Raw genomic sequence first — 55023 nt, 5'->3', positions numbered from 1 at the left:
CACTTATCATGGCGCTACCGTTGGCCAGTACTACGGTTTCTGAATCGGCTGTCAATGTACCTGCATCTGCACTACAGGTCTCATTTCCTAAAGTGAAAATTATCGATTTAGATTCACAATGGCCTAAACCAAAATCAAATTTATATAAAATCGCAGTCAATTTAAATCTCCCCTCCCCAAGATTCCAAGCCGCATTTCCAGCTGGAAAGGTATAAGGTAAACGATTTTCAATGATTGAATACTTTTTTCCAGTATCTAAATTTTCTACAATATACTTAACACTTTGTGAGGCTCCTTTTACTTTTGTATTAATGTAAAATTTTCCAGGTAAATCACTAACTGCATATAAACCTGAGTCTACTAATGAAACAGATTCATGACCGTTGGTAAATTCAAAACCTTCAATAGTGCCACATAATGTATTAGAATATGACTGAAGTGAAAAGAAAATAAAGAGGAAAGAAAGTAGGTATTTAAATTTGAGGGTCGGATTAAGTAATTGTACTTTCATTATTTTTTGTTTAATTTATTGAATTCAAAGTTAAACAATTTTTATAAATGTTTAACATTTTGTATTGTTATTTAAACAAAAAATTATGTGTTTTATCGATTAAATTAAGTGAATAGATAAAAATGTGTTCTTATTCTTTCAAATTTAAATAGAAAAAATTTTAAAAATAGTAGCCATTATCACGTTAAGTCAACTAATTAGTAGGAATAAACAAAGTCAATCGAATTTCAGTAAATAAAATTAAATTAATCTCTAACTAAAGGTAAAGTTGAACAGCGTAACAAGCCTTCCTGTTTTCCAATTTCGGCATAAGGAACTTTTTCAACTATAAATCCTTGTTGAACTAACCATTCGTTTAATCTTGTGAAGTTTTTTTCAGAAATGACGACATCTTCTGAAATAGAAAAGACATTACTGTACATCTCATACATTTCATCTTTTGTAATCTCAAAAATGTTTTCTTTTCCAAAAAAATTAATTAACCAATCATATTCTTTTTCAATTAAAAATCCATTTTTATGAATTATAGCCTTTCCTTTTCCTATTGGATTGAAACAGCAGTCTAAATGCAAGGCATTTTCTTTAGCATTCGTATTAGATTTTCTTAACTCAAAAGATTTTACAATTTTATTTGGGAACAATTCTTGAATAGCTATAACGGCATCCATATTGGTTCTGGCCGTTATATAATTTGAGTAATCTTCACCTGAATAGGTCCCAATAAAAATATAATCGTTCCAAGGTATCACATCACCACCTTCTACATGGCATTCCTCTGGTAATAAAATTCTATTTTTTCTATCTATTTGATTCCACACATAACGAATGGCTTCAATTTCCTTTTCTCTATCAGGTAAAATATTGGCTCTAATAATTTTATCTTCAATTACAAAGGCTATATCTCTGGAAAAAATTTGATTACAATTCTCAATTACTTCAGGTCTAAAAACTTTAACATCATACTTTTCGAAGACTTTTACAACTGCATCCATTTCGTGCATCATATCTTCCTCCTTGGGATAAGTGCCTGCTAAAACATGCTCAATACTTTTAGGGTCGTAACAATCTTCAACCTTTGGAACTGGCCCATTACTCTTTGCGGTTCCTAAAATAACCACTTTTAGCCTTGAAGTTTCATTTTTAATATTAAGCTGTAACATGTTGTAAATATAAAAAAGCCTCACAAGTAATAACTTATGAAGCTTCTCATTTTTAATGAAATATTAAACTATCTTTTATCTATCGGAACAAATTTCCTTTCAGTTTCTCCAATATAAATTTGTCTTGGTCTACCTATAGGTTCTTTACGTAAACGCATTTCACGCCACTGAGCAATCCATCCTGGTAAACGTCCTAAAGCGAACATGACAGTAAACATATCGGTAGGTATCCCCATACCTCGGTAAATAATTCCTGAGTAAAAATCAACATTTGGATACAATTTTCTATCCACAAAGTACGGATCTTCCAGAGCTTCTTTTTCAAGTCCTTTAGCTATATCTAAAATTGGGTCTTCAATACCTAGGTTGCCCAAAACCTCATCTGCTGCTTTTTTAATGATTTTAGCTCGAGGATCAAAGTTTTTATATACTCGGTGTCCAAAGCCCATTAAACGGAAAGGATCATTTTTATCTTTTGCTTTTGCCATATATTTTTTGGTGTCGCCACCATCAGCTTTAATAGCTTCCAACATTTCTAGAACTGCTTGGTTTGCTCCACCATGAAGTGGTCCCCAAAGGGCCGAAATACCAGAAGAAATAGAAGCAAAAAGCCCAGCATGTGAAGAGCCAACAATCCTAACAGTTGATGTCGAACAATTTTGTTCATGGTCTGCATGCAAAATCAATAATTTATCCAATGCATCCACTAAAATTTTACTTTGGACATAACAAGCGTTTGGTTGTCTAAACATCATTTTCAAAATGTTTTGAACGTAACCTAGCTCATTGTCACCATAATCAAGCGGCAAACCCTGTTTTTTACGAAGCGTCCAAGCGACTAAAACAGGAAACTTACCTAAAATTCTAACCACAGACTTATACATATCCTCCTCAGAATCAACATTTACGGAAGAAGGATTAAATGCGGTTAGGGCACTTGTTAAAGATGAAATGACACCCATGGGATGCGCTGACTTTGGAAATGCATCTAATATTTTCTTCACATCTTCATCTACGATAGATTGCGCTTTAATATCTGTGTGAAATTTATCACTTTGAGCCTTCGTTGGAAGTTCTCCAAAGATTAAAAGATAAGCAACTTCCAAAAAATCAGCCTTTTCCGCCAGTTCTTCGATAGAATATCCACGATATCTTAAAATTCCTTTCTCACCATCTAAAAAAGTGATAGCACTTTCACAAGATCCTGTGTTTTTATAACCAGCATCAATAGTTATCACACCTTTGGTAGTTGCCCGAAGATTAGAAATATCAATTGCAACTTCATTTTCTGAGCCTTTTACTAAAGGGAATTCGTGTTTTTCGCCGTTAATTTCTATAGTAGCAGTATTTGCCATTTTAATTGTATGAATTTATATTGTTTTGCGGAACGCTAAATTACAAAATATACCTCTATTTATAAAGATTATAACTAATGAATTACTCTATTAGAAAATTATTAAAACTGATACTAAATAAAAAAGCGATTATTAACCATAATCGCTTTTTCAAAAGGTCTGTATTTTATTTATTTTATTTTATTTTAAACGCCTTTTCCTGAGGAAAATACGCTACTTCCCCTAATTCTTCTTCAATACGAAGCAATTGGTTGTATTTGGCCATACGGTCAGAACGTGACGCAGAACCTGTTTTAATTTGACCGCAATTCAAAGCTACAGCCAAATCTGCAATAGTATTATCTTCTGTTTCACCAGAACGATGAGACATAACAGATGTGTAACCCGCATTCTTAGCCATATTTACAGCCGCAATCGTTTCTGTTAGAGACCCAATTTGGTTAACTTTAATTAAAATAGAATTTGCAATTCCTTGGTCTATACCTCTAGACAAGCGTTCTACATTAGTTACAAATAAATCATCTCCAACTAATTGAACCTTATTTCCAATTTTCTCTGTTAGTAATTTCCAACCTTCCCAATCATTTTCATCCATACCATCTTCTATAGATATGATAGGATATTTAGCACATAATTCGGCTAAATAGTCAGCCTGTTCAGCAGAGGTTCTAACTTTACCTGTCTCACCTTCAAATTTGGAATAATCATATTTACCATTAACATAAAATTCTGCAGAGGCACAATCTAAAGCAATCATAATTTCGTCTCCAAATTTATATCCAGCCTTTTCAACAGCTATTTTAATAGAATCGATAGCATCTTCAGTTCCGCCTGCTAAAGTAGGAGCAAAACCTCCCTCATCACCTACTGCTGTGCTTAAATTTCTATCGTGTAATACTTTTTTTAAATTATGAAAAATCTCGGTTCCCATTTGCATGGCGTGCGTGAAATTTTTGGCTTTTACTGGCATAATCATAAACTCTTGAAAAGCTATGGGTGCATCACTGTGTGATCCACCATTGATGATATTCATCATGGGAACTGGAAGTGTATTTGCCGAAACACCCCCAACATAGCGATATAAAGGCATTCCCAATTCGTTAGCAGCGGCTTTAGCTACAGCCAACGACACTCCTAATATAGCATTAGCTCCTAATTTTGATTTATTTTTTGTGCCATCTAAATCAATCATGATTTGATCGATTAAATTTTGTTCAAATACTGAAACACCCAATAGTTCTTGTGCTATAATAGAGTTAACATTATCAACTGCCTTTAAAACACCTTTGCCCATATATGCTTTACCTCCATCACGTAATTCTACTGCTTCGTGTTCTCCTGTTGAAGCTCCAGAGGGTACTGCAGCTCTACCTAAAACTCCGTTTTCTGTTTCTACATCAACTTCAACAGTAGGGTTACCTCTCGAATCTAAAATTTGTCTTGCGTGGATATTAATTATAATACTCATAATCGGTTTGTTTTTAAACTTTTATATATTCAAATTTACGGTTAAATCTTGTTTTTTATCTGATGTTTATCTAGAAATTAACTAATTACCCTCTATAACGTTTTAGTAATTAAAACCACACAAAACTTAAATTTATTGGGTTGGTAGAACTTATTTCTTTAAGCTATCTATAAATTGATCAAATAAATACGACGAGTCATGAGGACCAGGACTCGCTTCTGGATGATATTGCACAGAAAAACAGTTTTTACTTTTCATAGCCAAACCTGCTACTGTATTATCATTTAAATGAACATGTGTTATTTCTAAATCAGCATTAGCCTCTGCTTCCTCTCTATTTACTGCAAAACCATGATTTTGAGAGGTTATTTCACCTTTTCCTGTTTTCAGGTTTTTTACTGGATGATTAATACCTCTATGTCCATTATACATTTTATAGGTCGAAACACCATTTGCTAAGGCGATAACTTGATGCCCTAAACAAATTCCAAATAAAGGCAAATCTCTTTTTATAATTTCCTTAGCTACCTGCTGAGCTTCCACCAAAGGTTCGGGATCTCCAGGACCATTAGATAAAAAATAGCCGTCAGGTTTAAATGCTTCTAAATCTTCAAACTTTGAATTATATGGAAATACTTTTATGTAAGCATCTCTTTTTGCTATGTTTCTTAAGATATTCTTTTTGATACCAATATCTAAAGCAGCAACTTTATAGGTTGCATTTTCATCGCCAAAATAATAAGGCTCTTTTGTTGACACTTTTGAGGCTAACTCCAATCCCTCCATATTTGGAACTTTTGCTAGTTGCGATTTTAAGACCTCAATATTATCTACTTCTGTAGATATAACAGCATTCATGGCACCATGATCTCTAATGTAACTAACTAGAGCTCTCGTATCAACGTCCGAAATAGCAAAGAGGTTATTTTTATCTAAGAAATTCTCTAAGGAATCATCGGCCGCATCCCTTGAATATTCATAGCTAAAGTTTTTAACTATAAGTCCAGCTATTTTTACTGAATCAGATTCAACCTCATCTGCATTAACACCATAATTTCCAATATGTGCATTGGTAGCTACCATTAATTGACCATAATAAGATGGATCTGTAAAAATCTCTTGATATCCTGTCATTCCCGTATTAAAGCATACCTCACCAAATGCCGTTCCTTGTTTATTCCCAACCGCTTTGCCGTAAAAAATAGTGCCATCTGCAAGAAGAATAATGGCTTTTTGTCTCTTTTTATATTTCATTCTGATTTTTATGAGATTCTCACCAAGGTGAGAAAAAAGGTTTTACAAAATTGCATAAAAAAAAGGATAAACTAAAATAGTTTATCCTTTATATTTCAAATGCTTATTAACATTTATTCTTCTTCGTTTGAAGCTTTGGTTTCTGCCACCGGAGCAGCAGCGGCAGGTTTCGAGCCTCCTCTTCTACTTCTTCTAGTTGTTTTCTTCTTGGCTTTATCTGCATTGTAAATTTCGTTGTAATCAACAAGTTCAATCATAGCCATATCTGCATTATCACCTAAACGATTTCCTAGTTTAATAATTCTAGTATATCCTCCCGGTCTATCTCCAACTTTGGCAGCTACATCTCTAAATAATTCGGCAACGGCTTCTTTTTGTCTAAGACGAGACATCACAATACGTCTGTTATGTGTAGTATCTTCTTTTGATTTGGTAATCATCGGCTCAACAAATTGTTTTAAAGCTTTTGCTTTAGCAACGGTTGTGTTAATTCGCTTGTGCTCTATTAAAGAACATGCCATATTCGCTAACATAGATTTTCTATGAGCAGTTTTTCTACCTAAGTGGTTTATTTTTTTTCCGTGTCTCATGACCTTTGTTTTATCATCTTGCTACCAAACTCGAATAACGAGGAGCAAAATATGATTAATTAATCTTTATCTAATTTGTATTTACTTAAATCCATACCAAAGTTCAAACCTTTAACATTTACAAGCTCTTCAAGCTCTGTTAATGATTTTTTACCAAAGTTTCTGAATTTCATTAAATCATTTTTATTGAATGATACTAAGTCTCCTAAAGTATCAACTTCTGCAGCTTTTAAACAATTAAGAGCACGAACGGATAAGTCCATATCAATTAATTTAGTTTTTAGCAACTGTCTCATGTGAAGTGACTCTTCATCATAAGTCTCAGTTTGCGCTATTTCATCAGCTTCTAAAGTGATACGCTCATCAGAGAATAACATGAAGTGGTGAATTAACGTTTTAGCAGCTTCTGTTAACGCATCTTGTGGAGTAATCGACCCATCTGTGATGATTTCAAAAACTAATTTTTCATAGTCAGTTTTTTGCTCTACACGATAGTTTTCAATACTATACTTAACATTTTTTATAGGAGTATAAATTGAATCAGTAAAAATAGTGCCTATTGGAGCAGCAGGTTTTTTATTTTCTTCTGCAGGAACATATCCTCTACCTTTTTCAATGGTAATTTCCATGTTTAAATTAACTTTAGGATCTAAATTACAGATTACCAATTCTGTATTTAATACTTGAAATCCTGAAATAAATTTTTGAAAATCTCCGGCTGTAATGCGTTCTTGACCAGAAATTGAAATAGAAATTGATTCGTTATCAATATCTTCAATTTGTCTTTTAAAACGTACTTGCTTTAAATTTAAGATGATTTCTGTAACATCTTCCACTACACCAGCAATTGCTGAAAACTCATGATCAACACCCTCTATTCTAACTGATGTGATTGCAAAACCTTCTAGAGAAGATAATAAAACTCTTCTTAACGCATTACCTACTGTTAATCCGTAACCAGGTTCTAAAGGTCTGAATTCGAATTTCCCTTCGAAATCAGTAGAATCAATCATGATTACTTTATCAGGCTTTTGAAAATTAAATACTGCCATTTTTTCTTCTTTTTAATTGTTATTTGGTTGCGCGGTTTAAAAGTTTGAAGAAGTACTTATAAACCCTTTGGCCAAATTCCAATATTAATAATTTATTATTTAGAATATAATTCGACGATGAATTGCTCGTTTATGTTTTCTGGAATTTGAATTCTTGCAGGAACAGAAACATACGTTCCTTGTTTTGTATCATCATTCCAAGTAATCCACTCATAAACATGACTTGAATTTGAAAGCGATCTATCAATAGCCTCCAGTGATTTTGATTTTTCTCTTACTGCAACTACATCACCAGCTTTTAAAGAGTAAGATGGAATATTAACTAATTCTCCATTAACAGTAATATGTCTGTGAGAAACCAATTGTCTAGCCGCACTTCTTGTAGGAGCGATACCCATTCTAAAGACTACATTATCTAATCTAGACTCGCAAAGTTGTAATAAAACTTCACCTGTAATACCTTGAGCAGCTCTTGCACTTTTAAATAAGTTTCTGAATTGACGCTCTAATATACCGTAAGTATATTTTGCTTTTTGCTTTTCTTGTAATTGAATTGCATATTCCGATTTTTTTCCACGACGTCTAGCGTTTCCGTGTTGACCTGGAGGATAATTTCTTTTTTCAAAAGATTTATCATCTCCAAAAATAGCTTCACCGAATTTTCGGGCTATTTTAGTTTTAGGACCAGTATATCTTGCCATTTTAAATTTGTTTTTAAGAGTGATTATGAATTAAGGTCTTAATCTTATCCTTCGATAATCGTTGATCTCTTGTTGATACTTGTTAATTAATTTATAATTTTTTATTGCTAGTTCACGTTTAAATTTCTAAAACCGTAAACCGTCATTCCAAAATGATTATACTCTTCTTCGTTTTGGAGGACGACATCCATTGTGAGGTAATGGAGTCACATCAATGATTTCAGTCACCTCAATACCCGCATTATGTATAGAACGAATAGCAGATTCTCTACCATTTCCTGGTCCTTTAACATACACTTTTACCTTTTTTAAGCCAGCTTCCAAGGCAACTGCAGAAGCATCTTCAGCAGCTAATTGTGCAGCATAAGGGGTATTTTTCTTAGAACCTCTAAATCCCATTTTACCAGCCGAAGACCATGAAATGACATCTCCTTTTTTATTGGTAAGTGAAATAATGATGTTGTTAAAAGAAGCATTTACATGCGCTTCTCCTACAGAGTCTACAATAACTTTACGTTTTTTAGTACTCTTTGTATTTGTTTTTGCCATATTATTATATAGTTTTCAGTTGTTAGTTGATAGTCGCTAGAATCCTAAACCTTTTATAATCTCAAACAGATTCCTTCCAACGTCTAATTACTAAAGACTAATTAATTATTTAGTTGCTTTTTTCTTGTTAGCAACCGTTTTTCTTCTACCTTTTCTGGTTCTAGAGTTGTTTTTAGTACGCTGTCCTCTTAAAGGAAGTCCAGATCTATGACGAATACCTCTGTAACATCCAATATCCATTAATCGCTTAATGTTTAATTGCGTTTCAGAACGTAATTCACCTTCGATTGTAAAAGATCCTACAGCCTCACGAATGTTACTGATTTCGTCATCTGTCCAATCTTGAACTTTTGTACTTTCATCTACTTTAGCTGATGCTAAAATCTCTTTAGCTCTACTTTTACCTATTCCATAGATATAGGTTAGAGAGATTACTCCTCTTTTGTTTTTTGGTATGTCTACACCTGCAATTCTTGCCATAATTACCCTTGTCTTTGTTTAAATCTAGGATTCTTTTTGTTTATCACGTAAAGTCTACCTTTTCTACGCACGATTTTACAATCTGCACTTCTTTTTTTAACTGAAGCTCTTACTTTCATCGTATTAGTATCTATAAGTTATGCGAGCCTTAGATAAATCGTAAGGACTCATTTCTAATTTCACTTTATCACCCGGTAATAATTTTATATAATGCATACGCATTTTACCAGAAATATGTGCTGTCACAATGTGACCGTTTTCTAATTCTACACGAAACATGGCATTAGATAATGCTTCTATTATTGTTCCGTCTTGTTCTATTGCTGCTTGTTTTGCCATAGTATAAATTTTAAGCTACTGCTTTTCTATTTTTACCAGTCTTCATCAAACCATCATAGTGTCTGTTCAACAAATACGAATTTATTTGCTGCATAGTATCAATAGCAACTCCAACCATAATTAATAGTGAGGTTCCTCCGAAAAATAAAGCCCATCCTTGTTGAACGCCCATAAGTTTAACTATAAATGCTGGGAACACAGCTATAAGTGCTAAAAATATAGACCCTGGTAAGGTTATTTGAGACATTATTTTATCTAAATATTCGGAAGTTTCAGAGCCTGGTCGAATACCAGGAATAAAACCGCCACTTCGCTTTAAATCGTCAGCCATTTTATTTGTTGGTACAGTAATCGCAGTGTAAAAGTATGTGAATACTATAATTAAAAGTGCAAATGTTAAATTATACCAAAACCCAAACATATCTGAATAGTTAGTTTGCATCCAAGCACCTACACTCGTTTCTTTTAAAAATGAAGAACCCCCAATTAAACTTGGTACAAACATAATAGCTTGTGCAAATATGATTGGCATTACACCAGAGGCATTTAATTTTAGTGGTATATATTGCCTTGAGCCCGCCATCGCGCTTTTTTCGTATCCACCCGAAGCTGTTCTTCTTGCGTATTGCACAGCAATTTTCCTAACACCCATCACCAACATAATTGAAGCGAGTATTATTACAAACCAAATCACCAATTCGAAAAGGATTAACATCACGTTGTTGCCTTCCAATCTAGTCGCAGCATTTTGCAAAAAAGACTGAGGTAAGGTTGCTATAATACCAACCATAATTAACAATGAAATACCGTTACCTATGCCTTTATCAGTAATTTTTTCCCCTAACCACATCGCGAAAATACAACCAGTTACTAATATGGTTACTGATGAGAAATAGAATAAGGGTCCTGTTCCCAATAAAAAGGCACTTTGTGGAATTCCTAAAGCTGGTAAACTAGCTAAATATCCAGGAGCTTGTAACAAACAAATTGCTATGGTTAACCAACGAGTTATTTGATTGATTTTCTTTTGCCCACTAGCACCTTCTTTTTGCAATTTTTGCAAATATGGAATAGCTATGCCCATTAATTGAACTACAATAGAAGCTGAAATGTATGGCATGATACCCAAAGCAAATACCGAAGCATTTGCAAAAGCTCCACCAGTAAAGGCATTAAGTAAACCTAATATACCTCCATCTGTACTGTCTGCTAAACCTCCTAATTGGGCCGCATCAATACCCGGTAACACTACTTGAGCACCAAAACGATAAACTAATAACAGACTCAAAGTTACTATGATTCTGTTTCTTAGTTCTTCTATTTTCCAAACATTCTTTATTGATTCTATAAATTTCATACTTAAAATAAAGTCTTATAAAGTTACAGCTTCTCCTCCAGCAGCTTCAATAGCAGCTTTTGCTGAAGCAGTAAACTTATGAGCAGATACTTTTAATTTTGCTTTTAATTCACCGCGTCCCAAAATTTTAACTAGGTCATTTTTTCCAGCTAAACGATTTGTGAACAAGGTTTCAAAATCTACTGTATCTTTTATTTTCTTATCGTCAACCAATTGTTGTAATGTATCTAAATTGATACCTTGATACTCCACACGGTTAACGTTTGTAAAACCAAATTTGGGAACACGTCTTTGAAGAGGCATTTGTCCACCTTCGAATCCTACCTTTTTAGAATAACCAGAACGTGATTTAGCTCCTTTGTGACCACGTGTAGCAGTACCACCTTTTCCAGAACCTTGTCCTCTACCTATTCTTTTTCCTTGGTTTTTTACTGAACCTTCTGCAGGTTTTAAATTACTTAAATCCATTTTTCAGTTTATATTTTTAAGCTTCCTCAACAGAAACTAAATGTGAAACTTTAGCAACCATACCAAGAATATTTGGTGTAGCCTCGTGCTCTTTTACTTGACCAATCCTTTTAAGACCTAGAGCTTCTAAAGTTCTTTTTTGTCTTTGCGTACGATTGATAGCGCTTTTAACTTTTGTTACTTTAATCTTTGCCATTCCTGTCTATATTAAGCGTTAAAAACCTGTTCAAGTGAAATACCTCTATCTTTAGCAATGGTTTTGGCATCTCTTAATTGCAATAAAGCATCAAACGTTGCTTTTACTACATTATGAGGATTTGATGATCCTTGAGATTTAGATAATACATCATGTACACCTACTGCCTCTAATACTGTTCTTACAGCACCACCAGCAATTACACCTGTACCTTCTGCTGCAGGAATAATATTTACTCTGGCTCCACCATATTTACCTTTTTGTTCGTGTGGTAAAGTTTTTCCTTTAAGAGGAATACGAACTAGGTTTTTCTTAGCGTCTTCAACAGCTTTTGCAATAGCACTAGCAACGTCTTTAGATTTTCCTAAACCTTGTCCTACAACACCTGCCTCATCACCAACTACTACAATTGCTGAAAAACCAAATGCTCTACCACCTTTAGTTACCTTAGTAACTCTTTGAACACCAACCAAACGATCTTTAAGATCTAATCCACCTGGTTTTACTAACTCTGCACTTTTATATTTTTGAAACATAATATTTTTAGAATTTAAGTCCGCCTTCTCTAGCTCCTTCAGCTAATGATTTAACTCTACCATGGTATAAGTAACCTCCTCTATCAAAAGCGATAGTTTCTACACCAGCTTTTAAAGCTTTCTCAGCAAGTACTTTACCTACTAACTTAGCAACTTCAGACTTAGTTGCTTTCGCTGAATTAATGTCTTTATCTCTTGAAGACGCTGCACTGATAGTGACACCAGTTACATCATCAACTATTTGAGCATAAATTTCTTTATTACTTCTGTAAACAGCTAATCTAGGTCTTGCTTCTGTACCAGAAACAACCTTACGGATTCTGTTTTTTATTCTTAGTCTTCTTTCGTTCTTTGTCAATGCCATAACTTAATTATTAAGCTGATTTACCTGCTTTTCTTCTTATTACTTCACCAACAAACTTGATTCCTTTTCCTTTGTAAGGTTCTGGTTTTCTAAAACCTCGGATTTTTGCTGCTACTTGACCAACAAGTTGTTTATCGAATGATGTTAATTTTACAATTGGATTTTTTCCTTTTTCAGATACTGTCTCTACAGTTACTTCTGGAGCCACATCTAATATAATATTATGAGAAAATCCTAAGGCTAAATCTAATTTTTGTCCTTGGTTAGAAGCTCTGTAACCTACACCAACCAATTCTAATTGTTTTGTCCACCCTTTAGATACACCTGCAATCATATTGTTCATTAAAGATCTATATAAACCATGCTTAGCTTTTTGATCTTTAGTGTCTGAAGAACGTGTAACCCAAACGTTACCATCTTCAACTTTTATCTCAACAGAATCGTAATTTTGTGTTAACTCTCCTAATTTTCCTTTTACAGTTACTACGCCATCTTTAACGTCTACTGTTACACCTTCTGGAATGGCTACTGGATTATTTCCTATTCTTGACATTTCTTTCTGGTTTTTAAATTAGTACACATAACATAAAACTTCACCTCCTACATTATCTCTTTTGGCTTGTTTACCTGTCATAACCCCATGAGAAGTTGAAACAATAGCAATACCAAGACCATTAAGAATTCTAGGTAATTCATCAGCACCGGCATACTTACGTAAACCTGGTTTACTGATTCTTTGAAGTTTTTTAATTACTGGTTCTTTAGTTTCTTTGTTGTACTTAAGAGCAATCTTAATTGTTCCTTGTACAGTAGAATCATCAAATTTGTAACTTAAAATATATCCTTGTTCGAATAATATTTTAGTGATGTCCTTTTTCAAATTAGATGCTGGTATCTCCACCACTCTGTGGTTGGCACGTACTGCGTTTCTAATTCTTGTTAAATAATCCGCAATTGGATCTGAATACATAATGAATTGATTTTGTGATTTTGGTTTTCGAACTATTTCGAACCTTAAATCTGATTATTAAAATAATATTACCAACTAGCTTTTCTTACTCCAGGAATTAAACCTTGGTTGGCCATTTCTCTAAAAGTTACACGAGATATACCAAAAGTTCTCATATACCCTCTAGGTCTTCCTGTTAATTTACATCTATTATGCACACGAATTGGGGAGGCATTTTTGGGTAACTTTTGTAATGCTTCATAATCGCCAGCTTCCTTTAAAGCTTTACGTTTTTCAGCATACTTAGCTACTGTTTTAGCTCTTTTTACCTCACGGGCTTTCATTGATTCTTTAGCCATATCTTAATTCTTTTTAAAAGGTAACCCTAATTCAGTTAATAATGATTTTGCTTCTTTATCAGTATCTGCAGATGTTACAAATGTGATGTCCATACCAGAAATTTTATTTACCTTATCAATGTTTATTTCTGGGAAAATAATTTGTTCAGTAACTCCTAAATTGTAGTTACCACGTCCGTCAAAACCTGTAGCTTTAATTCCGTTAAAATCTCTTACTCGTGGTAAGGCTGAAGTAACCAATCTATCTAAAAACTCATACATTCTTTCGCCACGTAAAGTCACTTTAGCGCCAATTGGCATGCCTTTACGTAATTTGAAAGACGCCACGTCTTTTTTAGAAATAGTAGCTACGGCTTTTTGACCAGATATCATAGTTAATTCCTCTACTGCGTAGTCAATTAACTTTTTGTCTGCAACGGCGGCTCCAACACCTTTAGATATTACTATCTTTTTAAGTTTAGGAACTTGCATTACATTTTTATATCCAAATTCGTCTGTAAGAGCTGCAATTACTCTGCTTTTGTACTCTTCTTTAAGTCTAGGTGAATATGCCATAACTATATTACTTCGTTAGATTTTTTTGAGAATCTTACTTTTTTATCGCCCTCCATTCTATAACCAATTCTAGTTGTTTCCCCTTTTGAGGTTAACAATGATAAATTGGAAATATGAATAGCCGCTTCTTTCTCTACGATACCACCTTGAGGGTTTTGTGCACTTGGTTTTGTGTGTTTCTTTACCAAGTTTACGCCTTCTACAATGGCTTTGTTCTTGTCTATTAATACCTTTTGTACCTTACCTTCTGAACCTTTATGGTCTCCAGCAATTACTTTTACGGTATCTCCAGTTTTTATTTTAAGCTTTGTCATCTTAAATAATGTATTAAAGCACCTCTGGTGCTAATGATACAATCTTCATGAATTGTTTATCACGAAGTTCTCTAGCAACAGGACCAAATACACGTGTTCCTCTCATTTCTCCTTGAGGATTTAAAAGTACACAAGCATTATCATCAAATCTTATATAAGATCCATCTGGCCTTCTTACTTCCTTAGTTGTACGAACAACAACTGCAGTTGAAACAGCACCTTTTTTAATGTTTCCATTAGGAGTTGCGTCTTTAACTGAAACAACAATTTTGTCTCCTACTGAAGCATATCTTCTTTTAGTACCTCCTAGAACACGGATAGTTAAAACTTCCTTTGCTCCAGTGTTATCTGCTACTTTTAATCTTGATTCTTGCTGTAACATAATTATTTAGCTCTTTCTATGATTTCAACTAATCTCCAACATTTAGATTTACTTAAAGGTCTTGTTTCCATGATCTTTACAGTATCACCAATGTTACAATCGTTTGTTTCGTCGTGTGCAACATATTTTTTAGTTTTTAACACGAACTTTCCATACATAGGGTGTTTTACTTTTTTAACTTCAGCAACCACTATTGATTTCTGCATTTTGTTACTTGTAACAACTCCTATACGTTCTTTTCTTAAATTTCTTGTTTCCATCTTTCAGCAGAATTATTGTAATTCTCTTTTAGTTAATTCAGTCGCAATTCTAGCTACCGTTCTTCTCATAGCACGCAGTTGAATTGGATTTTCTAAAGGAGATATTGCATGAGCCAATTTTAGGTCTGAATAACTCTTTTTTGTTTCACCAAGCTTCTCTTGTAACTCAGCTACAGATAATTCTTTAATTTCTGATTGTTTCATAATATCAAATAAATTATGCTTCGTAATCTCTAGCGATTAAAAACTTAGTTTTTACAGGTAACTTTTGTGCTGCTAAACGCAATGCTTCTTTAGCTACGTCTAATGGCACACCACCTATTTCAAATAAAACTCTACCTGGTTTTACAACGGCTACCCAATATTCAACAGCACCTTTTCCTTTACCCATACGTACTTCAAGAGGTTTTTTGGTAATAGGCTTATCTGGAAATATTTTAATCCAAAGTTGCCCTTCTCTTTTCATGTAACGTGTAGCGGCAATACGTGCTGCTTCAATTTGACGCGATGTTAAAAAATTTGAGTCTAATGCTTTTATTCCAAAAGTACCGTTAGAAAGTTGGTGACCTCTTTGAGAGATCCCCTTCATACGTCCCTTTTGCTGCTTACGAAATTTTGTTCTTTTAGGCTGTAACATTTTTCTTTACTTTATAAAAAATTACTTTCTACGACGAGGTGCTTTTGTTCCACGTCCTGCTCCTGCTCCACCTTTTCCTTGCTTCTTAGATAAACCAACAAGCGGAGAAAGCTCTCTTTTACCATATACTTCACCTTTCATAATCCATACTTTAACACCCAATCTACCATAAGTAGTGTGTGCCTCAACTAAAGCATAGTCTATATCGGCTCTAAAGGTTGATAAAGGAATACGTCCTTCTTTGTAATGCTCGCTACGGGCCATTTCAGCACCATTTAAACGACCACTAATTTGAATTTTTATTCCTTCAGCGTTCATACGCATTGTAGCAGCAATAGCCATTTTGATTGCACGACGATACGAAATTCTATTTTCTATTTGACGGGCAATACTAGATGCTACTAAAAATGCATCAAGTTCAGGTCTTTTAATTTCAAAGATGTTAATCTGAACTTCTTTACCAGTAATCTTTTTAAGTTCTTCTTTCAACTTGTCTACCTCTTGACCACCTTTTCCGATAATGATACCAGGTCTAGCAGTAGTGATAGTAACGGTTACAAGTTTAAGTGTACGCTCAATAATTACTCTACTTACACTAGCTTTAGATAAACGTACATGAACGTATTTTCTAATTTTATCGTCTTCAGCAAGCTTATCACCATAATCATCTCCTCCGTACCAGTTAGATTCCCATCCTCTGATAATACCTAAGCGATTTCCGATTGGATTTGTTTTTTGTCCCATACTTCTATCTTAGCTTTGTGTGTTATTGTTAGCTCCAACTACTAATGTAACGTGGTTAGAACGTTTTCTTATTCTGTGTGCACGACCTTGAGGTGCTGGACGCAATCTTTTTAACATAGATCCGCCATCAACTCTAATCTCCTTAACTACCAATTCAGCCTCTTCAATATTAGCATCTTCATTTTTAGATTGCCAGTTTGCAATTGCAGACAATAACAATTTCTCTAATTTACCAGATGCTTCTTTTTGGTTGAATTTTAATATATTAAGTGCATGTTCTACTTTTTCACCTCTTACTAAATCGGCTACTAAACGCATTTTTCTTGGTGATGTAGGACAATTATTAAGTTTGGCAAAAGCAACTTGTTTCTTTCCTTCCTTAATAGCGTCTGCCATTTGTTTTTTACGACTTCCCATAGCTTACTACTTTTTACCTTTATTTTTAGCACCTGCATGCCCACGGAATGAACGTGTTGGTGAAAATTCTCCTAATTTATGACCTACCATGTTTTCAGTAACATATACTGGAACAAATTGACGGCCATTATGTACTGCTATTGTTTGTCCTACAAAATCTGGAGTAATCATACTAGCTCTAGACCAAGTTTTGATTACGGTTTTTTTGTTAGCTTCTACGTTTGCAGCTACTTTTTTCTCTAATTTATAATGAACGTAAGGTCCTTTTTTTAATGATCTTGCCATGTCTTATTTCTTTCTACGTTCTACAATATATTTATTACTTGCATTCTTTTTAGAACGGGTTCTGTAACCTTTAGCTGGAATACCTTTTCTAGAACGTGGGTGTCCACCTGAAGCTCTACCTTCACCACCACCCATTGGGTGATCTACTGGGTTCATTACCACTGGTCTTGTACGAGGTCTTCTTCCTAACCATCTTGTTCTACCTGCTTTTCCAGATACTAATAACTGATGGTCTGAGTTAGACACCACTCCAATAGTAGCCATACAAGTAACTAAAACCAATCTGGTTTCACCTGATGGTAATTTAATAGTAGCGAATTTACCATCTCTTGCCATTAACTGAGCAAAAGCACCAGCACTACGTGCCATAACAGCACCTTGTCCTGGACGTAATTCAACACAAGAAATAATAGTTCCTAATGGAATTTCGCTTAAAGGCATAGCATTTCCAATTTCAGGAGCCACACCTTCTTTACCTGATACCACGTTTTGCCCAACTTGCAAACCATTTTGAGCAATGATATATCTTTTTTCACCATCTTGATAGTTCAATAATGCGATAAAAGCGGTTCTGTTTGGATCGTATTCAATAGACTTAACTTCAGCTGGAATACCAGTTTTGTTTCGTTTGAAATCGATGACACGATACTTCTTTTTATGACCTCCACCTATGTAGCGCATGGTCATTTTTCCTTGACTGTTTCTACCACCAGACTTTTTATTCGGAGCTAATAAACTTTTCTCCGGCTTATCAGTAGTAATGGCGTCAAATCCATTTACTACTCTAAATCGCTGTCCTGGTGTGATTGGTTTTAATTTTCTTACTGACATTAGTCTTTAATTACATGTTACTGTATAAATCAATCATTTCACCTTCCGCCAGTTGTACAATTGCTTTTTTAACAGCATTTGTTTTACCATGTTGAATACCTGTTTTTGTGTAACGGGTTCTTCTATCTGGACGGACATTTATAGTACGAACTTTTTCAACAGAAACACCATAAGCAGCCTCAACCGCTTTTTTGATTTCTACCTTGTTCGCCTTTGTATTCACCGCGAAAGTGTAGCAGTTTCTTAACTCGCTATCAGCTGTCGCTTTTTCTGTGATTATAGGTTTAATTAAGATACTCATGGTTTCTATTTACTTAAATTTGTTTCAATTCCTTCTAAAGCACCTTCCAAAAGCACTACTTGATTTGCATTTAATATTTTGTAAGTGCTTAATTCTGAAGAAGTTATAACTTCAGAGCCTTTCAAATTGCGCGATGACAAATATACATTATTATTTGACGCTCCCAACACAAACAAAGATTTTTTGTTTTCAAGATTTAAAGCCTTTAAAACTGCTGTAAAATTCTTAGTCTTTACAGTATCAAAATTAAAGTCTTCTAAAACTGTTATAGACTGCTCACCTGCTTTAATACTTAAAGCCGATTTACGCGCCAAACGCTTCACGTTTTTATTAAGTTTGAAACTGTAATTTCTTGGTCTAGGACCAAACATGCGTCCACCACCTTTAAAAACACCAGACTTAATACTTCCTGCTCTGGCAGTACCAGTTCCTTTTTGCTTTTTAATCTTACGAGTACTTCCTGATATCTCAGCTCTTTCTTTCGATTTGTGAGTACCTTGACGTTGGTTTGCTAAGTATTGTTTAACATCCAAATATACTGCGTGATTATTAGGCTCAATAGCAAATACATCTTTAGAAAGGTCTGCCTTTCTACCTGTATCTTTTCCGTTTATATCTAAAACTGCTACTTTCATTATTTTCTAATAATTACATAAGAATTTTTGTGACCTGGCACACAACCTTTCACAACAAGTAAATTCTTTTCTGGAACTACTTTTAAAACTCTTAAATTTTCAACTTTAACTGAATCTCCACCTGTTCTTCCAGCCATTTTCATTCCTTTAAAAACTCTTGCAGGATATGAAGCAGCTCCAATAGAACCTGGTGCTCTTAAACGGTTATGTTGACCGTGAGTAGCTTGACCTACACCACCAAATCCGTGACGTTTTACAACGCCTTGGAAACCTTTTCCTTTTGAAGTTCCAGAAATGTCAACAAATTCGCCTTCAACAAAATGTTCTACAGTGATGGCATCACCTAATTTGTACTCCTCCTCAAAACCTTTGAATTCGACGATTTTACGTTTTACAGAAGTACCCGCTTTTTTAGCATGACCTTGGTCTGCCTTAGTAGCGCTTTTTTCTGTCGCGTCATCGAAACCAAGTTGAACAGCTTCATAGCCATCAACTTCCTTAGTTCTGACTTGGGTAACGATACATGGTCCAGCTTCAATTACAGTACAAGGAATATTCTTTCCATTGTCATCGAAGATGCTGGTCATACCGATTTTTTTTCCAATTAACCCAGACATAATTATTTATTTAATTTATTACTTATTTAAAAAATTTCAGGGACAAAATACGTTTCGTCCCTGAAATGTATTTTTCCGTTTTTCCCGCGACCGCATCGGTGGGACATGTTATTCGGTATAAAACCGAAATGCAATTATACTTTAATCTCTACTTCAACACCACTTGGTAATTCAAGCTTCATTAACGCATCAATGGTTTTTGATGACGATGAGTAAATATCCAATAAACGCTTGTAAGAGCTTAATTGAAATTGTTCTCTTGATTTCTTGTTTACGTGTGGAGAACGTAGTACAGTGAAAATTTTCTTGTGAGTTGGTAATGGAATTGGTCCAGTTACAACAGCTCCAGTGCTTTTTACTGTTTTTACAATCTTATCAGCAGATTTGTCTACCAAATTGTGATCGTAAGATTTTAATTTTATTCTGATTTTCTGACTCATTTTCTTAAATTTTAAGCTTCAACACCTTTTGCTGCCTTAATTACTTCTTCAGATATATTTGAAGGTGTTTCAGCATAATGTGAAAATTCCATTGTTGAGGTTGCACGACCTGATGATAATGTTCTCAATGTGGTTACATAACCAAACATTTCAGATAATGGCACGGTGGCTTTAACAGTTTTTGCACCAGCTCTATCACCCATATCACTTACCTGTCCTCTTCTTCTATTCAAATCACCTACGATATCACCCATGTTTTCTTCAGGAGTAATTACCTCAAGTTTCATGATTGGTTCCATGATAACAGCTTTGGCAGCTTTTGCAGAATTTTTAAATCCAATCTTTGCAGCCAATTCGAAAGATAATTGATCAGAATCCACATCATGATAAGAACCATCCAATAAGGTTACTTTCATAGCATCTACTTCATAACCAGCTAAAGGACCATTTTGCATAGCCATTTTGAATCCTTTTTCAATAGAGGGGATGAATTCTTTTGGAACGTTACCACCTTTGATTTCAGAAACAAATTCTAAACCAGTTTTACCTTCTTCAGCAGGCTCTAATGTAAATACAATATCAGCAAATTTACCACGTCCACCTGATTGTTTCTTATAAACCTCTCTATGTTGCGCTTTTTGTGTAATTGCTTCTTTATACTCCACTTGTGGTTGACCTTGGTTTACCTCAACTTTAAACTCACGACGTAAACGGTCTACAATAATATCTAAGTGAAGCTCACCCATTCCAGAAATGATAGTCTGTCCTGAAGCTTCGTCAGTTCTAACGGTGAACGTAGGATCTTCCTCAGCCAATTTTGATAAAGCCATACCTAATTTATCAACATCTGCTTTTGTTTTAGGCTCTACCGCGATACCAATTACTGGATCAGGGAAATTCATGGATTCTAAAACAATCGGATGTTTTTCATCAGTCATCGTATCTCCAGTCTTGATATCTTTAAATCCTACTGCCGCTCCAATATCTCCTGCTTCGATAAAATCGATAGCATTTTGTTTATTAGAGTGCATTTGGTAGATACGAGAGATACGCTCTTTTTTACCTGAACGGTTGTTCAAGATATAAGAACCCGCATCTAAACGACCTGAATACGCTCTAAAAAATGCTAAACGACCAACGAAAGGATCCGTAGCAATTTTAAATGCTAAAGCTGAAAAAGGTGCATCTACACTAGGCTTACGAGTTTCCTCTTTTTCAGTTTCAGGGTTTATACCTTTTATATTGTCTCTATCTAATGGAGAAGGCAAATAACGACATACAGCATCTAATAAAAACTGCACACCTTTGTTTTTAAATGAAGAACCACAAATCATAGGAATAATAGCCATATCCATTACCGCAGCACGAAGTGCAGCATGCACTTCCTCTTCAGTGATAGAATCTTCATCTTCCATGAATTTTTCTAATAAGTTCTCATCGTAAGTTGCTACTTCTTCAATAAGCAACGCTCTATATTTTTTAGCTTCCGCTTTTAATTCGTCAGGAATTTCAATCACATCAAAAGTTGCCCCTTGAGTTTCATCATGCCAAACGATTGCTCTGTTTTTTACTAAATCAACTATACCTTTAAAATCTATTTCATCACCAATATTTAAAACGATTGGCACTGCATTAGATTTTAACATATCCTTTACTTGCTGACACACTTCCATAAAGTTAGCTCCTTGACGGTCCATTTTGTTAACGAAACCTATTCTTGGAACTTTATAGTTATCAGCTAATCTCCAGTTAGTTTCAGATTGAGGCTCGACACCATCAACTGCACTAAATAGAAACACTAAACCATCCAATACACGTAAAGAACGATTTACTTCCACTGTAAAATCAACGTGACCTGGAGTATCAATAATATTAAAATGATAAGACTGAGCATCTTCAGTAGGTTCACCGTTTTCTCTTGGGAATACCCACTCACAAGTTGTAGCAGCAGATGTAATCGTAATACCTCTTTCCTGCTCTTGTTCCATCCAGTCCATTGTTGCAGCACCATCATGTACTTCACCAATTTTGTGTGAAACTCCTGTGTAATACAGAATACGCTCAGTGGTAGTCGTTTTTCCGGCATCAATATGCGCAGCGATACCTATATTTCTAGTTAATCTTAAATCTCTTGCCATGTCTTATTAAAATCTAAAGTGAGAGAATGCTTTGTTTGCTTCTGCCATTTTGTGAGTATCAACTCTTTTCTTAACCGCTGCTCCTTCTTCTTTAGCTGCTGCTAAAATTTCGGAAGCCAGACGTAGTGCCATAGATTTTTCGTTTCTTTTACGTGAATAGCTTATTAACCATTTCATAGCTGTAGAAACTTTACGGTCTGGACGAATTTGCATTGGAATTTGGAATGTAGCACCCCCAACACGACGACTACGTACTTCTACGTGAGGCATAACGTTTGATAAAGCATCTTTCCAAATTTCTAAAGCTGATTTTTCTTCATCAGTTTTTTTTGAGTCTACAATATCAATAGCATCGTAGAATACTTTAAAAGCTACCGATTTTTTTCCATCCCACATCATCATATTAACGAAACGAGTTACTAACTGATCGTTAAAACGTGGATCTGGTAAAAGCGGTCTCTTTTTTGCTGCTCTTTTTCTCATGTCTTCTTCTTAAAGTTTAATTACTTTTTAGGGCGTTTTGCACCATACTTAGATCTACGTTGTGTTCTACCTGCAACACCTGCTGTGTCTAAAGCTCCACGAACGATGTGGTATCTAACTCCTGGCAAATCTTTTACCCTTCCACCTCTAACCAATACTATCGAGTGCTCTTGTAGATTATGTCCTTCACCGCCAATGTATGCGTTAACCTCGTTTCCATTTGTTAAACGAACCCTTGCTACCTTACGCATTGCTGAGTTAGGTTTTTTAGGTGTTGTTGTATAAACACGAGTACACACACCACGTCTTTGCGGACAAGAATCTAAAGCAGCCGATTTACTCTTCTTGGTTATTTTGGCTCTTCCTATTCTTACTAATTGTGAAATTGTTGGCATATATATTATATATAATTTTTAAAATCCTCTTTTAAGAGGGCTGCAAAGGTAGAAATTAAAATGAATTATTCAAACCCTAATTCATTAATTTTCAATAGAATTTTAAAAATATTTCATCCTTCATATTATTCCTATTCTTTTTCCGTTAGATTTACATCAAAATATAGGTGATTTTAACGTGCGAAAAACTTCATTTCTAGTCCTTATAATATGTATACTTTTTTCCAAGAAAGTTTGTTGCCAAAATTTGGTTTTAAAAATTGATGGTGGCAACGAACTTGAAAACCAAACTATTGACTCGTTAAACTATACTAAAATTCATAATGATTTAAAGTCACTAAAAACTGAAGTCGATTCGGTCCAAAATACGCTTTACAAATTAGGATATATTGAAAATGAACGTAAAGAGATTAAGAAAATTAATGATAGTTCCTTTTATTCACAAATCCTTTTAAAACAGAAATTTAAAACCATATATATTTACTACAAAAAAAAGGATGTAGATGCCTCTATTTTAAAACATGTTTCTGGGCGTGTTTTTGATAATTATTTTGAAATAAAATTCACAGAGGTTGAAAGTACTTTAAATTACATCAATTCCAAAATTTCGGAAAAAGGTTACCCTTTCTCAAAGTTAAAATTGTCAAACATCAGTTTTAAAGGAAGCGACAAAATTCTAGTGGCCGAATTATTAGTTGAATCTTTTGAAGAAAAGCGATCAATAAATGACATCGTTATCAAGGGCTATGAAAAGTTTCCTCAATCCTATGTAAAGCATTATTTAAAAATTAAACCATCTCAAATTTTTGATTTGAATAAAATTCGAAATAAAACGGAACAACTCAATAATTTGAATTTTGCTAGTGAACTAAAATCTCCCGAAGTATTGTTTTCAAAAGATTCAACTACGTTATATCTATATCTAGAAAAAACCCAAAGTAATACTTTTGATGGGTTTTTAGGCTTTGGAACTAACGAAGAAACCAATAAATTGGAGTTTGATGGTTATTTGAATTTGAACTTAACTAACAACCTAAACTTTGGAGAGTCTTTCAGGCTATTATACAAAAGTGACGAAAATGATCAAAAAACATTTGAGACGGATATTTCCCTACCTTATCTATTTAAATCTCCCGTTGGTATCGATTTGCTTTTGCGCATTTTTAAAAGAGATTCATCATTTACCACAACTAATCAATCTGCAAAAATACATTACCAAATAAATGCTAAACACAAACTTTACGGAGGTATCATCGCAACCGAATCAAATAGTCTATTAAAGGAAAATTTCTCGGCACCAATAAATGATTACAAAACACAATATTTAACCATAGGGTATCAATTCTTAAAACTTCAACCAAATAATTTACTTTTCCCTATAAAGTCAAAATTTTACTTTGAAACTGGTTTTGGAAACAGAAAAAGCTCTAACACCAAAGAAAATCAGTCACAATATTCCATGGATGCCTTTAATATCTTTAGTTTAAATACAAGAAACAGTATATACATTCGGCTAAATGCTTCTAGTCTGGTTTCGAATACTTTTTTGGAAAACGAACTTATGAGATTTGGAGGAATTAATTCCATTAGAGGATTTGAGGAAAATAGTCTTTTTTCAAATTTATATGGATTAATCAATACAGAATACAGATATCAACTCAATAATTACATTTATGTGAACTCCATAATCGATGCAGCTTATTTTGAAAATAAAATCGCAGATATCAAGGAAAAACTATTTAGTTACGGTTTTGGATTTGGTGTTTTGACAAAATCTGGGCTTTTCAAGTTTAATTATGCTAATGGAAAGAATGAGAATTCAAAATTTAAATTTTCAAATTCTAAAATACACCTCAGCTTAACGACGAATTTCTAGGTTGTAAATTGGTGATTTCATATTTTTTATCCTTTTAACTTAAATTTTTATCAATATTAATTGTTTTTTTAACTTTTTATTAAGATTTTTGGCGCCGACTAATTCAAATAAAATGATAATGAAAACAAAGTTTAGTGGAATTCTAACGCTATTGTTAGCGTTTGTCGTGCAACTTACGTTTGCGCAAGAGAAGACAATTTCAGGTGTAGTATCAGATAATTCTGGTTTACCTCTTCCTGGAGCAACTGTCTTGGTTAAAGGTACTACATCTGGTACTTCTTCAGATTTCGATGGTAAATATTCTATACAAGCTAGCCAAGGATCAACTTTGGTTTTTAGTTTTGTTGGATATTCTACTAAAGAAGTTCAAGTTGGCGCATCAAACACAATTAATGTAACATTAAGTGAAGATGCAGAATCGCTTGAAGAGATAATTATAACTGGGCAGGGTTCAGGTATAGCTAAAAGAAAATTATCTACTACAGTTGATGCACTTAATGCTGAGGATATTGATAAACTTCCCTCAAATCAAATTGATCAACTCTTACAATCAACCACTCCAAGTGCACAAATTAGATTAAGTTCTGGTCAACCTGGTACAGCAGCGATCATAAGAACAAGAGGTGCTATTTCAGCTAATACATCAGCTACACCAGTATTGATTGTAGATGGCGTAAGGGTTGATAATCTAAATTCAAACCCTTCACTAGGTACTGATACAGGTGGTGCCGATATTTCTGCCTTAGGTGATATTCCAGTAGAATCTATTGAGAGAATAGAATACATCAAAGGTGGTGCTGCAACTACACTTTACGGAGCGGATGCAGCTAATGGTGTAATTCAAATTATAACTAAAAAAGGAACTCAGGGTAAAGCAAGATTTACTTTTGAATCTAGACTTGGTGTTATAAAAGCCACTGAAGACTTTTTAAAGTATGATAGAACCGCAGAAGCGCTTTTTAAACCAGGTATTTCTCAAGAATACAAAATAGGAATAAATGGTGGTAATGAAAAAGTGACTTATAATTTTTCTGGAAGCCTTTACGCTGATGATTCTTTTAATAAATTGAATGAACAGATAAGAAGAAATTTATCTTTTGGTTTAGGTGCTCAAGTTTCTGATAAATTAAAATATCAAGGTTCTTTCTCATATGTTGGAGTTGAATCTAACCTTGATTACAACGCCAATACAAGTTTTGGTAGATTTTCAGCTTTTGAAGGTGCTGGCCGTGGAAATTTAGATGCTCTAACAGATGCGGAGTGGCAAGCTGAATTAGACAGATCTAATGCCATTGGAGATAATGTTGATATTACAAATAAAGTAAACCGTTTTACCAATTCAAATAAGTTCATTTATGATATTAATGATAATATCCAAGCAAATGCAACCATTGGTATAGACTTTAGAAACTTTGTTCAAGAAGAAGTTCAAAGTAACGCCCTACAGGTTGCACTAGGATCAATAAACCCAGGTACAACTGACCAGGCAATTGTAAATAGACTTATCAGAAATGCTTACACAGTAACGGGTGACTTAAACTTTACTCACAAAGGAAACATAGACAATTTTGATTTTGTAACTATTGTTGGTGGGCAATTTTTTAGAAGCACAGATAGACAGTATCAAGCATCAGGTTCTGGTGGTGTTGATGGAACTACAGACTTAGGTTTCTTCCCAACTCAAACGGCCGATGACTTTATCTTAGAAAACGCCAACTATGGTCTTTATTTCTTAGAAAATATTGGTATTTATGACGTAGCTTTCTTAGAGTTTGGTGGTCGTTTAGATACCAACACACAAGCTGGTGAAAACACAAGTGCTTTGTTCTTACCTAAGATAGGAGCTACTTATAACATTTCTGATCACGATTTCTACTATGATTCTGGTTTAAGAAATATTGTTTCAAAAATTAAATTAAGAGCAAACTATGGTGAGGCAACCAATTTTGCACAAGCATTCTCTGAGCAAAGAACTTTTGCTTTAAATCCGTTTTTAGGAAACCCATCATTTACGTTTAATAACCCTGGTAACCCTGAATTAATTTCAGAAACTGTTGTAACTTACGAAGGTGGTATTGAACTAGGATTTCTGAACAACAGATTAAACTTAAGCGCAACATACTATCAAGCAACAACTGAAGATGCTTTATTTACACCTCCAGCCCTTCCGTCATCTGGTCAATTAGACCAAGTGCAGAATATTGGAGAAATTGAAAATAAAGGTTGGGAATTTGCATTAAATGCAGATATTTTACGATCTGAAAACCACAATTTAAGTTTTAATTTTTCATACAACAAAAACGAAAATATTGTAACCGATACTGGAGGCGCTCCTGAGTTTAACGTAGGTGGTTTTACAGTAATTGGATCTTGGGTTGAAGAAGGACAGCCTTTAGGATATCTTAGAGGAACACGCTCTACTCCAAACGGAGATGGTACTTATACAAGAACCCCAAATTCTTCTTTAGGACAGACTTTCGCTCCAAATTTTGGTTCATTCGGTCTTAACTATACTTGGAAAAATCTTAATGTTTTTATGACTGGAGATTATCAATTTGGTGGACAAATTGTTGAATTAAGCTTCTTACTAAGACACCTTAGAGGTGCCGATAATTCAGGCATTCCAGATGATTTAGTAGGAACTACAAGTCCGTTTAACTACGTAAATTATTTCGTATTTGATAACGACTTTGTTAAAGTGAGAAATCTAGGAGCCTCTTACTCATTTGGTGATAAACTAAAATTATTTGATGATGTTGTTTTAGGGTTTACGGTTACCAATCCTTTTAACTGGACAGCAAGTGGTTTCGATCCTGAAACAACTGGTTCTGGTATTGGAACTCAAAATGCATTTTCTAGTGGAGGATTTACTTACGGAACAGAATCTGCTCCAAGAATATTTATGACATCACTAAAGTTTAGATTCTAACAGATTATAAAATATTAAAGACTATAAAATGAAAAAAATATCAACTTACATCCTAACATTAATCCTTTTGGTTAATTGTACGGATAATTTAAAGGACGCAACAGATTTTACCGCAGTAGAAAATCCAAATTTATCTGTAGGCACTGTTGTAGGTCAACCTAACTCATCAAATATTTGGCTACTAGGTTTAGAAAGACAATTGGCAAATGCCATAGATGAGTTTTTAATGCTCGCTGAATTAGGTTCGGATAATTATGTGAATACACAAACATTCTTCAACCAATTTATGGATAAATTGGAAATAAGGAACGACGATCCTGATATGGAAGACACTTATTTTGACATAGCAAGATTACGTGAAATGGCTCGATTCGGTTTAACCACTGTAGGACCAGGTGACGTTGAATACAACGCTGAAATTGAAGCTGAATATAACTTTTTTGAAGGTCTAGCGTATCTTTATTCAGCCATGTATTTTTCTCATGTGCCAATAGAACCAGGTGGTGTTACATTTTCTTCTACAGAAAATTATAACTCTGCGATAGCATCATTCGACACCGCTATAGGACTCAATGCGAAACCTGAGTATCATTTGGCAAAAGCAAGAGCTTATTACTATCTTGGTAATGTAACTGAAGCTTCATCTGCAGCTAGTGCTGCTATTGGATTGGATCCTGATTTTTTACGATCTGCTCAATTTGATGAACAAAACAATCCAGATAACCAATTCGAAGACGCTTTGTATGAAAGAGCAACTTTTGATGACCTTCAACCACTTCCTACTTTAGATTTCTTAGATCCTAAGTATTCATTTGTAAGTGCGGCCGAAGATGCACCTGTTCATTATTTAAAAGCTGAAGAAGCATATTTAATATTAGCGGAGGCGAACTTAGCTAATAGCAATGCCGCGGGGGCACAAACTAACTTAGAAGATATGCTTGCAGTTGTCGCTACAAGAGAAGTTAGAGAAATTGATGACTCTATTGAAGGTAGACCAGATGCATCAGCAAATGCTGCTAATTTTCCTGCTAGACCAAGAACGACATCTGTTGTTGTTAATGGAAGATCAGGTTTAGTTTTAGATAGACAATCTGGTGATATAATGGTACCTTCAGTTTCTGGCACCTCACTTACACAAGCAGAAATTGATGCTATTACTAATAATGACAGTGCTCTTGAATTACTATACAGAACAAGACAAGAAATCTTTATTGCCGAAGGAATTAGAATGGTTGACATGGGTGTAAAATTAGTTATTCACCAAAATGAATTTTTACAGAACACAAATATCTCCGATGGAGATCCGGGAACTACTCCGGTAATCCCATCTTTTATTGATTCTGTGAAAGCAAATTTGGATAGTTTTACTTTCAGTTCTAATGTTGCTACGACAACTATTGATTTAAATCAAATTTTAGTTGCCAATAAAACGTCTAGTGCTGTTCTACCTTTTCACTAAAAAAGTAAGTATAAAATAAAACGATTAATTTTAGCATCCCAACGAAAATTCGTTGGGATGCTTTTTTGTAAAAAATATCTTATTAAAGTGGAACAAGAATTTTTAAGTAATAACCAAATTCCTATCAATTATCCGAATATGCTCTTAATTTTAAGATTAAACGAGAACATCTGTTAAATGCCATATGATAGGATAATTTAGCATATTAAAAAAATTAAAGCTGAAATTTACAGACACACTACTTTACTTAATGAAAACCCATACAATTATGGTTATTAAATGAAATTCTCGTACCAAGAATAAATTTTTAACGCCTATTTATTGTATAATTTATTTATTATAATCATTTTTGGGGTTGACTAATTCAAAAAAAAAGTGAAAGTTATTTTTGTAGAAGATAATCTCGAAATCATTCTCGATAATCTTATTAATGGATAAGATTGCATAATTAATCGTCTCCATTTAGGTTTAGTCTAAATGTGTGAACCATTATTTCGAATGCATTCATAACTACAATGAATTATCAATTTATTAGCAGTTATAAGTTTCACTTCAATAAAGCAAAACAGTTATAATTAACTCCTATGAAAACGAACCTGAATTACCTTTTATCCATTTCAATGATTTTATTCATTTTTTCAACTAATGCTCAGAATTCTTTATGGAATAAAATCGAAAGTTCAAAAAAAGAAAATGTTTTAAAAAAATTAAATATAAGTTTGACCAATACCCACACTTTTCAGTTAAATACTAATATGTTTAACGAAATAATATCCTCAGCTAGTTTAAGAAAAGATAAAAAAAAATCCACCATTATTGATTTCCCTGGATTAGATGGCACAATCGAGTCTTTTGAAATATATGAAGCTCCTGTATTTGCGCCTGAGCTTTCTGCCAAATATCCAGAAATAAAATCTTATGTAGGAATTAGTACAGATGATAATAGCACACGCTTACGCTTGAGCAAATCGCATAACGGTATAAAAGCTATGATATCATATTTGGATAATCAAACAGTTTTTATTGAACCTGTGTCTAAAAAATCCAATGAATATTTGGTTTATTCTAGAGAAGTTCCATATAACTCTAAAGAAAAAATTATATGTGAAACGATCGATCAAATTAATCAATCAATTAATAAAAGTAGCGCTTTATCTAAAATTAATGAAGGAGGTGCCAATAATAAAACTCTACAAAAGTTTCGACTGGCTGTATCTACAACTGGTGAGTACACCTCATACCATGGTAATGAAATAGATGCATTGGCCGCTATTAATAATACTGTTGCTCGGGTAAACGAAGTTTTTGAAAGAGATATGGCAATTACTTTTGAAGTTATTGCTAATACCAATTTGGTAATATATGCTAGTTCAGCATCTGACCCTTATTCAGATGGAGACAATAGGAGTAATTGGAATTCTGAACTCCAGAATACGCTGACCAATGTCATTGGAGAAAATAATTATGATATTGGACATCTCTTTGGAGGCACATTTGGGGGAGGCAATGCCGGTTGTATAGGCTGTGTTTGTGTTAATGGTTCAAAAGGTAGTGGGTATTCAACTAGTACTGTGCCAGAAGGAGACAATTTCGATCTTGATTTGGTACCCCATGAAATAGGACATCAAATGGGAGCTAATCATACATTTGCTTTTACCACTGAAGGCACTGGAGTAAATTCTGAACCTGGCAGTGGTTCGACCATTATGTCATATGCTGGCGCTGGCGGAGTCCCTATAAATGATTTTGTTGAAAACAGTGCTGACAGTTACTTTCATTTTCATAGCATTAAACAAATATTAAATAATGTAAGTAGTAAAAGTTGTCAAACTACTGAGGCTATATCTAACAATCCGCCTATTGCAAATGCAGGAAGTGATTATAACATTCCAAAAGGGACAGCTTATATCCTTAAAGGTAGTGCCACAGATATTGATGGTACTCGAGGATTGAGTTTTTGCTGGGAGCAATTTGATAGTGGAGAAGTTAACTATCGCAATTTTGGGCCAGAATTATTAACGGGGTCGCAAAATAGATCCTTGCCACCAAGCGGTAGCCCCATCAGGTACGTACCATCTCTTAATAACGTTGTCAATGGTTTTACCACCAGAACAAAACCCTTATCTGGTAGTGCCTGGGAAACTGTATCAACAGTCTCAAGAACACTAAATTGGGCATTAACCGTTAGAGATAGAAGTATTACTTCACCTACTGGTGGTCAAAGCAGTTATGACACTATGCAAATAAATGTCGAAGACGTAGCTCCCTTTACGGTGGTTAATCCTGTTTCTTGGACACAGGGAAGCAATCAAACAATAGAATGGAATGTAGGACAAACTAATAATGCATCCATAAATTGTCAAAATGTGAATATTTATCTATCGACTAACGGGGGTGGAACGTTTGATACTACTCTAGCAACGAATGTCCCTAATAATGGAGCTTTTACATTTACGGTACCTGCAGTATCTGACACCAATGCAGCGAGGATTTTAGTTGAAGCAGCAGACAATATATTCTATGATGTTTCGGATTTCGATTTTCAAATTTCTTCACAACCCACTTTTTTTATTACCAATATAGCACTAGCTCCAATTGAATGTAAAGGAACTACAGCAAGTTATACCTTCGATTACTTTGCTACAAATGGGTTTTCTCAAACTACAGTATTTAGTGTCACGGGTATTCCTGCCGGTGCTACAGTCAATTTTTCGCCCTCTAGCCTTAATACGTCGGGACAAGTAACCATGACTGTAAGTAATTTAACCTCAAATTCACAAGGCAATATTTTACTTTCATTAAAAGGAACTGCCCCAGGCTTATCCAAAAACAAAATAATTCTCTTTCCTTTTTTTAATGAACAATGTCGATCAGCAGGAAACACAGATTATAACACTGGTATAACTTTAGTACAGTTTAACACGATTAATAATAGTTCTGGCAAGCCATCAGGCTATTCTGATTATCGTAGCATAAGTACTGATTTAAATCGAAACAGTTCGTACAATTTAACCGTTAACCTTAATACGGTATTCAGCAATGTTACAGTAGCTGCAAAAGCTTGGATTGATTGGAATCAAAATTGTAGTTTTAATGATCCTGGAGAAGAATATTATTTAGGCGACGCGCGTGCTGTTTTAAATGGCCCTTCTGGGAATTCACCTTTTACAATTACTGTGCCTGCTAATGCGCAACTAGGAACTACAGAAATGAGAATTTCCGCCAAAGACAGAGGATTTGTTAACGGGCTTCCAACTTCATGTGATAATGCATTTGATGGTGAAGTTGAAGATTACACTTTAAATATTATGCAAACTTTATCAATTGAAAAGTTTGGTTTTGATAATTTAGTAGTATTTCCTAACCCAAACAAAGGTGAATTCACAGTAAAACTGAAGGGATCAACATCGCGTAATATTAACATAGAAATCTATGATATCACTGGAAGAAGCACCTATATAAATTCTTTTAAAAATACCGGTGATTTTATCGAAAAAATTGATTTAAGAAAATATGTCTCAGGGGTTTATTTCATGAATATTAATGACGGACTTAGAAAGTCTACAAAGAAAATTATTTTAGAATGAAAATAATGTGATTTCAGAAAACAAACTTTTTTTAACAATAGCCAGTTATATATTTCGTAATGGGTTTATTATTATAAATTGTTTGAACTTAACAAGGTAAGCAACATAAGAAAAAAATAGTTTTTAATCTCCTAATTTAAAATAGAAATTAATTTGATTGTTTTGAATCAATTAGCAAAAAACACTCTTACACCAAAAGTATTCTCTTTTGTTAAAAAATCAAATAGCAAAAGGGACCATAAATATTTTGTGTTGTATCAAAATATTAAAAAAAACCAAATACACAATACCAAATTCCAAGGTTCATGTTTATTAAATTTTCATTATGAATGGAAAAAATAAGTTGTTTTGAAAAAATTTAAACCAAAGCGGTGAATTTTAACGGAATTTTGTTGTTTAATTAACAATTTATTGTGATTTTTGGGATTGACTAATTCAAATAATTATAAAATGAAAACAAAGTTTAGTGGAATTCTAACGCTATTACTAGCGTTTGTCGTGCAACTTACGTTTGCACAAGAAAGGACAGTCTCAGGTACTGTGAGCGATGCTTCGGGCTTACCTCTACCTGGTGCTACAGTCATAGTAAAAGGTACAACTTCGGGTACTTCAACAGATTTCGATGGTAAATATTCAATACAAGCTTCACAAGGTGCGACCCTTGTTTTTAGTTTTGTTGGGTATTCCACCAAAGAAATTACTGTGCGTGCCTCAAATACAATTAATGTTTCTTTGGCAGAAGATGCTGAATCTCTGGATGAGGTTGTTGTAGTAGCGTATGGTACAACAACAAAGGAAGCCTTTACTGGATCTGCCGCCGTAGTAAAACCTGAAAGTCTGGAACTTCGTCCTTTAACGTCTCCCTTGGCAGCAATTGAAGGTAATGTAACTGGTGTTCAATTTCTTTCAGCATCGGGACAACCAGGATCACAACCTGGTATAGTGATAAGAGGTGTGGGTACGTTAAACGGTAGTACTGATCCGCTAATAATTGTAGATGGTATTGATTTTCAAGGAGGACTAAATACTATCAATCAAGATGACATAGCATCTTTAACTGTTTTAAAAGATGCCGCTTCAACTTCACTTTATGGATCTCGTGCCGCTAACGGTGTAATTATTATTACAACCAAAAAAGGTAAGAGAGGAACTGGGGTTACGGTTAATGTAAATAGCCAGTTTGGTGTGATGTCAAGAGCTATTGATCAATATGACGCAACTAGTCCCGAACAATATTATGAAGCTATGTGGCAAGCTTATAAAAATTCTCCTGTAGGCCAAGCAGCAGCTGATCCTGCAGCAGCAGCCTCAGCCAATATTTTTAGCCAATTAGGTAGAAATCCTTTTAATGTCCCCAATAATCAGATTGTGGGTGTTGATGGGAAAATTAACCCTAACGCCAGTATAATAGCAGAAGATTTAGATTGGTGGGACGCTCTTGAAAGAACTGGAACAAGACAAAGCCATTCTTTAAATGTTTCTGGTGGTGGCGAAAATCATAATGTATTCGTGTCTATAGCTAACTTACATGAAAGAGGTTATGTTATAGAAAGTGATTATAGAAGAACAACTGGCCGAATTAATGCAAATTTGAGTGCAACTGACTGGTTATCTTTCGGTGGTAGTATCTATTTTACGGATGAAAGTACTACAGGTGCTCCATTAAGGGGAACTTTCGCAGGTAACCCTTTTGCTTTTGCAAAAGATATGGGAGCTATTTATTCACCTTACTTACTTGACCCCAATACAGGTGCTATAATTAGAGATGAAGCAGGTAATGCTCGCTGGGATAGAGGTGAAGGTAACCCTACATTAGGTATTCAATCAAGACCTACACTTATTGGTCGTAATGCTATCGAAGAGGCCATTCTAAATAATGAGTTGACCGTAAGAAATAATTACGGGTATAGATACAATACAGATATCACTATTATTGATGGTTTACAAGTAAGTTTAGCCTACGGTAAGGATATTCAAAATAGTGACAATCAAAGTTACGAAAACCCAGTTGTTGGAGATGGTGACCCAAATGGTAGATTTGACCAAACCAATTTTACCCGAACTGTAGAAAACTTCAACCAAATAATCAATTATAACAAATCATTTGGTGAACATAATTTAGAATTGACTCTAGGTCATGAAAGTTTTAACAGACGTTTTCAAAGTCATCGAACTTTTAAAGAAACAGAAACAGCTTCTGGTATATATCAATTAGATAACTTCTCAGTAATATTAGCTGGTGATGGTAGTCAAACCAATTATAAGTTATAAGCTTGAGGGCTATTTTGCTAGACTTAATTATAATTTTAATGACAAGTATTACATAAGTGGATCTGTAAGACGAGATGGTTCTTCGGTTTTTACAAATAATAAATGGGGTACATTTTACTCTGTAGGAGCTTCTTGGAGAATTGATCAAGAGGGCTTTATGGACAATGTATCATTTATTGATAATTTAAAGTTAAGAGGATCATATGGAGAAGTTGGAAATGACAACTTATTAAATAACGCGGGAACAGCAAGAAACTTCTTTATTTCTCAAGGTCTTTATGGAATCCTTCCAAATGCAGGAACACCTGGTATTTTTTGGAGTGCTACTGGTAATGCAGATTTACGTTGGGAAAACTCAACCAATTGGGATGTTGCTTTAGAATTTGGATTATTTAACAATCGTTTATCAGGATCCTTCGAGTTTTACAAGAGAATTTCTAGTGATCTATTATACAATGTTCCAATTCCAGCATCTGAAGGACAAATTGAAGCACCTAACAACATTGGTGATATGTACAACCAAGGTTTTGAAATTGGTTTGAACGCTCGAATTGTAAATTCAACTAATTTCTCTTGGGACTTGGGCTTACAAGCTTCTACTCTTAAGAATGAAATCACCTCAATTCCAGATCCATTTGTAACTGGTTCTAAACGATGGGATGTAGGACGATCCAGATTTGACTTTTTCCTTTACGATTTCGCAGGTGTAGACCCGAGCAATGGTGATGCCCTATACTACATGTACGAAGAAGACGACGATGGAAATGTTGGTATTCCAGTATTAGATGAAAATGGAGCACATATGGTAACTAATGATTGGCAGGATGCTGGTAAAGGTTATATAGATTCAAATACAGTACCAGATGTTATTGGGTCTATCAATAATAGCTTTACTTATAAAAATTTCAATCTGAATATTTTACTTACATATCAAATTGGTGGACAAGTTATAGACTATGGTTATGCAGATATGATGCATGAAGGAGATTATGGAGCATCATTGCACCCTGACATTATGAATGCATGGAAAGCTCCAGGAGATATTACCAATGTTCCTCGTCTTCAAAATGGTGATCAAAATTTATCACAACGTCTATCTTCAAGATGGTTAACTGATGCTGATTTCTTAGCTTTAAGAAACGTAAATTTAGCTTATAACTTAAATAAAAGAGTTACTGAAAAAATTGGAGTGAATAATTTTAGATTATTCGTTTCTGGCGAAAATTTATTTATGTGGTCAAAACGAACTGGCTTAGATCCTCAATATAACCTAGCGGGTACTGCAGCGGGTAACGATTATGCCCCAAATAGGATTATCTCATTTGGTGTTAATGTTAGTTTTTAAAAAATGAAAAATGAAAAATAAAATTTTAAATAAAATGAAACGTAAAATTTATTTAGTAGTATTGACGATGTCACTACTATTCCCTTATAGTTGTTCGGATGATTATCTAGAAGCGGTGCCAACCGACGCCATATCAGATGGTGCAGCTTATGCTAATGTGGACAATGTTGCATTAGTATTAAACGGTCTGCATAGACAAATGTATGTCTCTGCTTTACAAGGAGGAGGTACACCCAACGGTGAAAGTTACTTTATGCCAGCGTTAGATTTTATAGCTGGTGAAGTAATCCATACTGGACCAGGGTTTAACTGGATGAAAGGAGAAGCTCGATGGCTTTCGCACACCAATGCCAATTCAACTATTTCATTCGATTTTTGGTTTCAACGTTACCATTTTGTAAATATTTCGAGTGCCATAATTAATAATATAGCCTCGTCAAATTTTACTCCAACTCCAAAGCTTAATGATATACTAGGACAAGCACATGCTTACAGAGCTTGGGCTTATTACAGGTTGGTAACTACCTTCGCCAAAGGATATCTTATAGGAAATCCTTCAACTGATCCAGGTGTGCCTCTGATTTTAAATCAAGGGGCTCCTTTAGAAGGTGCACCTCGAGCTACTGTTGCTGAGGTTTACGAACAAATAGAAGAAGATATTGACGGTGCCATTGAATATTTGAAAAAAGCTAGTGCGCCAGAAAATAAATCACACATCTCTTTAAATACAGCGTATGGTATAAAGGCAAGAATAGCCCTATCTAAAGGCGATTGGTCTACTGCTGCTTCTAGTGCTGCTTTAGCAAGACAAGGCTTTCCTTTATTTAACGAAGAACAATGGCATGCTGGTTTTAATAGTGTAGATTTGCCAGAGGCAATGTGGGCAAGCCGCATTATTGATACTGAATCGAATTTCTTTGCTTCTTACTTCTATTATATTTCATTCATGTTCAATGGTGGAGAATGTAGAGGTAATAATAAGATAATTAACATTGATCTTTATAACTCTATCCCTTCCACGGATCATAGAACAAAAGCATGGTTACCAAACGCACCTAATACCAATTCGGCAGCGTATAATGGCCAAGGTGGTAGCGCAGCCGCAGATCCGAACTATGATGATGAAGCTACTTTTCAAGCAGCTAAGGCAGCTATAATAGCCGAATTCGGAGCTACGTCTCGTCACAATACTCACCCATATATGAATGTAAAATTCAAACAATCTAGACCAGGAACAAATAATCCTGATGATGTTATTTACATGCGTTCTGCGGAAATGTATTTAATTGAGGCAGAAGCGAAAGCAATGCTTAATGATATTACGGGTGCTCAAAACGTATTAGAAGCTTTCGCTATAACAAGAGACCCTGCTTTTGATAAAACAGCATTCACTACTCAAGCCTCACTTATGGAACAAATCAAATTTCAAAGAAGAGTAGAATTATGGGGTGAAGGTTTTGCTTATCATGATAAAATCAGATGGGATGAAGGTATAGACCAGACTACTAGTGGTGCTTCTCTAGTTATCTATGGGGACGCTTTTATACAAGATAAACCATCCACTAACGACTCTTGGGTATTTAAAATACCACAACAGGAAATCGATTCAAATCCATTTTTGACGGAATCAAATCAAAATCCGTAATTGAATTATTAAAGAACTTTAATTATGAAAAAAACAATAAATATATTACTAATTATCGTTTCGCTAGTTTTATTTCAAAACTGTGAAGATGATCAATTTGAAACATCACTATCATATGTAACTTTTGGTGATAGCACTTATTCAACAGGAGTTGATGTTGGTGGCAGCACTACAATTGATGTTACAGTATTTTCAAATAAGAATGTTGCATCTGATGTAACTTTTAATGTTGTTGTAGATGAAAGTTCTACTGCAGCTGCTGGTTCTTACAATGTACCTAGTTCTGTAACTATTCCAAGTGGATCTAATAAAGGTACACTTACTATAGGATTGTCAGACGTTAACCTTGGTATTGGTGTAAATAAGCTTGTACTTAAATTTGATGATGTTGATGCCGCTTTTGCTAGTGGAAATTCAACAACCGTTGAATACATTCAAAACTGTACTGAAGTAACTGGTACTTTTGATATAAGATTTAATTATCCATGTGAAGTAAGTTGGGATATTAAAGATTCATTGGGAGGCGTTGTTCTCTCTGGTTCTGGTTATCCAGGTTGTTCTGGTGCATACTCTACACTTTCTATTCCCATTACTTTGTGTGCAGGAAGAAGTTATACCCTTACAACTACCGATGATTATGGAGATGGTTGGGGAGGAACTGGTAGCTACACACTAACTATTGGTGGAGTTGTAAAAGTTTCTGGTGATGGCTCTTTAATGGACAACGGAGGCCTTAATGAACCTATATCATCAACAGTACCTTTCACCACTAATTAAGAAATTTAATCACAATAAATAAAAAAGAGACTGTTTATATGACAGTCTCTTTTTTTATACCTTTATACCAATGGAAAACCAAACACAAATATTCGGTATACGAGCTATTATTGAAGCCATTAACTCTGGTGAGACTATTGATAAAGTATTTCTTCAAAAGGGTTTACGAGGTGAGTTGTTTACTGAACTAGAATCTATTTTAAGACAGCATGCTATTAATTCCTCATATGTGCCTGTAGAAAAACTAAATAGGCTCACAAAAGGTAATCACCAAGGTGCCGTTGCCCAAATATCTCCTATTGAGTTTTATGATCTTGAAAACCTAGTTTTGAGCGTGATGGAATCTGGCAAAACACCACTATTTTTATTATTGGACCAACTAAGTGATGTGAGAAACTTCGGCGCCATAGTTAGAACCGCAGAGTGTACCGGGGTTCATGGAATTATAATTCAAAAGAAAGGAGGCGCACCAGTTAATGGGGATACCATTAAAACTAGTGCCGGGGCTGTTTTTAAAGTTCCCATTTGTAAAGTAGACCATATAAAAGATGCTGTTTTTTATATGCAAGCATCTGGTATAAAAGTAATAGCAGCCACAGAAAAAACAGAAAATACTTTGTATGATGTTTCATTTACAGAACCTTGTGCCATCATTATGGGATCGGAAGGTCGAGGGATTAACCCCTCTATTTTAAAAGTGGTTAATGATAAAGCCAAATTACCTTTACTTGGAGAAATTGAATCTTTAAACGTTTCAGTAGCCTGCGGGGCTTTTCTTTACGAAGTGTTGCGACAACGTCGTTAATCTTTTTTGTTTTCTTTGTAAATGTAATTGATACTTTGCTCCTGCTCTTTTTCTTCATGTTTGGATTCGATAAAGTTTCCGTTTTCATCAAATTGTCTTAAAAAAGGATCATCTGCTTCGTTAAAATTTTCTAGTTCCCAGATATACTTTTTGGGTTTGGCAATTTCCTTTTTAAAGAATAATGCAAATAATAAACCCGTTACTAAACCTGCCAAATGTCCTTCCCATGAAATTCCTTCTTCTATGGGCAGCGTATACCAAATCATACTTCCATAAAGAAACACCACTAAAAGCGATAAGGCTATAAGTCTGTAATGTTTCGCAAAAACCCCTTTAAAAAAGGTGAAACTCACCAATACATAAATGAAACCACTGGCGCCTATATGATACGACGGCCTGCCGATACTCCATGTTAAAATTCCTGAGATTAGAATTCCAAATAGAATCACTTTCCAAGCAATATGCCGATAGAAATAGAACAACGCCATGGATAATACAAACAGTGGGATGGTGTTGTGGTAGATATGTTTGATATCGCCGTGTATAAAAGGACTTAGTAGAACCCCTCTTAAACCTTTTAAACTTTGAGGATATATTCCGTATTTACTGAAATTGTATCCAAACCGAACCTCAAACCAAAAAACCATCCATATGGATAGCACAAAAAATATTGGGTAGGCCACTACCCCAGTTGAGAATTTAAAATGTTCGTCTTGGCTCATGGTACTAAAGTTAGCAAATAGTTAACCAACTTTAGTTTAAGTGCTAAATTGGCAGACAATTGCGTGAGCGATTGCAGCAATCTACCGTGTAGTTCGGAAAGCGCGACCCGAGATTTTTATCGAGGGACACGCCCAAAACTAAAAATTTTTGCTTTAATTTTACATTCATGAATGTGAATGAACCTTTAGCTGAACGATTACGCCCTAAAACATTAGAAGACTATGTAAGCCAGAAACACTTGGTAGGAAAAGATGGTGCATTAACGTTACACATCAAACAAGGGTTAATTCCATCGATGATTTTTTGGGGGCCACCCGGAACGGGTAAAACCACACTTGCCAATATTATCGCAACAGAATCTGGTAGGCCATTTTACACCTTAAGTGCCATAAATTCTGGGGTTAAAGATATACGAGATGTTATTGACAAGGCGAAACAAAGTGGTGGCTTGTTTACTACTAAAAACCCTATTCTGTTTATAGATGAAATACACCGGTTTAGTAAATCTCAGCAAGATTCTTTATTGCAAGCGGTTGAAAAAGGTTGGATTACTTTAATTGGTGCAACAACCGAAAACCCAAGTTTTGAAGTAATCTCGGCATTGTTATCGCGTTGCCAGGTTTATATTTTAAATGCCTTTGATAAAACCGATTTAGAGGTACTTTTAAAACGCGCCATTGAACAGGATGCACACCTCTCTAAAAAAAAGATTACCCTCAAGGAAACCAATGCCCTACTGAGACTTTCGGGTGGCGATGCCAGAAAATTGCTTAATATTTTTGAATTAATTGTAAACTCATACGATTCTAGTCATATTGTAATAACAGATGAGGATGTACTGCAAAAAATCCAAAACAACACGGTTCGTTACGATAAAACTGGAGAACAACACTATGACATTATTTCGGCCTTTATAAAATCCATTCGTGGTAGCGACCCCAATGGAGCCGTTTACTGGTTAGCACGCATGATTGAAGGTGGCGAGGATGTTAAATTTATTGCACGCCGTATGCTCATTTCGGCAAGCGAGGATATTGGAAATGCCAACCCAACCGCACTCGTTATTGCCAACAATACTTTTCAAGCGGTAACCACCATTGGTTATCCAGAATCGCGAATTATATTAAGCCAGTGTGCTACCTATTTGGCATGTTCGCCTAAAAGTAATGCTTCGTATATGGCTATAGGAAAGGCACAACAACTGGTAAAAGAAACGGGCGATTTAAGTGTGCCTTTAGAAATTAGAAATGCGCCTACAAAACTTATGAAAGAACTCGGTTATGGCGACAACTATAAATATGCCCACAACTACGAAAATAATTTTGCGAATCAGGAGTTTTTACCTGAGGAAATAAAAAACACCAAACTTTACGATCCCGGAAATAATGCTAGGGAACATGCCCACCGTGAATTTTTAAAAAAGCGTTGGAAAGATAAATATGGTTATTAATTGTTAGGTTAGGTATTAGATGAAATTCTAAAACTTGACATTCAATTCGTCTTGTTGTAAAGTGTTGCCGCTATAATATTCAATAACCCAAGAGTCCTGTTTTTTATAAATAATACCACCATTATTTTGTATCAAAAACACATCTTTCAAATTGGTTTTTTTAATTATATAAACCACTTTAGGGGAGCTATCAACCAATTGAAAACCATTTTCAATTTCTTGAGCATACAAAATATTAGAAGTACCTTCAATAATGGGCTCTTTAATGGTTTCAACTTCATCAACTACTAAAACTTCAGATTTTAAAACTGGTTTCTCAACTGCTGTTTTTTCTACCTCAACAACTGTAGCTTCTTTTTCATTTTTAAGCTGTTGTATTTCTTGTTTTAATTGCTGAATTTCTTCTGACACTTCACTTTTTGCAATAGTTTTAATGCCTGAAGATACTATTTTTTCACTAGGTTCATATTTATAATTTAATGAAGCAAAAGACTCAAAAACATCTCTCAATGCCAAATTGTAGGCTGTTTTATATTCCTTTTCCCTGCTTTCACCAACTTCAGAAACATATATCACTTTATCATTGCAATCTTTGAGCTCAATATTCAATTTAGTTTTAAAAAGTCCTGAATCTTTAATAACATTAGACTTTAAACCCAAACATCTATTCAAAACTAAATCTTCTGGATAATCATCGCCTTCCATAACAGCTTCAAAACCATATTTTTCAAACAAAAACTTAGTTAGTGAGTTCAATTGGTATTGGTCTTGTGCTTTCAAAAAATCAAACTTTTTAGGTACAATTACATATTTGTAGTTGTTTAAGCTTGTTTGTGAAAATAATGATGTTACTATAAAAAAGGCTATGGGAATGATGAGGAATTTAGCTTTCATTTTAATTTACTATTTTATTAAAGGTATCCGTAAATATACAATTTTGTGATACTTATAAATAATTTTTTAGTTGTATTAAGTTATCTATTCGCTTAATATTGGCATCTAAAGTCATGTTATTTACGTCAAAAAATACGACATCCATGCCGATATTTTTGGCTCCAAGTATATCTGCTTCATAACTATCACCAATCATTAAACTTTTATCCATATTCGTATTGGCCTGCTCTAAAGCAAAATTGAAAATTTTAGGATTCGGCTTTTTAACACCAACCATTTCTGAATTGGTAACGGTTTTAAAATATTGATGAATATTGGATTGCTTAAGTTTTTTATGCTGTATCTCATCAAACCCATTGGTAATGATGTGTAAGTTGTATTTAACTTTTAGATAATCTAGGATTTCAAATGTATTTTCAAATAAATGGTTAAATGTTGTGAGATGGGTTATGTAGTCGTCTGATAATTTATAAATTAAAGCCGGTTCAACTTCATAGTCAATTGCTAAAAAAGCATCATTCAATCTATTAAATCGTAAGGCACTTTTTTCAATTTTTTCTTCTCTATATAGCTTCCAATACTTTAGGTTTATAGGCTCATAATGAATTAAAAATTCTGTAAGATTAACGCTTATATCGTTTATTTTAAAAATCTTTTCAAAAGTTAATGCGGAGTTTTTATCAAAATCCCAAAGGGTATGGTCTAAATCAAAAAATACATCAGTTATACCTTTAAGTTTCATTTGCTGAATCTAGAATAATATTAAACAATTCCTTAAAACCTTCCCATTTTTCATCATTACTAAATGTATAATTATGAAAAACGGGTACAAACTCACCATTTACTTTTTTAACCTCTTCTATAATGTTATTTAAAAACTTCTTTTTATCCAATAACGACTGGTTTTTTAGTAACGCATTATCCATAATATGGTATGAGGTTATTTTTAAGGGGGTTTGTACTTCATAATCCAAATCATAAAAGAGAAAAGGGGTACAAGTACCAGCTCTAAAACCAACATGATCCACATACCCCATGGTGTAATCTTCTAAAATTTCCAGTTCTACCAGATTACGATAGGATTCTGGTAAATTTAGCTTCGAAAACGATTGTCTGGAAGCTTTTAAAGAAGTGTTTAAAATACTTTCCATTCGTAACTTTTCCTTTTTAAGGATATTTATATCTTCCAAAGCAAAATAGGAGGCTTTTAATCCCACGATGGAATAATCTGCTATATGTTTTATTAACGATACAAATTTCTTTTTATTAGGGTTTATGCCTTTATCGAACGTAGAGTAATCACCAATTAAAAAAAAGAAAAGAAATTTAAAATGGGAGGTTTTTTGCCTGTTGATGATATACTTGAACGTATCAAATGGATCATGGATAAACCCCAGAATTACTAAAAATCTGGAGTATAGACTTTTAAATTTAAGACTAAAAATATCTTTTAAAATTCCCCCAATAGTTCTAATGATACCCTTTAATTTATAGGTGTAGGCACTAGGTACATCAATGATGGGTTTTATACTATATGTTTTTAATGGAAACTGAAATTCTGGAAATTGTTTTTGTAAAGCATCCTTAAATTTATAAGCCCAAATATCAATTACAGGTTGGTGTAAAAAACCTTCTTTAAACGCTAAACTGTCTGATGCAGTGAAACGTCCATATTCATCTTTAACATGCGGTAAATATTCTTCATACCTAGATAACAAATAAAAAGATGCCGAAAATATATCAAACGGGAGTACACTCTTATCACCAATATAAAAGAAACATTTGGTATCCTGCCAATTGTGAATGTTTATATCAATATCACTCAGCCCTTGTTCAAACAAAATATCGTGACTTTTTATAAAAAACTCATTACTTAGCGGTTGTTTTGTGTACGACATTTTTATATCGTCATGTGCTATAAAAACCTGAATTTCCGAGGTAAAACCAACCTCAATTCCCAATATTCTTGTGCAAATATGTTTGAATACATACTTTAAACGTGGTGATATTTTATGGGTATAAACTAAAAGCATAAATTCAAAAAACCGTTTTCAATAAAAATAAGGGTTTTAATTTCATTCCTATAATATTCCTTCATCTGCGAAACTAAAGTATGCTTTTTCTGTAATAATCAAGTGGTCTAAAACTTTTATATCTAAACATTCCGAAGCTATTTTTAATTTATTAGTGATTTGTTTATCAGATTCACTTGGCTTTAAGGTTCCTGATGGATGATTATGTGCCAAAATCAAACCTGTGGAACCAAGCTCTAACGCACTTTTAAGCACCAGCCGAACATCAACCAAAGTGCCTGTGATGCCGCCTTTACTCAATTGGTTTTTTTGAATGATTTTATTGGAATTGTTCAAATAGATTATCCAAAATTCTTCGTGCTGTAACTCGCCTATTACGGGCTGCATCAATTCAAAAACAGAAGTACTTGAAGTAATGGTCTTCTTTTCAACCGCCTCTTCACCCCTTCGTCTTCTTCCCAATTCCAATGCCGCTGCTATGGTGATAGCCTTCGCTTCACCAATGCCTTTATACTCCATAAGTTGCTTTATGGAAAGCTTTCCTAAGTCGCTTAAATTATTATCAACACTGGCCAAAATACGTTGGCATAACGCCACCGCACTTTCGTCCCTATTTCCTGAACCAATTAATATCGCTACCAATTCGGCATCGCTTAAAGCAGCCCTACCCTTATAAAGCAATTTTTCACGAGGTTGGTCGTCTTGACTCCAGTTTTTTATAGAGAAAGAAGGTAATTTTTCTGTCATGCAATAAAGATAAATATTGTAAATTACAGAAGCAATAAAAGTTACATGATGAAACATCTGTAATTAAAAATTTAATCCGATGAGAGTGATTAAAATGATGTTTCATGTAATCGTTAAAAAACAATTAAACATTTTCTCATGAAACCATTAAAAAAAGAAGACATCAATCAAGAAGTATTTGATTTATACGACTATTACGCGCATAATAAAATAGACCGACGTCAATTTGTTGAAAAACTATCTATTTATGCCGTTGGAGGCATTACGGTTTCGTCCTTATTGAGTTTTATTACCCCAGATTATATTAATACACTTTTGGTAAAACCTGATGATGCGCGTTTGAAATCTGAATACATAAATTATGACTCTCCTAAAGGTGGCGGTACTATAAAAGGCTTGTTGTCGATACCGGATAACACCACCGGAAAGTTACCAGGTATTGTGGTGGTGCATGAGAACCGTGGTTTAAACCCCTATATTGAGGACGTTGGAAGGCGCGCAGCTCTTGATAGTTTTATAACCTTGGCACCAGATGCATTAACACCACTTGGAGGCTACCCAGGAAATGATGATGATGGGCGTGCTTTACAACGTCAGCGTGATAGAAATGAAATGTTGGAGGATTTTATTGCTGCTTTTGAATATTTAAGCACTCATGAAAATTGCAATGGAAAAATTGGTGTTGTTGGTTTTTGTTTTGGTGGTTGGATAGCCAATATGATGGCCGTTAAAGTCCCTGATTTGGGTGCTGCAATTCCCTTTTATGGCGGGCAGCCGTCTGCTGAGGAAACAGCACTAATAAAGGCCCCTTTATTATTACAATATGCTGGATTAGATACACGAGTAAATGCCGGTTGGCCAGATTACGAAAAAGCATTAAAAGAAAATAATATTGATTACACAGCTCATTTTTACGAAAATGTAAACCACGGATTTCACAATAATACCACACCTAGATATGATGAAAAAGCGGCGTCTTTAGCTTGGGAACGAACCATTGCTTTTTTTAAAGAAAAATTAATCTAGTTTTACTAGGATTTATTCGGCATAAAACCAAATAAACAACAACTTTTGTGAAACTATGTGTAAATCTTAATTTAAATAATTCAATTGAAAAAACAGTTTAATCAAAGAATAATAAGAATAGTTCTTTTTTCAGTATTGCTTATTATTTTGAATTGTAAACAGAATAATATCCCAAGTGATATCGCTGAAATAAGTAGAACGAAAAAATTGTGGGTAGATAAAACATCTACTTACCTACCCATAACAAAGGAATGGACCAATAGAGTTGAAGTTGTAGATATAAATAATGACCATTTATTAGATTTAATATTTGCCAATGGTGGCAATTACTCTGTACCGGGAGATTTGGAAGCAAGTAGAATTTTTATCAATAAGGGTCCAAAAACAAAGTTTAAAGAAATAACGACTGAAATTTTTGGAGATAAAAAATTTTATTCCAGAGTGATAAAAGTACGTGATATTAATAAGGATAACATTCCAGATATTATTGTTGGGACAACGTATCAAACACAAAGTGAACTTTATATCGGCCTTGGAAATGGAAAATTCAAAAATGTAACAGCTACACAATTACCAAAATTAAACGCTAGTGTAGGGGATTTAGAGTTGGGAGATGTAGATAATGATGGTGATCTTGACTTGATTTTATCAGATTGGGGTGAAGGATCTAACATGAATAATATTGGCGGAAGAACCATGCTTTGGTTAAATGATGGATTTGGTAAATTTACAGATGTAACTAAAAATCAAATGCCAGATCTTCTAATTCAATTTTCATGGGATTTGGAATTTATAGATTTTGACAATGACTTTGATTTGGACATAGCAATATCTTGTAAAAGATGTGGCACGAGCAGAATATTTGTTAATAATGGGCAAGGGGTTTTTGAGGACAAAAGGCTTTTACCTGCTTATACAAATAACTATGATTTTGAAGCTATGGATATAAATAATGATGGATTTCTTGATTTAATTACTGTTAATGATGGGGATATTGTTGATAAAGAATCTAGCTCCAGAAGAGAACATATTTTTTTAAATGATGAGGGCAAACGATTTATTGACGATACTGAGTTACTTTGGCCAGATTCTGATAATATTGGAAAAGATGATAACAATGTTGTATTTATTGACTATGACTCGGATGGAGATCCAGACTTTTTAATTAGTTCCTTAACAGGAGAAGATAGATTGCTAATTAATGATGGAACCGGTAAATTTAGCCTCTTGCAACCTGTTTTTTTCGGTAAACAAACACCGCTAACGTTGTCGATGGTATTAGGAGATATAGATAATGATAAAAAAATGGACATCGTCATGGGACAAGGCGAAGGGGCAGAAGGTATTGAGGAGAGAATCTTTATAGGTTATGATATTAATCCAGATACAGCCAAGCCTATTATTTCACATTTCCAAGTAAATGAAAATAAAAAAAGTAAAAAAATTACAATAAAAGCTAGAATTCATGATAATAAAAGTCCAAATATGCCACAAGATTGGACTGCTATAAACTTAGAGTTTGATAGTATGAGTAATAAAGTTCCTATGACCTGGTATGGTGAAAATTTGTGGACCGCAACGATATCGGACAGCATCGATATCAACCTAGTCAATATTTGTGCAAAGGACTATTCAGGTAATAAAACTTGTATCAAGTTAAAAAAAATTTAATAAATTTTTTTTATTTAAAAACCGACTTGGCTTCAGCTACTTTTTCAAATTTAAATTCGGATATTACTTCAGCGTCTTCGTAAGTTTGAGCTAAATTTATTATTTGTGTGGGAGTGACATTAGTGTTGCCTAAATAAACTCTTAAAGAATTAAATCTATCTAATAGCTTTTGTAATGATAAATCATCTAGATCCGTATTATTGAGATTCGCCGCCTCAAGATGGTCGTGTTTATTCAGAAACGATACCATTTTACCATTGAGCTCATTTTTGCTTAAATCAATACGTGTTAAATGTTTTATTTCAGCAATTTCTCCAATTAAATCCTCGGATAACTTACTGTTAGAGATTTTCAAAAATGTAATTCTATCAGAAACTTGATTCAGTATTTTTATTTGATCAGTGGTAATTGAATCTTCTTTAAATACGACTTCAAGCAAAAAGTTAGACAAGCCTAAGTAATTAACCTTAAATCCAGAATTGCGCAATTGAGTCATAAGACCTGAATCAAGGGAATCTACATAAACTTTCTCATAGTGTGGTTTCGGACTAAAATCTAATCCAAAATCACGATTCATTAAAGATATCAGCTCCTCGCTCATGCTATCAGAATTGAAAACAGCCAAACTATCTGCTCCATTTTCAATCCAATACTTCAGAATTTGAAGATCTGTATAACCAAACCCGGCTCCCCGAGGTGGCATAATTTTTTCGTGATTTTCTGGTAAAGTAACTCGAGTAAATAATTCACTATTATCAATATTACCGGGAGAAATAGGTTTCCCATGGTCAGCATCCATAAATAGGTCGCTGTAACGATCAAGAATTAATCCCCCTTTATAGTTATCAGTACTATGACAAGCTACACATTTATTTTGAATAAGTGGTTGTATAAAGTTTGAATAAATTTGAATTGAATCAGGATTTTTTTCACCTAAATCAATAGCATACCTTTTTTCATTAAATTTAAGGAAATCTGGGCCATACTGAACCAAATAGTTAGACCCATGGGTAAGATTGCCTCCAAAATGTCCAGTTAGGAAAGTTAGTATGATAGCTAACGTAGATGCTGCCAATTTGGATTTGTTGTTGTTTTTTGAAGCCGTTATTTGATAGATTATAACTAGCAACATAACCACTAATGTTATGATTCCTAATTGTTTATGACTATTTAATGCTTCAATACCATAATCATCACTAAAGGACAAAAACCATCCAGTAATCGCTGCAACTAAACCCGTAAGAAACCCCAAAATATATGTGAAAACAACAACTTTTCTAGAAACAATTAAATTTTGAAAATTCAATCGACGTAATACTTCAAAAATATAACCCAGTATAAATATACCTATTGGCAAATGAACCATCAAAGGATGAAAACGCCCAATAAAAGATTCCCATTCCATTAACTTAAAATATCTTTAACCACATTTCCGTGTACATCGGTTAGGCGAAATCTTCTCCCTTGATACTTATAGTTCAGTTTTTCATGATCTATTCCCAACAAATGCAATATTGTGGCATTGAAGTCGTGCACATGCACCTTATTTTCTGTAATATGATATCCAAAATCATCGGTAGCACCATATGTAAGCCCTTTCTTCACGCCAGCACCCGCCATCAACATGGTATAGGCGTCAGGGTGATGATCTCTACCAAAATTATCTTTAGTTAATTGTCCTTGTGAGAAACTGGTTCTACCAAATTCTCCTCCCCAAATCACCAGAGTATCTTCAAGTAATCCCCGTTGTTTAAGATCCATGATTAAGGCGGCTGATGCTTGATCTACATCTTTACAGTTTTTAGGAATCTGTTTTGGTAAATTACTGTGGTGGTCCCAACCTCCATGATATAACTGTACAAATCGCACACCACGCTCAGCCAATCGTCTGGCCAATAAGCAATTGCTTGCAAAGGTTCCCGGTTTCTTGCTATCTTCACCATACAATTCGTAAATATGATCTGGTTCACCTTCCGTATTCATAACTTCTGGAACTGAAGTCTGCATTCGAAAAGCCATTTCATATTGAGCCATTTTAGCTTTTATACTTTCATCTTCCCAAGTTGTATAGTTTTGATTCTGTAACTTTTGCAGATGATTAAGCTGCTCACGTCTTATAGACTCAGAAACACCAGGAGGGTTATTTAAAAATAATACTGGGTTTTTACCGCTCCTAAGTTGTACTCCCTGATGTTCGGCAGGCAGAAAACCACTTGAAAGTAATCTAGATGACCCACCTTCATTTCCTTTGGTCATTAAAGAAATATAATTTGGGAGGTTCTCATTTTCTGACCCAAGTCCATAACTTATCCAAGAGCCCATGGTAGGTCTACCAGGAATTTCAGAACCTGTATGAGTAAACATTTGAGCAGGTTCATGCTGCACAGATTCTGTATACATGGAGTTAATCATACATAGCTCATCAGTAATTTGAGCCATGTAAGGCATCAAATCACTCATCCACATTCCACTTTGTCCGCGCTGTTTAAATTCGTAAAGAGGTCTAACTATAGGTTTTGTAGCTTGTGCAGCTACGGTTGCTGTTACACGGTCTCCCATAACACTGTTTGGCAACTCCACACCATGCATTTTTGTTAGAATTGGTTTATAATCAAACAGATCTAATTGTGAAGGCGCCCCAATCATATTTAAAAAAATGATTCGCTTGGCTTTAGGGGCAAAATGAGGACCTATAGGTGTTTTTAAAGATGCGCCAAACGCGCTTAAGGGATTAATCAAAGATGCTAAAGATATAGCTCCAAGTCCAAGGGTGGCTTTACTTAGAAAATCCTTTCGGCTTATAGGGTTATGATGATGGTTGTGATTGTGATCGTTCATATTATCGTTTCATGTAAGATTCGTCGAAATTCAAAATTGTGCTGACTACTAGAGTCATTGCTGCTGTACTTTCTTTTGAAAGTACTTTGTCAAATGGCCACTCTCCTACCGATAAAATAGAATCTGCCATTACAGGCTCCTTTTTAAATTGCTCTAAAGACTGTTGATACTGTCCAGTCAAGATTTCTAGTTGCTCTTTATTAGGTTTTAAACCAGTAGACCTTCTAAATGCCAATTCAATTTGCTGATTTAGGCTATTTGGAAATTCTTTTTGAACTTTCTCTGACAATACCCTTGAGGCTTCTACAAACTGAGGGTCGTTTAGAAGTGTAAGAGCCTGTAAAGGAGTGCTAGTTGTAGTCCGCCGTATTGTACAGATTTCTTTTGAAGTCATATCAAAATTAATCATGGTAGGATTAGGAGCGAAACGTCTTGAAAAAGTGTATAGACTGCGTCGATACAAATTCTTTCCTTTGTCGGACACATATTTAGAAAGTTTTTTGGAACCCATACCTACTTCAGCCCAAAGGCCATCTGGTTGATAGGGTTTAACGCTGGGACCACCTATCTCTTCAACCAATAAACCACTTGCTTTCAATGCATTGTCTCTAATCATTTCAGCAGGCCAACGGTATGAAGGACTTCTAGCCAGATACTTATTTTCTGGATCCAGTTCACGCAAGTATTCTTCACAAAATGAAGTCTGCCTGTAAGTATACGACATAACCATTTGCTTTATAGATCGTTTAATGTCCCAACCATTATTTTTAAAATCAACGGCTAACCAATCCAATAATTCCGGATGGCTTGGTCTTTCACCTTGACTTCCGAAATCTTCGGCTGTTTTTACTAATCCTTGACCAAATATCATCTGCCAATATCTATTAATGGCAACTCTTGGTACAATCGGATTCTTATCGTCAAAAAGCCATTTGGTAAGTCCTAACCTATTTTTTGGTAAATTACTGCTATACGGTAACACCTTATCAATCCCTCCTGGTTCAACGGCCTCCCCGTGTTGGTTATACAATCCTTTTTCTAAGATATAAGTCTTGCGGGGCACCTTCAGATCTTCCATAACCATTAATTCATTCGCACTGTCAAGAATCTTACTAATTTCTATTCTTTTTTTACGCATCTTAGTTCTTGTAGAGGCTAGAGCTTTATCTTTCAAGAACCAATATTCTTCTTTAATCCCTTTTGAATTTTCATCAATTTCTGCTTCGCCCAATATGGCCATTTCCCATTGAGATAACTGTTCGTTATAGATTCTAATTTCATCAATTGCACCTCGGAATAATCCAAGATCTTCTGTCCATTTTCGATTGCTACTTCCAACTACCAAAGGTAGCGAATCACGTTGCACGCTAAAATTTACTGGAAGGATTGATCTTTTTAATTGATCAAAATTGGTTCTTGTATTTACTTTTTTACCATTTATAAAAATAGAAATGCCCGTTGCAGATTGGCTTCCATCATAGGTAAATCCAACCTGATTCCATTGATTGGCAGTTATTGAGTTTAGTGAACTCACTGAAATAACTTCATCGGGTAAACGATGGATAAATCGTACTCTAACATGATTCGTAGAATCTAATGCGAGTTCCCATCCACGATGGAATTGTAATACCGTTCCAGAATTCCCTATAATGGTTTGTGAAGATCCTATTGAATCCTTTTCTGTGTTAATCCATGTGCTAATACTAAAAGAATCATAATGTTCAAACTCCCCAATTTTGAGAAGCGATATGTTATCATATTCTTCATTAAAATAGGCGGCCTTGCCATATTTCCCATCTGTAAGCGTAATTTTTAAATTAGCTTCAGCCTCTTTGTTATCGTCAAGCATTTGCAGTTCTTTAAACACTTTCTTTTTAACTGCTTCTTTCTTTTTTTCCTTAATTTTATTTTTATCTTTCTTTTCTTCTTTCTTTTCTTCTTTCTTTTTCTTTCTCTTAATCTCTTTTTTGTAAGGTTTTATGGTGTTAAACGCGTAGTATCCAAGAGGTTCTGAAACTGCAGCTTTCGGTAAAGGTTTTTGATAGTTGGTATAATTTAACCTCACTTCGCTATCAAGTTCATTTTTTTCGGTATTTAGGGATTCAATATAAGTTTTAATCTCTGATTTTTCTTTGTCATTTAAAAGAATAATTGTAGGTGGGCGGTCGGAATCAGCTGGTGCCAAACCATATTCCATAGTGTTGTTAAAAAAAGCAGATATCTGATAAAATTCCTTTTGTGAAATGGGATCAAATTTATGATCATGGCATTTGGCACATTCTACTGTAAGCCCAAGAAGCGCTGTTCCTGTTACCCCTGCCCTTTCGTTGACATACTCAACCCGGAACTCTTCTGGAATAGAACCGGCAGAACCTTCTAAAGGATTCATGCGCACAAAAGCCGTTGCTATTTTGGATTGTTCATTCGCATCAGGTATAAGATCTCCAGCTAGTTGATGCGTTATAAACTTATCGTAAGGCATATTATTTTTGAAGGCTTGTATAACCCAATCGCGGAACGGCCATGAGGTTCGATACCCATCAAATGAAACCCCATGTGAATCTGAATAACGGGATACATCCATCCATTCTTGTGCCATCCGTTCAGCGTAAGCATCACTCTGTAAAAGTCGGTCTACAACTTTTTCGTAAGCATCCTCTGAGGTGTCATTTAGAAAAGCATCAATGTCTTCAACAGAAGGTGGTAAACCTGTAAGATCCATAGTGATTCTTCTTATCAAATGCTCTTTATCTGTCTCAGTGGATGGCTCAAGCCCTAATTGAACTAAATTATCTTGAATGTAATTATCTATACTATTATTACGCTTCCACTCGTTATTTAATTGTGGTACTTCAGGGGCATTAAGTGCTAAAAAAGACCAATGTTCTTTCCACTGAGCTCCTTGCTCGATCCATTTTGCTATTAATGCAATTTCACGAGGTGACATATTGAGTTCAGCTTCAGGTGGCGGCATTATTTTATCAAGGTCATTACTTACCAAACGATGAATAACTTCACTTTTTGAGATACGATTTCTTACGAATGCATAATTTCCTGACTCCAACTTTTTAAAGGCCTCTTCTTCAATATCAAGCCTTAACCCTGCCTTTCTTGTTTGAGGATCAGGACCGTGACAGGTGTAACAACGATCAGAAAGAATTGGTTTTATATGAAAGTTGTAATCCACATATTCAGGTAAAGAGTCATAAGCCATTGTTACCTCTTTAGTTAAAGGATTAGAACAAGCATTTAAAAGAATTCCTAAAATAAAAGAATAATTAATTATTCCAGAATAGGAAAATGACTTAGTTAAAAAATTGATTTTCAATGGTTGGTTGTATAATGCAACCTAAAATATAATTATTTATTCAAATAATAAAATAAAACAGGGTATTTAAAATGCTCAATATTTAATTGATAACTCCCTTGAGTAAATTTAAATGGTATGCAAAATTATTGAATTAAGCTCTTAACTATTTCAAAATCCAATCCGCCATAATCACCGGAACTCATTAACAATAAAGCTTTGTTATTAAAACTTTGGGAGAAGAGAAAGTTTTTAAAGTCGTCTGGATTGGTGTAAATAATTAAATCGTCACGCTCAAACGCACTGGCAATTTGTTCGTGTGTAACTTCTTCAAGTTTTTTAATTTCTACGGCATGTGGCGAGTAAAATACCACGGCAACATCGGCGGCATCCAAAGCGCCTTTGTATTCCTTTAAAAATTCAGCATTTAGACTGCTGTAAGTATGGAGCTCTAAACAGGCTACTAAAGTTCTGTTATTGTATTGTTCCTTTACAGCTTTGGTGGTGGCCTCCACTTT

At 34.5% G+C, this 55023-nt stretch carries 58 protein-coding genes (1 of these 58 only partly in view); 12 read left to right on the top strand and 46 right to left on the bottom strand.

Features of this window, described 5'->3' with window-relative positions; all coding sequences use genetic code 11:
* The 37 genes from ABD963_RS05460 to rpsL all read right to left on the bottom strand — a co-directional run.
* On the bottom strand, nucleotides 1-511 hold a 511-nt coding region (locus ABD963_RS05460), incomplete at its 3' end, for a hypothetical protein (protein WP_345275924.1).
* A 245-nt stretch (nucleotides 512-756) separates the two neighbouring features.
* Nucleotides 757-1671: a dimethylarginine dimethylaminohydrolase family protein gene (locus ABD963_RS05455; RefSeq protein ID WP_345275923.1), complete on the bottom strand. Its 915-nt coding sequence runs from the start codon at nucleotides 1669-1671 to the stop codon at nucleotides 757-759.
* A 68-nt stretch (nucleotides 1672-1739) separates the two neighbouring features.
* The gene (locus ABD963_RS05450; protein ID WP_345275922.1) at nucleotides 1740-3026 is read right to left on the bottom strand and encodes a citrate synthase; all 1287 of its coding nucleotides are present in this window, start codon (nucleotides 3024-3026) and stop codon (nucleotides 1740-1742) included.
* A 175-nt stretch (nucleotides 3027-3201) separates the two neighbouring features.
* Nucleotides 3202-4494 (bottom strand): phosphopyruvate hydratase, encoded by a 1293-nt coding sequence (gene eno, locus ABD963_RS05445; protein ID WP_345275921.1) that lies wholly within the window; start codon nucleotides 4492-4494, stop codon nucleotides 3202-3204.
* A gap of 150 nt (nucleotides 4495-4644) precedes the next feature.
* The gene (carA, locus tag ABD963_RS05440) at nucleotides 4645-5748 is read right to left on the bottom strand and encodes a glutamine-hydrolyzing carbamoyl-phosphate synthase small subunit (RefSeq protein ID WP_345275920.1); all 1104 of its coding nucleotides are present in this window, start codon (nucleotides 5746-5748) and stop codon (nucleotides 4645-4647) included.
* A 113-nt stretch (nucleotides 5749-5861) separates the two neighbouring features.
* A complete protein-coding gene (rplQ, locus tag ABD963_RS05435) occupies nucleotides 5862-6338 on the bottom strand; it encodes a 50S ribosomal protein L17 (RefSeq protein ID WP_345275919.1) in 477 nt (158 codons plus the stop codon).
* Nucleotides 6339-6397: 59 nt separating this feature from the next.
* Entirely contained in the window at nucleotides 6398-7390 is a 993-nt protein-coding gene (locus ABD963_RS05430) for a DNA-directed RNA polymerase subunit alpha (RefSeq protein WP_345275918.1), read from the bottom strand.
* A gap of 95 nt (nucleotides 7391-7485) precedes the next feature.
* The gene (rpsD, locus tag ABD963_RS05425; protein WP_345275917.1) at nucleotides 7486-8091 is read right to left on the bottom strand and encodes a 30S ribosomal protein S4; all 606 of its coding nucleotides are present in this window, start codon (nucleotides 8089-8091) and stop codon (nucleotides 7486-7488) included.
* 156 nt (nucleotides 8092-8247) lie between these two features.
* Nucleotides 8248-8640 carry a 30S ribosomal protein S11 gene (gene rpsK / locus ABD963_RS05420; protein ID WP_345275916.1) on the bottom strand — a complete coding sequence of 131 codons (393 nt, stop codon included), beginning with the start codon at nucleotides 8638-8640 and terminating at the stop codon, nucleotides 8248-8250.
* A gap of 105 nt (nucleotides 8641-8745) precedes the next feature.
* On the bottom strand, nucleotides 8746-9120 hold the full coding sequence (gene rpsM, locus ABD963_RS05415; RefSeq protein ID WP_345275915.1) for a 30S ribosomal protein S13: 375 nt from the start codon (nucleotides 9118-9120) through the stop codon (nucleotides 8746-8748).
* 2 nt (nucleotides 9121-9122) lie between these two features.
* Nucleotides 9123-9239 (bottom strand): type B 50S ribosomal protein L36, encoded by a 117-nt coding sequence (ykgO, locus tag ABD963_RS05410; protein ID WP_013305171.1) that lies wholly within the window; start codon nucleotides 9237-9239, stop codon nucleotides 9123-9125.
* Between the two features lie 4 nt (nucleotides 9240-9243).
* Nucleotides 9244-9459 carry a translation initiation factor IF-1 gene (gene infA / locus ABD963_RS05405; protein ID WP_028289261.1) on the bottom strand — a complete coding sequence of 72 codons (216 nt, stop codon included), beginning with the start codon at nucleotides 9457-9459 and terminating at the stop codon, nucleotides 9244-9246.
* 10 nt (nucleotides 9460-9469) lie between these two features.
* Nucleotides 9470-10816 carry a preprotein translocase subunit SecY gene (gene secY / locus ABD963_RS05400; RefSeq protein WP_345275914.1) on the bottom strand — a complete coding sequence of 449 codons (1347 nt, stop codon included), beginning with the start codon at nucleotides 10814-10816 and terminating at the stop codon, nucleotides 9470-9472.
* Between the two features lie 15 nt (nucleotides 10817-10831).
* Nucleotides 10832-11284: a 50S ribosomal protein L15 gene (rplO, locus tag ABD963_RS05395; RefSeq protein WP_345275913.1), complete on the bottom strand. Its 453-nt coding sequence runs from the start codon at nucleotides 11282-11284 to the stop codon at nucleotides 10832-10834.
* A 16-nt stretch (nucleotides 11285-11300) separates the two neighbouring features.
* A complete protein-coding gene (gene rpmD, locus ABD963_RS05390) occupies nucleotides 11301-11480 on the bottom strand; it encodes a 50S ribosomal protein L30 (protein WP_345275912.1) in 180 nt (59 codons plus the stop codon).
* 11 nt (nucleotides 11481-11491) lie between these two features.
* Nucleotides 11492-12016, bottom strand: a complete 525-nt coding sequence (gene rpsE, locus ABD963_RS05385) for a 30S ribosomal protein S5 (RefSeq protein ID WP_345275911.1) — start codon at nucleotides 12014-12016, stop codon at nucleotides 11492-11494.
* Between the two features lie 7 nt (nucleotides 12017-12023).
* Nucleotides 12024-12380, bottom strand: coding sequence for a 50S ribosomal protein L18 (gene rplR / locus ABD963_RS05380; protein WP_345275910.1), 357 nt, complete (start codon nucleotides 12378-12380; stop codon nucleotides 12024-12026).
* 10 nt (nucleotides 12381-12390) lie between these two features.
* Nucleotides 12391-12933, bottom strand: coding sequence for a 50S ribosomal protein L6 (rplF, locus tag ABD963_RS05375; RefSeq protein ID WP_345275909.1), 543 nt, complete (start codon nucleotides 12931-12933; stop codon nucleotides 12391-12393).
* An 18-nt stretch (nucleotides 12934-12951) separates the two neighbouring features.
* Nucleotides 12952-13350 carry a 30S ribosomal protein S8 gene (rpsH, locus tag ABD963_RS05370; RefSeq protein ID WP_345275908.1) on the bottom strand — a complete coding sequence of 133 codons (399 nt, stop codon included), beginning with the start codon at nucleotides 13348-13350 and terminating at the stop codon, nucleotides 12952-12954.
* A 68-nt stretch (nucleotides 13351-13418) separates the two neighbouring features.
* Entirely contained in the window at nucleotides 13419-13688 is a 270-nt protein-coding gene (gene rpsN, locus ABD963_RS05365; RefSeq protein ID WP_345275907.1) for a 30S ribosomal protein S14, read from the bottom strand.
* A gap of 3 nt (nucleotides 13689-13691) precedes the next feature.
* Nucleotides 13692-14243, bottom strand: coding sequence for a 50S ribosomal protein L5 (gene rplE, locus ABD963_RS05360; RefSeq protein WP_345275906.1), 552 nt, complete (start codon nucleotides 14241-14243; stop codon nucleotides 13692-13694).
* 2 nt (nucleotides 14244-14245) lie between these two features.
* Nucleotides 14246-14557, bottom strand: a complete 312-nt coding sequence (gene rplX, locus ABD963_RS05355; protein ID WP_345275905.1) for a 50S ribosomal protein L24 — start codon at nucleotides 14555-14557, stop codon at nucleotides 14246-14248.
* Nucleotides 14558-14570: 13 nt separating this feature from the next.
* Nucleotides 14571-14939, bottom strand: a complete 369-nt coding sequence (gene rplN, locus ABD963_RS05350) for a 50S ribosomal protein L14 (RefSeq protein WP_237231812.1) — start codon at nucleotides 14937-14939, stop codon at nucleotides 14571-14573.
* A gap of 2 nt (nucleotides 14940-14941) precedes the next feature.
* The gene (gene rpsQ, locus ABD963_RS05345; RefSeq protein ID WP_072399584.1) at nucleotides 14942-15199 is read right to left on the bottom strand and encodes a 30S ribosomal protein S17; all 258 of its coding nucleotides are present in this window, start codon (nucleotides 15197-15199) and stop codon (nucleotides 14942-14944) included.
* Between the two features lie 12 nt (nucleotides 15200-15211).
* The gene (rpmC, locus tag ABD963_RS05340; RefSeq protein WP_345275904.1) at nucleotides 15212-15403 is read right to left on the bottom strand and encodes a 50S ribosomal protein L29; all 192 of its coding nucleotides are present in this window, start codon (nucleotides 15401-15403) and stop codon (nucleotides 15212-15214) included.
* Between the two features lie 13 nt (nucleotides 15404-15416).
* On the bottom strand, nucleotides 15417-15836 hold the full coding sequence (gene rplP / locus ABD963_RS05335) for a 50S ribosomal protein L16 (RefSeq protein ID WP_345275903.1): 420 nt from the start codon (nucleotides 15834-15836) through the stop codon (nucleotides 15417-15419).
* A gap of 21 nt (nucleotides 15837-15857) precedes the next feature.
* Nucleotides 15858-16580: a 30S ribosomal protein S3 gene (gene rpsC, locus ABD963_RS05330; protein WP_345275902.1), complete on the bottom strand. Its 723-nt coding sequence runs from the start codon at nucleotides 16578-16580 to the stop codon at nucleotides 15858-15860.
* A gap of 9 nt (nucleotides 16581-16589) precedes the next feature.
* Nucleotides 16590-16997: a 50S ribosomal protein L22 gene (gene rplV, locus ABD963_RS05325; RefSeq protein WP_345275901.1), complete on the bottom strand. Its 408-nt coding sequence runs from the start codon at nucleotides 16995-16997 to the stop codon at nucleotides 16590-16592.
* A 6-nt stretch (nucleotides 16998-17003) separates the two neighbouring features.
* Nucleotides 17004-17282 carry a 30S ribosomal protein S19 gene (rpsS, locus tag ABD963_RS05320; RefSeq protein WP_027880209.1) on the bottom strand — a complete coding sequence of 93 codons (279 nt, stop codon included), beginning with the start codon at nucleotides 17280-17282 and terminating at the stop codon, nucleotides 17004-17006.
* 3 nt (nucleotides 17283-17285) lie between these two features.
* Nucleotides 17286-18113 (bottom strand): 50S ribosomal protein L2, encoded by an 828-nt coding sequence (gene rplB, locus ABD963_RS05315; RefSeq protein WP_345275900.1) that lies wholly within the window; start codon nucleotides 18111-18113, stop codon nucleotides 17286-17288.
* Between the two features lie 10 nt (nucleotides 18114-18123).
* Complete coding sequence (gene rplW, locus ABD963_RS05310; protein WP_345275899.1) at nucleotides 18124-18414, bottom strand: 50S ribosomal protein L23; 291 nt, start codon at nucleotides 18412-18414, stop codon at nucleotides 18124-18126.
* A gap of 5 nt (nucleotides 18415-18419) precedes the next feature.
* Nucleotides 18420-19049 (bottom strand): 50S ribosomal protein L4, encoded by a 630-nt coding sequence (gene rplD, locus ABD963_RS05305; protein ID WP_345275898.1) that lies wholly within the window; start codon nucleotides 19047-19049, stop codon nucleotides 18420-18422.
* Nucleotides 19049-19666, bottom strand: a complete 618-nt coding sequence (rplC, locus tag ABD963_RS05300) for a 50S ribosomal protein L3 (protein WP_345275897.1) — start codon at nucleotides 19664-19666, stop codon at nucleotides 19049-19051. Before rplC ends, rplD begins: the two co-directional genes overlap by 1 nt.
* Nucleotides 19667-19800: 134 nt before the next feature.
* Nucleotides 19801-20106 carry a 30S ribosomal protein S10 gene (gene rpsJ / locus ABD963_RS05295; RefSeq protein WP_007650482.1) on the bottom strand — a complete coding sequence of 102 codons (306 nt, stop codon included), beginning with the start codon at nucleotides 20104-20106 and terminating at the stop codon, nucleotides 19801-19803.
* A gap of 11 nt (nucleotides 20107-20117) precedes the next feature.
* The gene (gene fusA / locus ABD963_RS05290; RefSeq protein ID WP_345275896.1) at nucleotides 20118-22244 is read right to left on the bottom strand and encodes an elongation factor G; all 2127 of its coding nucleotides are present in this window, start codon (nucleotides 22242-22244) and stop codon (nucleotides 20118-20120) included.
* Between the two features lie 6 nt (nucleotides 22245-22250).
* On the bottom strand, nucleotides 22251-22727 hold the full coding sequence (gene rpsG, locus ABD963_RS05285) for a 30S ribosomal protein S7 (RefSeq protein ID WP_345275895.1): 477 nt from the start codon (nucleotides 22725-22727) through the stop codon (nucleotides 22251-22253).
* A gap of 20 nt (nucleotides 22728-22747) precedes the next feature.
* Nucleotides 22748-23122 (bottom strand): 30S ribosomal protein S12, encoded by a 375-nt coding sequence (rpsL, locus tag ABD963_RS05280; RefSeq protein WP_237231822.1) that lies wholly within the window; start codon nucleotides 23120-23122, stop codon nucleotides 22748-22750.
* 247 nt (nucleotides 23123-23369) lie between these two features.
* Between rpsL and ABD963_RS05275 the strand changes: the two genes are divergently transcribed.
* The 9 genes from ABD963_RS05275 (at nucleotide 23370) to rlmB (ending at nucleotide 39816) form a co-directional block, all read left to right on the top strand.
* Nucleotides 23370-24998, top strand: coding sequence for a POTRA domain-containing protein (locus tag ABD963_RS05275; RefSeq protein ID WP_345275894.1), 1629 nt, complete (start codon nucleotides 23370-23372; stop codon nucleotides 24996-24998).
* Nucleotides 24999-25116: 118 nt separating this feature from the next.
* Complete coding sequence (locus ABD963_RS05270) at nucleotides 25117-27927, top strand: TonB-dependent receptor domain-containing protein (RefSeq protein WP_345275893.1); 2811 nt, start codon at nucleotides 25117-25119, stop codon at nucleotides 27925-27927.
* A 28-nt stretch (nucleotides 27928-27955) separates the two neighbouring features.
* Nucleotides 27956-29386, top strand: a complete 1431-nt coding sequence (locus ABD963_RS05265; protein WP_345275892.1) for a RagB/SusD family nutrient uptake outer membrane protein — start codon at nucleotides 27956-27958, stop codon at nucleotides 29384-29386.
* A 755-nt stretch (nucleotides 29387-30141) separates the two neighbouring features.
* Nucleotides 30142-32973 (top strand): zinc-dependent metalloprotease, encoded by a 2832-nt coding sequence (locus ABD963_RS05260; protein WP_345275891.1) that lies wholly within the window; start codon nucleotides 30142-30144, stop codon nucleotides 32971-32973.
* Between the two features lie 450 nt (nucleotides 32974-33423).
* Nucleotides 33424-35244, top strand: a complete 1821-nt coding sequence (locus ABD963_RS05255; RefSeq protein WP_345275890.1) for a SusC/RagA family TonB-linked outer membrane protein — start codon at nucleotides 33424-33426, stop codon at nucleotides 35242-35244.
* Nucleotides 35216-36589 carry a TonB-dependent receptor domain-containing protein gene (locus ABD963_RS05250; RefSeq protein WP_345275889.1) on the top strand — a complete coding sequence of 458 codons (1374 nt, stop codon included), beginning with the start codon at nucleotides 35216-35218 and terminating at the stop codon, nucleotides 36587-36589. Before ABD963_RS05255 ends, ABD963_RS05250 begins: the two co-directional genes overlap by 29 nt.
* Before the next feature lie 10 nt (nucleotides 36590-36599).
* Nucleotides 36600-38234 carry a RagB/SusD family nutrient uptake outer membrane protein gene (locus ABD963_RS05245; protein WP_345275888.1) on the top strand — a complete coding sequence of 545 codons (1635 nt, stop codon included), beginning with the start codon at nucleotides 36600-36602 and terminating at the stop codon, nucleotides 38232-38234.
* Between the two features lie 24 nt (nucleotides 38235-38258).
* Nucleotides 38259-39011, top strand: coding sequence for a hypothetical protein (locus ABD963_RS05240; protein WP_345275887.1), 753 nt, complete (start codon nucleotides 38259-38261; stop codon nucleotides 39009-39011).
* 70 nt (nucleotides 39012-39081) lie between these two features.
* Nucleotides 39082-39816 (top strand): 23S rRNA (guanosine(2251)-2'-O)-methyltransferase RlmB, encoded by a 735-nt coding sequence (gene rlmB / locus ABD963_RS05235; RefSeq protein ID WP_345275886.1) that lies wholly within the window; start codon nucleotides 39082-39084, stop codon nucleotides 39814-39816.
* Here the strand turns inward: rlmB and ABD963_RS05230 are convergent.
* On the bottom strand, nucleotides 39813-40538 hold the full coding sequence (locus tag ABD963_RS05230) for a rhomboid family intramembrane serine protease (RefSeq protein ID WP_345275885.1): 726 nt from the start codon (nucleotides 40536-40538) through the stop codon (nucleotides 39813-39815). The genes rlmB and ABD963_RS05230 overlap by 4 nt on opposite strands.
* A gap of 173 nt (nucleotides 40539-40711) precedes the next feature.
* Here ABD963_RS05230 and ABD963_RS05225 point away from each other — a divergent pair, with 173 nt between their 5' ends.
* Nucleotides 40712-41989 (top strand): replication-associated recombination protein A, encoded by a 1278-nt coding sequence (locus ABD963_RS05225; RefSeq protein ID WP_345275945.1) that lies wholly within the window; start codon nucleotides 40712-40714, stop codon nucleotides 41987-41989.
* Between the two features lie 27 nt (nucleotides 41990-42016).
* Here the strand turns inward: ABD963_RS05225 and ABD963_RS05220 are convergent, their stop codons facing one another.
* From ABD963_RS05220 to radC, 4 genes are read right to left on the bottom strand one after another with little or no spacing between them, the layout of a single operon-like run.
* Nucleotides 42017-42883 carry a hypothetical protein gene (locus ABD963_RS05220; protein ID WP_345275884.1) on the bottom strand — a complete coding sequence of 289 codons (867 nt, stop codon included), beginning with the start codon at nucleotides 42881-42883 and terminating at the stop codon, nucleotides 42017-42019.
* A 52-nt stretch (nucleotides 42884-42935) separates the two neighbouring features.
* On the bottom strand, nucleotides 42936-43625 hold the full coding sequence (locus ABD963_RS05215) for a YjjG family noncanonical pyrimidine nucleotidase (protein ID WP_345275883.1): 690 nt from the start codon (nucleotides 43623-43625) through the stop codon (nucleotides 42936-42938).
* The gene (locus ABD963_RS05210) at nucleotides 43615-44916 is read right to left on the bottom strand and encodes a polysaccharide deacetylase family protein (protein WP_345275882.1); all 1302 of its coding nucleotides are present in this window, start codon (nucleotides 44914-44916) and stop codon (nucleotides 43615-43617) included. Before ABD963_RS05210 ends, ABD963_RS05215 begins: the two co-directional genes overlap by 11 nt.
* Nucleotides 44917-44964: 48 nt before the next feature.
* Nucleotides 44965-45663, bottom strand: coding sequence for a RadC family protein (radC, locus tag ABD963_RS05205; RefSeq protein WP_345275881.1), 699 nt, complete (start codon nucleotides 45661-45663; stop codon nucleotides 44965-44967).
* 138 nt (nucleotides 45664-45801) lie between these two features.
* On the opposite strand from radC, the gene ABD963_RS05200 reads away from it, so the two are divergent.
* On the top strand, nucleotides 45802-46689 hold the full coding sequence (locus tag ABD963_RS05200) for a dienelactone hydrolase family protein (protein WP_345275880.1): 888 nt from the start codon (nucleotides 45802-45804) through the stop codon (nucleotides 46687-46689).
* Nucleotides 46690-46773: 84 nt separating this feature from the next.
* On the top strand, nucleotides 46774-48360 hold the full coding sequence (locus tag ABD963_RS05195) for an FG-GAP repeat domain-containing protein (RefSeq protein WP_345275879.1): 1587 nt from the start codon (nucleotides 46774-46776) through the stop codon (nucleotides 48358-48360).
* Between the two features lie 10 nt (nucleotides 48361-48370).
* Here ABD963_RS05195 and ABD963_RS05190 read toward each other — a convergent pair whose 3' ends face one another.
* The 4 genes from ABD963_RS05190 to ABD963_RS05175 all read right to left on the bottom strand — a co-directional run.
* Entirely contained in the window at nucleotides 48371-49765 is a 1395-nt protein-coding gene (locus ABD963_RS05190) for a c-type cytochrome domain-containing protein (protein ID WP_345275878.1), read from the bottom strand.
* Nucleotides 49765-51198, bottom strand: a complete 1434-nt coding sequence (locus ABD963_RS05185; RefSeq protein ID WP_345275877.1) for a DUF1501 domain-containing protein — start codon at nucleotides 51196-51198, stop codon at nucleotides 49765-49767. The genes ABD963_RS05190 and ABD963_RS05185 overlap by 1 nt, the downstream gene beginning before the upstream one ends.
* Nucleotide 51199: 1 nt before the next feature.
* Nucleotides 51200-54526 carry a DUF1553 domain-containing protein gene (locus ABD963_RS05180; protein WP_345275876.1) on the bottom strand — a complete coding sequence of 1109 codons (3327 nt, stop codon included), beginning with the start codon at nucleotides 54524-54526 and terminating at the stop codon, nucleotides 51200-51202.
* A 125-nt stretch (nucleotides 54527-54651) separates the two neighbouring features.
* Nucleotides 54652-55023 carry the 3' end of a UDP-N-acetylmuramate--L-alanine ligase gene (locus tag ABD963_RS05175; RefSeq protein WP_345275875.1) on the bottom strand. 984 nt of this gene lie beyond the right edge of the window, so the window shows 372 of its 1356 coding nt (coding positions 985-1356); the start codon falls outside the window, past its right edge — the gene reads right to left on this strand; the stop codon is at nucleotides 54652-54654.

Origin of the sequence: Litoribaculum gwangyangense (genome assembly GCF_039543505.1) — a bacterium.
Taxonomy (GTDB): Bacteria; Bacteroidota; Bacteroidia; order Flavobacteriales; family Flavobacteriaceae; genus Litoribaculum; species Litoribaculum gwangyangense.
Note: the sequence above shows the minus strand (reverse complement) of the source record. Positions and strands in the feature narration are given on the sequence as shown.

Bases quoted from the DNA above. Each gene is read 5' to 3' on its own strand.
- ABD963_RS05210 (WP_345275882.1), bottom strand. From the start codon at position 44,916: ATGCTTTTAGTTTATACCCATAAAATATCACCACGTTTAAAGTATGTA.
- ABD963_RS05455 (WP_345275923.1), bottom strand. From the start codon at position 1,671: ATGTTACAGCTTAATATTAAAAATGAAACTTCAAGGCTAAAAGTGGTT.
- ABD963_RS05245 (WP_345275888.1), top strand. From the start codon at position 36,600: ATGAAAAATAAAATTTTAAATAAAATGAAACGTAAAATTTATTTAGTA.
- ykgO (WP_013305171.1), bottom strand. From the start codon at position 9,239: ATGAAAGTAAGAGCTTCAGTTAAAAAAAGAAGTGCAGATTGTAAAATC.
- ABD963_RS05240 (WP_345275887.1), top strand. From the start codon at position 38,259: ATGAAAAAAACAATAAATATATTACTAATTATCGTTTCGCTAGTTTTA.
- rpsS (WP_027880209.1), bottom strand. From the start codon at position 17,282: ATGGCAAGATCATTAAAAAAAGGACCTTACGTTCATTATAAATTAGAG.
- rplP (WP_345275903.1), bottom strand. From the start codon at position 15,836: ATGTTACAGCCTAAAAGAACAAAATTTCGTAAGCAGCAAAAGGGACGT.
- ABD963_RS05190 (WP_345275878.1), bottom strand. From the start codon at position 49,765: ATGGAATGGGAATCTTTTATTGGGCGTTTTCATCCTTTGATGGTTCAT.
- rpsM (WP_345275915.1), bottom strand. From the start codon at position 9,120: ATGGCAAGAATTGCAGGTGTAGACATACCAAAAAACAAAAGAGGAGTA.
- ABD963_RS05450 (WP_345275922.1), bottom strand. From the start codon at position 3,026: ATGGCAAATACTGCTACTATAGAAATTAACGGCGAAAAACACGAATTC.
- rpmC (WP_345275904.1), bottom strand. From the start codon at position 15,403: ATGAAACAATCAGAAATTAAAGAATTATCTGTAGCTGAGTTACAAGAG.
- ABD963_RS05255 (WP_345275890.1), top strand. From the start codon at position 33,424: ATGAAAACAAAGTTTAGTGGAATTCTAACGCTATTACTAGCGTTTGTC.
- rpsE (WP_345275911.1), bottom strand. From the start codon at position 12,016: ATGTTTCAAAAATATAAAAGTGCAGAGTTAGTAAAACCAGGTGGATTA.
- ABD963_RS05200 (WP_345275880.1), top strand. From the start codon at position 45,802: ATGAAACCATTAAAAAAAGAAGACATCAATCAAGAAGTATTTGATTTA.
- rplQ (WP_345275919.1), bottom strand. From the start codon at position 6,338: ATGAGACACGGAAAAAAAATAAACCACTTAGGTAGAAAAACTGCTCAT.
- ABD963_RS05250 (WP_345275889.1), top strand. From the start codon at position 35,216: ATGGTAGTCAAACCAATTATAAGTTATAAGCTTGAGGGCTATTTTGCT.
- rpsQ (WP_072399584.1), bottom strand. From the start codon at position 15,199: ATGGAAACAAGAAATTTAAGAAAAGAACGTATAGGAGTTGTTACAAGT.
- rpsN (WP_345275907.1), bottom strand. From the start codon at position 13,688: ATGGCTAAAGAATCAATGAAAGCCCGTGAGGTAAAAAGAGCTAAAACA.
- rpsK (WP_345275916.1), bottom strand. From the start codon at position 8,640: ATGGCAAAAACAAATACAAAGAGTACTAAAAAACGTAAAGTTATTGTA.
- fusA (WP_345275896.1), bottom strand. From the start codon at position 22,244: ATGGCAAGAGATTTAAGATTAACTAGAAATATAGGTATCGCTGCGCAT.
- rplO (WP_345275913.1), bottom strand. From the start codon at position 11,284: ATGGATTTAAGTAATTTAAAACCTGCAGAAGGTTCAGTAAAAAACCAA.
- rpsL (WP_237231822.1), bottom strand. From the start codon at position 23,122: ATGCCAACAATTTCACAATTAGTAAGAATAGGAAGAGCCAAAATAACC.
- ABD963_RS05265 (WP_345275892.1), top strand. From the start codon at position 27,956: ATGAAAAAAATATCAACTTACATCCTAACATTAATCCTTTTGGTTAAT.
- ABD963_RS05215 (WP_345275883.1), bottom strand. From the start codon at position 43,625: ATGAAACTTAAAGGTATAACTGATGTATTTTTTGATTTAGACCATACC.
- ABD963_RS05430 (WP_345275918.1), bottom strand. From the start codon at position 7,390: ATGGCAGTATTTAATTTTCAAAAGCCTGATAAAGTAATCATGATTGAT.
- rplV (WP_345275901.1), bottom strand. From the start codon at position 16,997: ATGGGAAGTCGTAAAAAACAAATGGCAGACGCTATTAAGGAAGGAAAG.
- ABD963_RS05185 (WP_345275877.1), bottom strand. From the start codon at position 51,198: ATGAACGATCACAATCACAACCATCATCATAACCCTATAAGCCGAAAG.
- secY (WP_345275914.1), bottom strand. From the start codon at position 10,816: ATGAAATTTATAGAATCAATAAAGAATGTTTGGAAAATAGAAGAACTA.
- radC (WP_345275881.1), bottom strand. From the start codon at position 45,663: ATGACAGAAAAATTACCTTCTTTCTCTATAAAAAACTGGAGTCAAGAC.
- rplE (WP_345275906.1), bottom strand. From the start codon at position 14,243: ATGGCATATTCACCTAGACTTAAAGAAGAGTACAAAAGCAGAGTAATT.
- ABD963_RS05260 (WP_345275891.1), top strand. From the start codon at position 30,142: ATGTTTAACGAAATAATATCCTCAGCTAGTTTAAGAAAAGATAAAAAA.
- rpsJ (WP_007650482.1), bottom strand. From the start codon at position 20,106: ATGAGTCAGAAAATCAGAATAAAATTAAAATCTTACGATCACAATTTG.
- rplF (WP_345275909.1), bottom strand. From the start codon at position 12,933: ATGTCAAGAATAGGAAATAATCCAGTAGCCATTCCAGAAGGTGTAACA.
- eno (WP_345275921.1), bottom strand. From the start codon at position 4,494: ATGAGTATTATAATTAATATCCACGCAAGACAAATTTTAGATTCGAGA.
- rplW (WP_345275899.1), bottom strand. From the start codon at position 18,414: ATGAGTATCTTAATTAAACCTATAATCACAGAAAAAGCGACAGCTGAT.
- rplN (WP_237231812.1), bottom strand. From the start codon at position 14,939: ATGTTACAGCAAGAATCAAGATTAAAAGTAGCAGATAACACTGGAGCA.
- rplX (WP_345275905.1), bottom strand. From the start codon at position 14,557: ATGACAAAGCTTAAAATAAAAACTGGAGATACCGTAAAAGTAATTGCT.
- ABD963_RS05270 (WP_345275893.1), top strand. From the start codon at position 25,117: ATGAAAACAAAGTTTAGTGGAATTCTAACGCTATTGTTAGCGTTTGTC.
- rplB (WP_345275900.1), bottom strand. From the start codon at position 18,113: ATGTCAGTAAGAAAATTAAAACCAATCACACCAGGACAGCGATTTAGA.
- rpsD (WP_345275917.1), bottom strand. From the start codon at position 8,091: ATGGCAAGATATACTGGTCCTAAAACTAAAATAGCCCGAAAATTCGGT.
- rpsH (WP_345275908.1), bottom strand. From the start codon at position 13,350: ATGTATTCAGATCCAATTGCGGATTATTTAACAAGAATTAGAAACGCA.
- rplD (WP_345275898.1), bottom strand. From the start codon at position 19,049: ATGAAAGTAGCAGTTTTAGATATAAACGGAAAAGATACAGGTAGAAAG.
- rplC (WP_345275897.1), bottom strand. From the start codon at position 19,666: ATGTCTGGGTTAATTGGAAAAAAAATCGGTATGACCAGCATCTTCGAT.
- ABD963_RS05220 (WP_345275884.1), bottom strand. From the start codon at position 42,883: ATGAAAGCTAAATTCCTCATCATTCCCATAGCCTTTTTTATAGTAACA.
- carA (WP_345275920.1), bottom strand. From the start codon at position 5,748: ATGAAATATAAAAAGAGACAAAAAGCCATTATTCTTCTTGCAGATGGC.
- ABD963_RS05230 (WP_345275885.1), bottom strand. From the start codon at position 40,538: ATGAGCCAAGACGAACATTTTAAATTCTCAACTGGGGTAGTGGCCTAC.
- rpsG (WP_345275895.1), bottom strand. From the start codon at position 22,727: ATGAGAAAAAGAGCAGCAAAAAAGAGACCGCTTTTACCAGATCCACGT.
- rpsC (WP_345275902.1), bottom strand. From the start codon at position 16,580: ATGGGACAAAAAACAAATCCAATCGGAAATCGCTTAGGTATTATCAGA.
- infA (WP_028289261.1), bottom strand. From the start codon at position 9,459: ATGGCAAAACAAGCAGCAATAGAACAAGACGGAACAATAATAGAAGCA.
- rpmD (WP_345275912.1), bottom strand. From the start codon at position 11,480: ATGGCAAAGATTAAAGTAACAAAAGTTAAAAGCGCTATCAATCGTACG.
- rlmB (WP_345275886.1), top strand. From the start codon at position 39,082: ATGGAAAACCAAACACAAATATTCGGTATACGAGCTATTATTGAAGCC.
- rplR (WP_345275910.1), bottom strand. From the start codon at position 12,380: ATGGCATTGACAAAGAACGAAAGAAGACTAAGAATAAAAAACAGAATC.